General features: G+C 64.7%; 42 protein-coding genes. 21 read left to right on the top strand and 21 right to left on the bottom strand.

Going from position 1 to position 45,328, the window contains the following annotated elements; genetic code table 11:
* Nucleotides 1-80 precede the first annotated feature (80 nt).
* From PMI42_RS19535 to PMI42_RS19520, 4 genes are all read left to right on the top strand, one after another.
* Complete coding sequence (locus PMI42_RS19535) at nucleotides 81-467, top strand: response regulator (protein ID WP_008137245.1); 387 nt, start codon at nucleotides 81-83, stop codon at nucleotides 465-467.
* Between the two features lie 60 nt (nucleotides 468-527).
* Nucleotides 528-1,406 (top strand): CheR family methyltransferase, encoded by an 879-nt coding sequence (locus PMI42_RS19530; protein ID WP_008137243.1) that lies wholly within the window; start codon nucleotides 528-530, stop codon nucleotides 1,404-1,406.
* 2 nt (nucleotides 1,407-1,408) lie between these two features.
* Nucleotides 1,409-1,726: a hypothetical protein gene (locus PMI42_RS19525; protein ID WP_008137241.1), complete on the top strand. Its 318-nt coding sequence runs from the start codon at nucleotides 1,409-1,411 to the stop codon at nucleotides 1,724-1,726.
* A gap of 139 nt (nucleotides 1,727-1,865) precedes the next feature.
* Nucleotides 1,866-2,369, top strand: a complete 504-nt coding sequence (locus tag PMI42_RS19520) for a response regulator (RefSeq protein ID WP_008137240.1) — start codon at nucleotides 1,866-1,868, stop codon at nucleotides 2,367-2,369.
* Between the two features lie 34 nt (nucleotides 2,370-2,403).
* On the opposite strand, the gene PMI42_RS39715 is transcribed toward PMI42_RS19520, so the two are convergent.
* On the bottom strand, nucleotides 2,404-2,709 hold the full coding sequence (locus PMI42_RS39715) for a hypothetical protein (RefSeq protein ID WP_008137238.1): 306 nt from the start codon (nucleotides 2,707-2,709) through the stop codon (nucleotides 2,404-2,406).
* A gap of 166 nt (nucleotides 2,710-2,875) precedes the next feature.
* Here PMI42_RS39715 and PMI42_RS19510 point away from each other — a divergent pair, with 166 nt between their 5' ends.
* Entirely contained in the window at nucleotides 2,876-3,511 is a 636-nt protein-coding gene (locus tag PMI42_RS19510; protein WP_008137236.1) for a response regulator transcription factor, read from the top strand.
* Between the two features lie 171 nt (nucleotides 3,512-3,682).
* Here the strand turns inward: PMI42_RS19510 and PMI42_RS19505 are convergent, their stop codons facing one another.
* From PMI42_RS19505 to PMI42_RS19495, 3 genes are all read right to left on the bottom strand, one after another.
* Nucleotides 3,683-7,279: a PAS domain S-box protein gene (locus tag PMI42_RS19505; protein ID WP_035966134.1), complete on the bottom strand. Its 3,597-nt coding sequence runs from the start codon at nucleotides 7,277-7,279 to the stop codon at nucleotides 3,683-3,685.
* Nucleotides 7,257-7,685: a response regulator gene (locus tag PMI42_RS19500; RefSeq protein WP_008137232.1), complete on the bottom strand. Its 429-nt coding sequence runs from the start codon at nucleotides 7,683-7,685 to the stop codon at nucleotides 7,257-7,259. Before PMI42_RS19500 ends, PMI42_RS19505 begins: the two co-directional genes overlap by 23 nt.
* Nucleotides 7,686-7,882: 197 nt before the next feature.
* Nucleotides 7,883-8,587 carry a GntR family transcriptional regulator gene (locus PMI42_RS19495; RefSeq protein ID WP_008137231.1) on the bottom strand — a complete coding sequence of 235 codons (705 nt, stop codon included), beginning with the start codon at nucleotides 8,585-8,587 and terminating at the stop codon, nucleotides 7,883-7,885.
* 91 nt (nucleotides 8,588-8,678) lie between these two features.
* Here PMI42_RS19495 and PMI42_RS19490 point away from each other — a divergent pair, with 91 nt between their 5' ends.
* The 6 genes from PMI42_RS19490 to PMI42_RS19465 all read left to right on the top strand — a co-directional run bounded on the left by PMI42_RS19490 (nucleotide 8,679) and on the right by PMI42_RS19465 (nucleotide 15,092).
* A complete protein-coding gene (locus PMI42_RS19490; RefSeq protein WP_008137230.1) occupies nucleotides 8,679-9,695 on the top strand; it encodes an ABC transporter substrate-binding protein in 1,017 nt (338 codons plus the stop codon).
* A complete protein-coding gene (locus PMI42_RS19485) occupies nucleotides 9,695-10,456 on the top strand; it encodes an ABC transporter ATP-binding protein (RefSeq protein ID WP_008137228.1) in 762 nt (253 codons plus the stop codon). Before PMI42_RS19490 ends, PMI42_RS19485 begins: the two co-directional genes overlap by 1 nt.
* An 11-nt stretch (nucleotides 10,457-10,467) precedes the next feature.
* Complete coding sequence (locus tag PMI42_RS19480) at nucleotides 10,468-11,331, top strand: ABC transporter permease (protein ID WP_008137226.1); 864 nt, start codon at nucleotides 10,468-10,470, stop codon at nucleotides 11,329-11,331.
* Complete coding sequence (araD, locus tag PMI42_RS19475) at nucleotides 11,328-13,064, top strand: L-arabinonate dehydratase (RefSeq protein ID WP_008137224.1); 1,737 nt, start codon at nucleotides 11,328-11,330, stop codon at nucleotides 13,062-13,064. The genes PMI42_RS19480 and araD overlap by 4 nt, the downstream gene beginning before the upstream one ends.
* 142 nt (nucleotides 13,065-13,206) lie before the next feature.
* Nucleotides 13,207-13,926: a ribonuclease activity regulator RraA gene (locus PMI42_RS19470; RefSeq protein WP_008137223.1), complete on the top strand. Its 720-nt coding sequence runs from the start codon at nucleotides 13,207-13,209 to the stop codon at nucleotides 13,924-13,926.
* Between the two features lie 74 nt (nucleotides 13,927-14,000).
* Nucleotides 14,001-15,092, top strand: coding sequence for an SMP-30/gluconolactonase/LRE family protein (locus PMI42_RS19465; protein WP_008137222.1), 1,092 nt, complete (start codon nucleotides 14,001-14,003; stop codon nucleotides 15,090-15,092).
* 207 nt (nucleotides 15,093-15,299) lie between these two features.
* Here the strand turns inward: PMI42_RS19465 and PMI42_RS19460 are convergent, their stop codons facing one another.
* Nucleotides 15,300-17,405 (bottom strand): S9 family peptidase, encoded by a 2,106-nt coding sequence (locus PMI42_RS19460; RefSeq protein ID WP_008137218.1) that lies wholly within the window; start codon nucleotides 17,403-17,405, stop codon nucleotides 15,300-15,302.
* Between the two features lie 313 nt (nucleotides 17,406-17,718).
* Here PMI42_RS19460 and PMI42_RS19450 point away from each other — a divergent pair, with 313 nt between their 5' ends.
* Together PMI42_RS19450 and PMI42_RS19445 are read left to right on the top strand one after the other, a co-directional pair.
* Complete coding sequence (locus PMI42_RS19450) at nucleotides 17,719-19,155, top strand: MBOAT family O-acyltransferase (protein WP_008137216.1); 1,437 nt, start codon at nucleotides 17,719-17,721, stop codon at nucleotides 19,153-19,155.
* Nucleotides 19,155-20,261, top strand: coding sequence for a hypothetical protein (locus PMI42_RS19445; RefSeq protein WP_008137214.1), 1,107 nt, complete (start codon nucleotides 19,155-19,157; stop codon nucleotides 20,259-20,261). The genes PMI42_RS19450 and PMI42_RS19445 overlap by 1 nt, the downstream gene beginning before the upstream one ends.
* Before the next feature lie 190 nt (nucleotides 20,262-20,451).
* Here PMI42_RS19445 and PMI42_RS19440 read toward each other — a convergent pair whose 3' ends face one another.
* The 3 genes from PMI42_RS19440 to PMI42_RS19430 all read right to left on the bottom strand — a co-directional run bounded on the left by PMI42_RS19440 (nucleotide 20,452) and on the right by PMI42_RS19430 (nucleotide 24,430).
* The gene (locus PMI42_RS19440; RefSeq protein ID WP_008137212.1) at nucleotides 20,452-21,639 is read right to left on the bottom strand and encodes a pyridoxal-phosphate-dependent aminotransferase family protein; all 1,188 of its coding nucleotides are present in this window, start codon (nucleotides 21,637-21,639) and stop codon (nucleotides 20,452-20,454) included.
* 105 nt (nucleotides 21,640-21,744) lie between these two features.
* Nucleotides 21,745-22,470 carry a thermonuclease family protein gene (locus tag PMI42_RS19435; RefSeq protein ID WP_008137211.1) on the bottom strand — a complete coding sequence of 242 codons (726 nt, stop codon included), beginning with the start codon at nucleotides 22,468-22,470 and terminating at the stop codon, nucleotides 21,745-21,747.
* A gap of 229 nt (nucleotides 22,471-22,699) precedes the next feature.
* Nucleotides 22,700-24,430 (bottom strand): hypothetical protein, encoded by a 1,731-nt coding sequence (locus PMI42_RS19430; RefSeq protein ID WP_008137209.1) that lies wholly within the window; start codon nucleotides 24,428-24,430, stop codon nucleotides 22,700-22,702.
* A gap of 426 nt (nucleotides 24,431-24,856) precedes the next feature.
* Between PMI42_RS19430 and PMI42_RS19425 the strand changes: the two genes are divergently transcribed.
* On the top strand, nucleotides 24,857-25,705 hold the full coding sequence (locus tag PMI42_RS19425) for a caspase family protein (protein WP_008137207.1): 849 nt from the start codon (nucleotides 24,857-24,859) through the stop codon (nucleotides 25,703-25,705).
* A 120-nt stretch (nucleotides 25,706-25,825) separates the two neighbouring features.
* Here the strand turns inward: PMI42_RS19425 and PMI42_RS19420 are convergent, their stop codons facing one another.
* The 3 genes from PMI42_RS19420 to PMI42_RS39275 form a co-directional block, all read right to left on the bottom strand.
* Entirely contained in the window at nucleotides 25,826-26,713 is an 888-nt protein-coding gene (locus tag PMI42_RS19420; RefSeq protein WP_008137206.1) for an efflux RND transporter periplasmic adaptor subunit, read from the bottom strand.
* 345 nt (nucleotides 26,714-27,058) lie between these two features.
* A complete protein-coding gene (locus tag PMI42_RS19415; protein ID WP_008137203.1) occupies nucleotides 27,059-28,171 on the bottom strand; it encodes a lactonase family protein in 1,113 nt (370 codons plus the stop codon).
* A 124-nt stretch (nucleotides 28,172-28,295) separates the two neighbouring features.
* On the bottom strand, nucleotides 28,296-28,433 hold the full coding sequence (locus tag PMI42_RS39275; RefSeq protein WP_157195781.1) for a hypothetical protein: 138 nt from the start codon (nucleotides 28,431-28,433) through the stop codon (nucleotides 28,296-28,298).
* 138 nt (nucleotides 28,434-28,571) lie between these two features.
* Between PMI42_RS39275 and PMI42_RS39270 the strand changes: the two genes are divergently transcribed.
* Together PMI42_RS39270 and PMI42_RS19410 are read left to right on the top strand one after the other, a co-directional pair.
* Nucleotides 28,572-28,748: a hypothetical protein gene (locus tag PMI42_RS39270; RefSeq protein ID WP_157195780.1), complete on the top strand. Its 177-nt coding sequence runs from the start codon at nucleotides 28,572-28,574 to the stop codon at nucleotides 28,746-28,748.
* A gap of 384 nt (nucleotides 28,749-29,132) precedes the next feature.
* Entirely contained in the window at nucleotides 29,133-29,717 is a 585-nt protein-coding gene (locus PMI42_RS19410) for a DUF1349 domain-containing protein (protein ID WP_008137201.1), read from the top strand.
* Between the two features lie 124 nt (nucleotides 29,718-29,841).
* Here PMI42_RS19410 and PMI42_RS19405 read toward each other — a convergent pair whose 3' ends face one another.
* Both PMI42_RS19405 and PMI42_RS19400 read right to left on the bottom strand, forming a co-directional pair.
* Nucleotides 29,842-31,539 carry a GMC family oxidoreductase gene (locus PMI42_RS19405; RefSeq protein ID WP_008137199.1) on the bottom strand — a complete coding sequence of 566 codons (1,698 nt, stop codon included), beginning with the start codon at nucleotides 31,537-31,539 and terminating at the stop codon, nucleotides 29,842-29,844.
* A 115-nt stretch (nucleotides 31,540-31,654) separates the two neighbouring features.
* On the bottom strand, nucleotides 31,655-32,536 hold the full coding sequence (locus PMI42_RS19400; RefSeq protein WP_008137197.1) for an SDR family oxidoreductase: 882 nt from the start codon (nucleotides 32,534-32,536) through the stop codon (nucleotides 31,655-31,657).
* Nucleotides 32,537-32,639: 103 nt separating this feature from the next.
* Between PMI42_RS19400 and PMI42_RS19395 the strand changes: the two genes are divergently transcribed.
* Nucleotides 32,640-33,530, top strand: a complete 891-nt coding sequence (locus PMI42_RS19395; protein WP_008137195.1) for a LysR family transcriptional regulator — start codon at nucleotides 32,640-32,642, stop codon at nucleotides 33,528-33,530.
* A 38-nt stretch (nucleotides 33,531-33,568) separates the two neighbouring features.
* Here PMI42_RS19395 and PMI42_RS19390 read toward each other — a convergent pair whose 3' ends face one another.
* The 5 genes from PMI42_RS19390 to PMI42_RS19370 form a co-directional block, all read right to left on the bottom strand.
* Nucleotides 33,569-33,829 carry a hypothetical protein gene (locus tag PMI42_RS19390; RefSeq protein ID WP_008137193.1) on the bottom strand — a complete coding sequence of 87 codons (261 nt, stop codon included), beginning with the start codon at nucleotides 33,827-33,829 and terminating at the stop codon, nucleotides 33,569-33,571.
* A gap of 102 nt (nucleotides 33,830-33,931) precedes the next feature.
* Nucleotides 33,932-34,210: a 30S ribosomal protein S21 gene (rpsU, locus tag PMI42_RS19385; protein WP_008137190.1), complete on the bottom strand. Its 279-nt coding sequence runs from the start codon at nucleotides 34,208-34,210 to the stop codon at nucleotides 33,932-33,934.
* 331 nt (nucleotides 34,211-34,541) lie between these two features.
* Nucleotides 34,542-35,753 (bottom strand): SAM-dependent methyltransferase, encoded by a 1,212-nt coding sequence (locus PMI42_RS19380; RefSeq protein WP_008137188.1) that lies wholly within the window; start codon nucleotides 35,751-35,753, stop codon nucleotides 34,542-34,544.
* A complete protein-coding gene (locus tag PMI42_RS19375; RefSeq protein WP_008137186.1) occupies nucleotides 35,750-36,538 on the bottom strand; it encodes a DUF1365 domain-containing protein in 789 nt (262 codons plus the stop codon). The genes PMI42_RS19380 and PMI42_RS19375 overlap by 4 nt, the downstream gene beginning before the upstream one ends.
* Nucleotides 36,535-37,884, bottom strand: a complete 1,350-nt coding sequence (locus tag PMI42_RS19370; protein WP_008137184.1) for an NAD(P)/FAD-dependent oxidoreductase — start codon at nucleotides 37,882-37,884, stop codon at nucleotides 36,535-36,537. Before PMI42_RS19370 ends, PMI42_RS19375 begins: the two co-directional genes overlap by 4 nt.
* Before the next feature lie 225 nt (nucleotides 37,885-38,109).
* On the opposite strand from PMI42_RS19370, the gene PMI42_RS19365 reads away from it, so the two are divergent.
* The 4 genes from PMI42_RS19365 to PMI42_RS19350 are packed head-to-tail and all read left to right on the top strand — an operon-like array spanning nucleotide 38,110 to nucleotide 41,176.
* The gene (locus tag PMI42_RS19365) at nucleotides 38,110-38,679 is read left to right on the top strand and encodes a sigma-70 family RNA polymerase sigma factor (protein WP_050994391.1); all 570 of its coding nucleotides are present in this window, start codon (nucleotides 38,110-38,112) and stop codon (nucleotides 38,677-38,679) included.
* Nucleotides 38,676-39,308: a ChrR family anti-sigma-E factor gene (locus PMI42_RS19360; RefSeq protein ID WP_008137180.1), complete on the top strand. Its 633-nt coding sequence runs from the start codon at nucleotides 38,676-38,678 to the stop codon at nucleotides 39,306-39,308. Before PMI42_RS19365 ends, PMI42_RS19360 begins: the two co-directional genes overlap by 4 nt.
* A 4-nt stretch (nucleotides 39,309-39,312) precedes the next feature.
* Nucleotides 39,313-40,140 carry a DUF1295 domain-containing protein gene (locus PMI42_RS19355; protein ID WP_008137178.1) on the top strand — a complete coding sequence of 276 codons (828 nt, stop codon included), beginning with the start codon at nucleotides 39,313-39,315 and terminating at the stop codon, nucleotides 40,138-40,140.
* Nucleotide 40,141: 1 nt separating this feature from the next.
* Complete coding sequence (locus PMI42_RS19350; RefSeq protein WP_008137176.1) at nucleotides 40,142-41,176, top strand: SAM-dependent methyltransferase; 1,035 nt, start codon at nucleotides 40,142-40,144, stop codon at nucleotides 41,174-41,176.
* A gap of 4 nt (nucleotides 41,177-41,180) precedes the next feature.
* On the opposite strand, the gene PMI42_RS19345 is transcribed toward PMI42_RS19350, so the two are convergent.
* The 3 genes from PMI42_RS19345 to PMI42_RS39710 form a co-directional block, all read right to left on the bottom strand.
* On the bottom strand, nucleotides 41,181-41,585 hold the full coding sequence (locus tag PMI42_RS19345; RefSeq protein ID WP_008137174.1) for a DUF2177 family protein: 405 nt from the start codon (nucleotides 41,583-41,585) through the stop codon (nucleotides 41,181-41,183).
* A gap of 103 nt (nucleotides 41,586-41,688) precedes the next feature.
* Nucleotides 41,689-44,352, bottom strand: coding sequence for a bifunctional diguanylate cyclase/phosphodiesterase (locus PMI42_RS19340; protein ID WP_008137172.1), 2,664 nt, complete (start codon nucleotides 44,350-44,352; stop codon nucleotides 41,689-41,691).
* A 116-nt stretch (nucleotides 44,353-44,468) separates the two neighbouring features.
* Nucleotides 44,469-45,161, bottom strand: coding sequence for a hypothetical protein (locus PMI42_RS39710; RefSeq protein ID WP_008137170.1), 693 nt, complete (start codon nucleotides 45,159-45,161; stop codon nucleotides 44,469-44,471).
* Between the last annotated feature and the right edge of the window lie 167 nt (nucleotides 45,162-45,328).

The raw sequence follows: 45,328 nt of genomic DNA, 5'->3' as shown, positions 1-45,328 counted from the left end.
CGTCGATCGCGTGCTCGAACTGAAGACCGAAGTGCAGATGGCTGCGTAAGCCAACGAAACATCGAAGCCGGAGAACCGAAATGAAGACCTGTTTGGTGGTCGATGATTCCAGCGTCGTGCGCAAGATCGCGCGCCGGATCCTGGAAGGCCTGGAATTCGAAGTCACCGAGGCCGAGGACGGTTCCAAGGCGCTCGAGATCTGCCAGCGGCAGCTGCCCGATGCGGTGCTGCTCGACTGGAACATGCCCGTGATGGACGGCTTCGAGTTCATGGGCCACATGCGCCGCCTGCCCGGCGGCGACCAGCCGAAAGTGGTGTTCTGCACCACCGAGAACAACGTGGCTCACATCGCTCAGGCGCTCAGCGGCGGCGCCAACGAGTACATCATGAAGCCCTTCGACAAAGACATCATCGCCGACAAATTCGCTGAGGTTGGTTTGCTCCCGGTCGGACAAGCCATGGTCTGAGTGTGTCTGGCCGAAGTGCTTTGGCCAGAGTGTTCCAGTACAGCTTCGAAGAGGCCATCCGTGACCCCGACCGAGTATGAGTATCTGCGCAAGTTCCTGAAGGACAATTCAGGGCTCGACCTGTCCGCAGACAAGCAATATCTGATCGAAAGCCGCTTGCTGCCGCTGGCCCGCAAGGCCGGGCTCGCCGGCATCAATGATCTCGTGCAGAAGCTTCAGAGCGGCTCGCGCGAGATGATCACCAACGTGGTCGAAGCCATGACCACCAACGAGACCTTCTTCTTCCGCGACAAGGTCCCGTTCGATCATTTCCGCGACCACATCATGCCCGAAGTGATCAAGGCGCGTGCGGGCCGCCGCAGCGTGCGGATCTGGTGCGCTGCCGGCTCGACCGGGCAGGAGCCCTATTCGCTGGCGATGTGCCTGAAGGAGATGGGCGCGGCCCTGACCGGCTGGCGCGTCGAGATCATCGCGACCGACCTGTCGCAGGAGGTGCTGGAGAAGGCCAAGTCCGGCATCTACAGCCAGTTCGAAGTCCAGCGCGGCCTGCCGATCCAGATGCTGATGAAATATTTCAAGCAGACCGGCGAGACCTGGCAGATCAATCCCGAATTGCGGGCGATGATCCAGCATCGCCAGCTCAATCTGCTGCACGATTTCGCCCAGCTCGGCACGTTCGACGTCATCTTCTGCCGCAACGTGCTGATCTATTTCGACCAGGACACCAAGATCAACATCTTCAACCGCCTGGCGCGCCAGATCGAGCCCGACGGCTTCCTGGTGCTGGGCGCAGCCGAAACCGTGGTCGGGCTGACCGACACGTTCCGTCCGATTCCGGAGCGCCGCGGCCTCTACAAGCCGAACGATCCGCGCGCGGCCGCAGCCAAGCCGGCCCTGGCCGGTGTCGCGCCGCGCGTGGCGGTGATGGCGGGACGCTGACGATGGCCGAGGATGGAAAAGGCGGGGAGCGCGTCACGTTCAGTCGCGGCTATGATGTCTGCATCATGGCCATCGACGGCACCTGGCGCCGCGACTGCAAGCTCAACGCCATTTCCGATACCGACGCCATCCTCACGGTCGAAGGCTCGATCCAGGGACTGAACCTGAAGGAGTTCTTCCTGCTGCTGTCGTCCACGGGCCTTGCCTATCGCCGCTGCGAGCTGGTCCGCGTCAACGGCGCGGAGATGGACATCCAGTTCCTGCGCGGCAAGAACCGGAAGAAGCGCGGCGCGGCCGGCGGCCGCGACGAGGCTGCGTGATCCCGGCATAGCCCGTCGCCGCTTTCTGCCGCGTTGGTTCATATTTGCTGAAACTTCCGGATGAATTCGCCGTACCGACTTTACGTCGCCTAAGCGTGAACCGTGTATCCATGACGGGTCTCAATCTCAGGATACGGTAATGCCCAGAAGTTCCCTCTCTCCCGTCACGTCAAACCTGCCCGATGGCACCGAGCGGCGCGCGCTTCAGCTCCTGGTGGTCGATGACGACGCCACGCAGCGCAGCCTGATCACCGTCGCCGCCAAGCAGGCCGGCCACGAGGTCAGTGTGGCGCCGTCGGTGGCGGAGGCGATCGAAAAGCTTCGCGCCGCCCGCTTCGACTGCGTGACGCTCGACCTCGTGCTGGAGGATGGCGACGGCATCGACGTGTTGCGCGAGATGGCGGAGGCGAAATTCGCCGGCGCCGTGATCGTCATCAGCGGCATGGACGGCAAGCGCCGCAGCGCCGCCCGCAGCTTCGCCCGCTCGGTCGGGATCGAGCTTCAGAGCCTGCCGAAGCCGCTCGACCTGGCGGCCCTGCGCATCAGCCTCGCCAATCTCGGCAAGATCGCGATGGGCCTGCCGGCGATCCACACCTGGGGAGGTGTCGCCACCGACGCGATCGTGGAACGGCACCGCGCCTGAGGCGCGGAGCTGCCATGCGATCGGCCGCGGAGTCCTAGGCCGGGTTGCCGGATTCCGACAAACATTGCAGGGCGTGGCCAAGGCCCGCCCGACAGGCATTGAGGGCGGCGCTCGCCGTCGCATAACGCGGCGTGACGTCGTCGAGCACGACGATATCGGCGGAACCGGCCGGATCGCCGCTGCCGTCCGGCTCCAGGCTCGCGTTGATCATGGCTGCGTCGATCAGGCGCATACTGCTCTCGACCTGTGCGATCAGGCAGCGCAGGTCGGCCGCAATCAACTGGCGGCTGTCGGCCTCGCGCGTCGTGACGAGAGGTGGCGCACCGGCAAAATTTAGCATGGATATTCTCCGTCTCCCGCAATTAGGCGCCATGCCGCTACTTGTGCGTTAAGTCCATGTCCCGTACAAATACGGGTGGGCCGAATCCGCGCCGAACGCCATAAAGGTTGGCGCGGACGCGAGTCCTCAATGCCGAATGGACTCTCATGCCAATTGGACATGGCACATGGCCGAACAAACCTCTCGCGGTGAAATCTTCGTAGTCGACGACGACCCTGCCGTTCGCGACACCTTGTCGATGGTGTTGAAGGCGGCGGGCTATGAAGTGATCTGCTTCGCGGACGGCGCAGCGCTGCTCTCAGTCGCGCGAAACCGTACACCCGCTGCGATCCTGCTCGATGTGCACATTCCCGGTAAGTCGGGTCTCGACATTCTGAAGGAGTTGCACGGCGAGGACTATCCGGCCCCGATCTTCATGATCTCCGGGCAGGGCGACATCTCGATGGCGGTGGGCGCCATCAAAAGCGGCGCGCTCGACTTCATCGAGAAGCCGTTCCGCGGCAGCGAGATCGTCGGCCGGCTCGACGAGGCCATCGGCGCCTATGCACGCAGGCAGGCGGAGAACGCCGCGCCGAAATTCGGCTCGCTGCATTTCCCCGGACGCGAGCCGTTGACGCGGCGTGAGCGCGAGGTGCTGGAGCAGTTCGCCGCCGGTGCCTCCAACAAGGAAGCCGGCCGTACCCTCGGCATCAGCCCGCGTACCATCGAGGACCACCGCGCCAACATCATGAAGAAGCTCGGTGCCCGCAACGCCGCCGACCTGATCCGCATCGTGATGACCGCGGCGCAACGCGCGTCGTAAGCGGCGCGCTCTTCTCTCGTGCCCCGGACGCAGCGCATCACGCAGTGGTGCGCTGCAGAGCCGGGGGCCATCATTGCTTCCAGCTAGACGTTGGTTCTGGGTCCCGGCTCTGCACAGCAGCGTCGCACGCTGCGGTGCGTCCGGGACACGAGATTGCGAGCCTCGCCCGATTCAGGCGCTCAGCGCCTTGCGGATGATCCGCGCCAGATCCGATTTGCGATAGGGCTTGGCCAGCAGCAGCACGCCCGAATCCAGCCGGCCGTGATGGATGATCGCATTCTCGGTATAGCCCGACGTATAGACCACCCTGAGATCGGGGCGGGTCTTCATCAGCTCGTCGGCGAGCTGCCTGCCGTTCATCTTGCCGGGCATGATGACGTCGGTGAACAGCAGGTCGAACGGCTTTCCGGCGGCGACGATCGCGAGCGCTTCCGCCGCATTCGCAGCCTGCAAGGTGACGTAGCCGAGCGAATACAGTTGCGCCAGCACGTAGTCGCGCACCAGGCGATCGTCCTCGACCACCAGGATCGTCTCGTGACCGCCCTCGATCGCCGCCGGTGTCACGCCCTCGCCGACCGCCGTCGCGGTCTTGCCGGGCGGCAGGTACATCTTGATCGTGGTGCCGTGGCCTTCCTCGCTGTAGATCTTGATGTGTCCTGCGGACTGCTTGATGAAGCCGTAGACCATCGAGAGCCCGAGGCCGGTGCCCTTGCCTGGCCCCTTCGATGTGAAGAAGGGGTCGAACACCCTGGCCAGCATGCCCGCCGGAATGCCGGTCCCGGTGTCGCTCACGGCGATCAGCACGTAATGGCCGGGCCGGACGTCGTTGACGCTGGCATAGACCTCGTCGAGATAGGCCGCGCCCGTCTCCACGATCAGCTTGCCGCCGCCGGGCATGGCGTCGCGGGCATTGAGCGCGAGGTTGAGGATCGCGGTGGTGAGCTGGTTGGGATCGACGATCGCGACGCAGCTCTCGTCCTCGAACACCGATTCGACCTGGATCTGCTCGCCCAGCGTCGGCCGCAGCAGCTTTGCGGTGTCGATGATCAGCGCGTTGATGTCGATCTCGCGCGGCTGGAGCGGCTGCTTGCGCGCGAAGGCGAGCAGGTGCTGGGTCAGCTCGGCGCCGCGCCCGGCCGCCTCGTCGATCATCTTCGTGATCGCCGCAAGCTCCGGCTCCTTCGCCACAGCGTCGGCCAGGATCTCGATCGTCCCGGTGATGACCGTAAGGATGTTGTTGAAATCATGCGCCACGCCGCCGGTGAGCTGACCGACCGCCTCCATCTTCTCGGCGTGACGGATGCGCTCCTCGGACGCGATCTTGTCGGTGAGGTCGCGATAGAACACGTTGAACAGAACGCCTTCGCGGCGTCTAAGCGCCGTGACGCTCAGCTCGGCCTTGAAGTCCTTGCCGTCGCGGCGGCGGACCATGAGCTCGCGGCGACGGTTGAGCGTCTGGCCGTCCGCGGATTCGAGGAAGCGCGCGAGGCCGACCTTGACCCGCTCGCGCTCGCTTTCGGCGACGATCAGGTCGACCGCGTTCCTGCCCAGCACCTCGTCGCGCCGCCAGCCGAACAGCTCTTCGGCCCGCGAGCTCCAGTTCAGGATGGTGCTGCGTTCGTCGGTCTGGACGAAGGCGTCGAGCGCGGTCTCGACGATGTTGCGCGCGAGCTGCTCGCTCTCGCGCAAGGATTCGTCCGCGAGCCGCGCCTCGGTCATGTCGCGTCCGACGAAGAAGAATCGCTTGGCCTGATCGGACCAGCTGCCGAGCCAGGACAGCCAGACCTCGCGCCCGTCCTTGTGGAAGCAGCGGGTGTCGGCGAGCTTCGGGTGGCCGCCGCGCCTGAGCGCGCGCATTTCTTCGCGGGATAGATCGAGATGGGCGGGATGGATGAAATCGACGCCGCTGCGGCCGATCATCTCGTCGGGCCGGTAGCCGAGAATGGTCTCGCAGCTCGGGCTGACCTGCACGATATGCCCCCGCGAATCCATGATCATGATCAGATCCTGCGAGGTGTCGAAAAGTTGCCGCCGCTCCTCGAGCTGCTGCTGCAGCGTCCGCTCGGCGCGCCGCGCCTCGGTGAGGCTGCGGGCGCTCCCGGAGACGCCGATGATCTCGCCCGAAGGGCCCCTGATCGGCGAGAGGCTGAGCGAGATTTCGACCGGCGTGCCGTCCCTGCGCAGGCGCACCGTCTCGAACCGCTCGATCGGCTCGCCCCGGGCGATCCGCGCCAGATAGTCCTTGCCGTGCTCGCGGCGGTCGGGCGGGACGATGATCGAGGTTGATTTTCCGATCGCCTCGCTCGCCGGATAGCCATAGAGACGCTCGGCTGCGGGATTCCAGCCCGTAATGACGGCATCGAGCGACTGCATCACGATTGCGTCGTCGGATGATTCGACGGCGGAGCTGAACAAGCGCTCGCGCTCCGCATGGTGGCTTCGTGCGGCCTCGGTGCGGCGATGCTCCCGGACCTCGCGCTCGAGGGCGGCCGTTTTCGCCCGCGTCTCCTCGACCATCTGGGCAAAAGCCCGCGCCAGCACGCCGGTCTCGCCGCTTGCATCGACGGGAATGTCGGCTGGCTGTCCGCGGCCGATCGCCTCCACCGCTGCGGTCAGGCGTCCGATCGGGCGCGTCAGGGAGCGCGCCAGCAGCACCGCGAGTGCGGCGGCGGCGAGGACGGCAAGCACGCCGACGAGCAGGGACGTCTTCTGAATGGCGGCCGGCACGCGGCCGAAGACGGACGGGGGAACGATCACGACGATTGCGACCCATTCCTTGCCCGCCAGCAGTGCCGGTGCGATCGCCGCACCGCTGGGTCGGCCCGACCGATTGGTCATGAGGTGCGTGGACAGGGCCGACGTGCCGGCCATGTCGGAAAAGAACGGAAAATCGCTGCGCCAGTTGGCGGGCTGACCGTGCAACGAGCTGAATTCCCGCGCGCGATCGGGATGGACCAGATAGTCGCCGTGCGAATTCACGACGTAAATCTCTCCTCCTGAATTCGTCGAGGAGCGGATGCGGTCGAGTGCCGGACGCATGTCAATATTGGCGATGATGATCCCGAACGGTTTGCCGTCCGGCGTGAACAGCGGCGTCGCCACCCGCAAAGTGGGAACGTGCAGCTCCGTGGTCCCGCCCTGGCGGGTCGCAAGATCGATCGGCGACACATAAATCTCGCCCGGGGCCAGTCGGATCGTCTCTTGAAAATAGGCTCGCTCGCCCTTGCGCTGCAGTTCGCTGTTGGGGACGATCCGCGCTCCCCCGTTCGGGCCGGAGCGATCGACGCGGACCAGTTCGCGCTGGTCGTCGTCAAGGCCGATGATGCGAAACTGCCCGTAGCTGGGCTTGGCCTCGATCTCGGCGGCGAGCCGCGTGGCGATGCGTTCGCGCCAGACCTGCTCCGATACGCCGTCGAGCGCGTCGGTTCCTCCACCGATATGCGCGCGGATCAGGCCGTTGATTGCCGCGGCGGAGCGATAGCCGATCAGATCGCCGCGAACGCCGCCAACGTAGGATTCAAGATTGGTCGCCAGCAGGCGCGACTGGGCTTCGACCCGCTCCAGGACGCGCGGAATGACGGCTTGCGTGATGTTGCGATAGCCCAGCCAGCCGACCGCGGCCACGGTCACCGCGACCAGCAGGATCATTGCGATGGCCAGCCGGGTTGCGAGGGTCATGTTGGCCTTCGCGCCGCGTCGAGAATGCTCCCGACCATTCCGTGATCGCACCTCATGGATGGCCCCGTCATCGGCTGCGGGAGCCGGCATCGGGCTGCGGTGCCGAAGGCGATGGCGCGGATTTCAGGCAGCCGTCGACCGCGGCGAGCAGTGCGTCCGGCCGGAACGGCTTTTGCAGACTCGCCACCGCGCCGAGCTTGGTCGCCATCTTCAGGAAATCCGGCTCGGCATAGGCCTCCGGCGTGATCGAACGGCCGGAGATGACGATGATCGGAATGGCCGGCTGCTGCGCCCGGATGTGGCGCATCGTCTCCAGCCCGTCCATGCCAGGCATGAAGATGTCGAGAAAAAGCAGGTCGAACTGGCTGGCCTCGAACAGCGCCAGTCCCTTGCGGCCGTCGCCGGCAACGGTGACGTGATGGCCGGCCCGCTCCAGAAGCAGCCGGATCGTGATCTGCACGGCCGGGTCGTCATCCACGATCAGGATGTTGGCCACGTCTGAAACCCTCCGGGCCGGATGGGACGTTCCAGCGACCCAAATCAAAGCATCAAATGCGAAATTGTTGCGCGGATTCCATCCAGCCTGCAAGCACTTCGCGGGCGATGCGATGGCTGCTCGCCGCAGGCGAACTTCGCTGCGCTTCATATGCACGATTACGTGCACATACTCTGCGACGACCGGGTGCCGGATGTCTAGTCGGTGAGGTATTCCGGATGGTGGCTCCGGATCCTGTCGAGCTCGCTGAGCGTGCCCGACAGATGCTTGCGCAGATGCTGCTGCGCAGCGTCGGCGTCGGCCGCCTCGATCGCGCGTATGATCAGCCTGTGATGGCGGACGATGTTCTGGGCCTTGCCGGGCGAGGGCAAATGCAACCGGCGCAGCCGGTCGATATGCCCGCTGCGGCTGCGCACCAGCGCCCACAAATCCTGTTTGCCGGCAGCGACGTAGAGCTGGGCGTGGAAGTCGTTGTCGGCGGCCATGAAGGCCTCGAACTCGCCGGCTTTCGCAAACTGCTGCTGCAGTGCGATCGCGTGGTCGAGGCGGATGATCAGGGCTTGATCATGCTGTTCCGCGAGCAGCCGGACGATCTCCAGCTCCAACGCCTGGCGCAGGAAATGCGCCTGCTGGGCGCGGCTGATGTCGATCCGGCTGACCACGGTCGCGTGCTGCGGAAACACGTCGACGAGGCCCTCTTCCTCGAGCCGCATCAGGGCATCGCGCACCGGGGTCGAGCTGATTCCGAACTGGCTGGCGAGCTCGGCGCGTGACAACGGCGCGCCCGGCGGCAATTCCAGCGCGACGATCGCATTGCGCAGCCGCTCGAACACCTGGGGCGCCGCCTGGCGGGCGCGATCGAGCCTTGTGGCGGGTCGTGCCGCGGAGTGGGCTGCTTCCATGTCGGGTCCCGCTTGCCTTTGATGCACTAATATATTAGTGCATCAGCAGGGTCAACGCAGCGCGACGCGCACCCGGAGGAAACACACAACAATGATCAAGCATCTTCGCAGCCAACTCGCGGCCGCCCTCGTCGCCGCAACCGCGCTCTCGGCGTCCACGGCGCAGGCTCAGCAAAAATCCGAGATCTCGCTGTCGCGCCAGCCCGGCATTTTCTACATGCCGAGCCACATCATGGAAAAGCAGAAGCTGATCGAGAAGCACGCAGCTGCTCTCGGCCTGGCGGGCGTCACCACCAAATGGATCACCTTCTCCGGCGGCGGCGCGCAGACCGATGCGCTGCTGGCGGGCGGCGTCGACATTCTCAACACCGGCACCGGCAATCTTCTCTTGCTGTGGGACCGCACCCGCGGCGGCGTGAAGGGCATCGTCGCGACTTCGGCGCAGCCGATGACGTTGATCAGCCGCGACGCCAACATCAAGTCGATCAGGGATTTCGGCCCGAACGACAAGATCGCGGTGCCGACCGTCAAGGTTTCCACGCAGGCGATCGTGTTGCAGATCGCAGCTGCGGAAGCCTTCGGGGCCGATCAATGGTCGAAGCTGGACACCAACACCGTGCAGCTCGGCCATCCCGACGCCTATGCGGCGCTCGCCAATTCCAAGCACGAGGTGCACACCCATTTCTCGATCCCGCCCTTCACCTTCCTGGAGCTGAAGAACGTGCCGGGCGCCCATGTCGTGCTGAGCTCGCCCGACGTGATGGGCGGCCCGCTCAGCCAGGCGCAGTTCTTCACCACGACCAAATTCGCCGACGCCAATCCAAAGATCATCCAGGCCGTGCGCGACGCGACCAAGGAAGCGCAGGATCTGATCCGCAGCGACACCAAACAGGCGGTCGAGATCTACAAGGAGATCACCGGCGACAAGACCTCGGTGGAGGAGCTGCTCGACCTGCTGAAAGAGCCCGGCATGATGGAGTGGAATCTGGAGCCGCAGGGCACGATGAAGTTCGCCGCGCATCTTTTCAAGACCGGCACGCTGAAGAGCCAGCCCAAGGCCTGGACGGACTATTACCTCCCCGTCGCGCATGACCTGAAGGGCAACTGATGGCGCTGCTCGACGTCAGCGGCGTGACGCTGCGCTACAAGACCTCCAGCGCCGTCGTCACCGCCACCGAACGGGTCTCCTTCACCGTCGACAGGTCCGACCGCTTCGTGCTGCTCGGGCCATCCGGTTGCGGCAAGTCGACTTTGCTCAAGGCCGTCGGCGGCTATATGAGCCCGAGCGAAGGCCGCATGACGATCAACAATCGCGAGATCCGCGATCCCGGCGCCGACCGCATGATGATCTTCCAGGAGTTCGATCAGCTGCTGCCCTGGAAGAGCGTGCTCGCCAACGTGATGTTCCCGCTGCTGACCGCGCGAAAGCTGTCGCGCAAGGACGCCGAGGCGCGGGCGCGGTCCTATATCGAGAAGGTCGGCCTCACCCGCGTCGTCGATGCCTATCCGCACACGCTCTCCGGCGGCATGAAGCAGCGCGTCGCGATCGCGCGCGGCATGGCGATGGAGCCTGACATTCTGCTGATGGACGAGCCGTTCGCGGCGCTGGACGCGCTGACGCGGCGGACCTGCCAGGACGAGCTGCTCCAGCTCTGGAGCGAGACCAAGTTCACCGTGCTGTTCGTGACCCATTCGATCGCGGAAGCGATCCGCATCGGCAACCGCATCCTGCTGCTGTCGCCGCATCCCGGCCGCGTCAAGGCCGAGGTGGTCGATGTCGACAAGGTCTCGAACGAGGACGGCAGCGCCGGCCGGCTGGAGAAGGAGATCCATGATCTCCTGTTCGCCGGCGAAGCCACCGCGCATTGAAGGAGCCGGCCATGGGCGAAGCCAGAATATTGCTGCGTGACGCGCCAGTTGCAGCCACCGGAGGCGCAGCCGAGGTCGAGCGCAAGCTCAGCGTGCCCGAACTCTTGTGGAACGACGGATTTGTCCGCAAGACGGTCATCATCCTGTTCCTGGCGGCGGTCTGGGAAGCCTACGGCCTCACCCTCGACAACCCCCTGCTGTTTCCGACGCTGCACGATACGATCGCGACGCTGTGGGACCGCGTCAAGGACGGCACCATTCCGCTGCGCGCCTGGGCCTCGCTGAAGGTGCTGTTCATGGGCTATTCGGCCGGCATCGTGCTCGCCGCCATCTTCACCGTGCTCGCCATCTCCACCCGGATCGGCACCGACTTCCTGGAGACGGTGACGGCGATGTTCAACCCGCTGCCGGCGATCGCGCTGTTGCCGCTGGCCCTGATCTGGTTCGGGCTCGGCAATGGCAGCCTCGTCTTCGTGCTGATCCATTCGGTGCTGTGGCCGGTCGCGCTCAACACCCATTCCGGCTTCAAGAGCGTGTCCAACACGCTGCGCATGGTCGGCCGCAATTACGGCCTGCGCGGGCTGCCCTATGTGGCGAAGATCCTGATCCCGGCGGCCTTCGGCTCCATCCTCACCGGCCTGAAGATCGGCTGGGCGTTTGCCTGGCGCACCCTGATCGCGGCCGAGCTGGTGTTTGGCGTGTCATCGGGGCAGGGCGGGCTCGGCTGGTTCATCTTCGAGAACCGCAACCTCCTCGACATACCCGCAGTGTTCGCGGGCCTCTTGACGGTGATTATCATCGGGCTTTTTGTCGAAAACCTGATCTTCCGCGCCATCGAGCGGAATACCGTCCAGAAATGGGGCACCCAATCATGATCAAGAAGAAAACACCCGACCAGCTCCGCAGCGCGCGCTGGTTCGCGCCCGACGACCTCCGCTCGTTCGGCCACCGCTCCCGCACCATGCAGATGGGCTACGCGCCGGAAGAGTGGAAGGACCGACCCTGTATCGCGATCCTCAACACCTGGTCGGACGCGCAGCCCTGCCACATGCACTTCAAGTCGCGTGTCGACGACGTCAAGCGCGGCATCCTCATGGCCGGTGGCCTGCCGATCGAGCTGCCGGCGCTGTCGCTGTCGGAATCGCTGTTGAAGCCGACCACGATGCTCTACCGCAACCTGCTCGCCATGGATGCCGAGGAGCTGCTGCGCAGCCATCCCGTCGACGGCGTGGTGCTGATGGGCGGCTGCGACAAGACCACGCCGGCGCTGCTGCTGGGCGCGACCTCGATGAACATCCCGGCGATCTATCTGCCGGCAGGTCCCATGCTGCGCGGCAACTGGAAGGGCAAGACGCTCGGCTCCGGCTCTGACGGCTGGAAATATTGGGACGAGCGGCGCGCCGGGAAAATCTCCGACAAGGACTGGCTCGACATCGAAGCCGGCATTGCCCGCAGCTACGGCACCTGCATGACCATGGGCACGGCCTCGACCATGACCGCGATCGCCGAGGCGATCGGCATGACGCTGCCGGGCGCCTCCTCGATTCCCGCCGCCGACGCCAACCACATCCGCATGGCCAGTGAATGCGGCCGCCGCATCGTCGAGATGGTGTGGGAAGATTTGACGCCGAAGGCGATCCAGACCCGGAAGGCGTTCGAGAACGCCATCGCGGTCGCGATGGCCATGGGCTGCTCGACCAATGCGATCATTCATCTGATCGCGCAGGCCCGCCGCGCCGGCCAGGATATCGGCCTCGACGATTTCGAGATCGCCAGCCGCAAGGTGCCCGTGATCGCCAACGTCCGCCCGAGCGGCGATGCATACCTCATGGAAGACTTCTTCTATGCCGGCGGCCTGCCGGCGCTGATGGGCGAGATCAAGCAGCATCTGCATCTCGATTGCATCACCGTGACAGGCAAGACCCTCGGTGAGAACATCGAAGGCGCCGAGGTGCACAATGCCGACGTGATCCGCTCGGTCGAAAATCCCATCTACAAGGAAGGTGCGCTCGCCGTGCTCAAGGGCAACCTCGCGCCCGATGGCTGCGTCATCAAGCCGAGCGCCTGCGCGCCGCGTTTCCTCAAGCACACCGGCCCCGCGCTGGTGTTCGACGACTATCCATCGATGAAGAAGGCGGTCGACGATCCCGATCTGGATGTCACCGAGGACCACATCCTGATCCTGCGCAATGCCGGGCCGCAGGGCGGACCGGGCATGCCGGAATGGGGCATGCTGCCGATCCCGACAAAACTCGTGAAGCAGGGCGTGCGCGACATGGTCCGCATCTCGGATGCGCGCATGAGCGGCACCAGCTACGGCGCCTGTATCCTGCACGTCTCGCCGGAGTCCTATATCGGCGGTCCGCTCGCGCTGGTGCAGAACGGCGACCGCATCAGCCTCGACGTCGCCGCCCGCACCATCAATCTGGATGTGAGCGAAGCCGAGCTCGACAAGCGCCGCGCCGCCTGGAAGGCGCCCGAGCGACGCTTCGAGCGTGGCTATGGCTGGATGTTCACCAAGCACATCAAGCAGGCCAATGACGGCTGCGACTTCGACTTCCTCGAGACCGATTTCGGCGCGCCGATCGGCGAGCCGTCGATTTACTAGCCACCCCTGTCATTCCGGGGCATCGCGAAGCGATGAGCCCGGAATCCATAACCACGATCGGGAGTATGGATTCTCAGGTGCGCAATTGCGCACCATAGCTCGCGCTACGCGCGCCCCGGAATGACGAAAGAGAGAGAACGCGATGTCCAAACTTTCCGAAGCCACCCGCACAAAACTCAAATCCGTCTCCACGGCCACGGTCGCAACCGCCCTGTTCAAGCGCGGTCTGCGCATCCAGATGATCCAGGACGTGCACCCGCTCGGCGCCGACCAGCCGACCATGGTCGGCGAGGCCTTCACGCTGCGCTACATGCCGGCGCGCGAGGATCTCAACACCATCGACGTGTTCAAGGACCGCTCGCATCCGCAGCGCAAGGCGGTCGAGGATTGTCCGCCCGGTTCGGTGCTGGTGATGGACAGCCGCAAGGACGCGCGCGCGGCTTCGGCCGGCGCGATTCTCGTCACGCGATTGATGAAGCGCGGCGTCGCTGGCGTCGTCACCGACGGCGGCTTTCGCGATTCTGCCGAGATCGCAAAACTCGGCATTCCCGCCTACCACCATCGCCCCAGCGCGCCGACCAACCTGACCTTGCATCAGGCCATCGAGATCAACGTGCCGATCGGCTGTGGCGACGCGCCAGTGTTTCCAGGCGACGTCATTCTGGGCGACAGTGACGGCGTCATCGTGATCCCCGCGCATCTCGCCGACGACATCGCCAACGAGACCTTCGAGATGACGGCGTTCGAGGACTTCGTCACCGAGGAAGTCAACAAGGGCCGCGGCATTTTCGGTCTCTATCCCGCCACCGATTCGCAGACGCTCACCGACTTTGCGGAATGGCGGAAGAAGAACGGCCGCTAAACGGAAACTAACTCACGTCAAGAAACGAGCCGGCGCAGCAAGCGCCGGCCTTTTATCAAGCAGGGAGGATTCTCATGAATTTCACGCGACGTAACCTCATGGCCGGGGCTGGCGCAGCAGCGGCGTCCGCGCTTCTCGCTCGCGCCGCCGGTGCCCAATCGTTCCCGTTCACGCCGAACCAGCGCTATCCTGATCCCGCCGTCCAGATCCTCGATCCCGGCTTTGGAAAATACCGGCTCTATTCCTCGACGGTGGAGCAGGTCGCGACCGGCATGCGCTGGGCCGAAGGTCCGGCCTATTTCCCCGAGGGCGGCTATCTCTTGTTCTCCGACATTCCCAACAACCGGATCATGAAGTTCGACGAGAACACCGGGCAGACCAGCGTGTTCCGCGCCAACGCCAATTACGCCAATGGCAATGCGCGCGACCGCCAGGGCCGCCTCGTCAGCTGCGAGCACTCCGTCACCCGCCGCATCACCCGCACCGAGAAGGACGGCAAGATCACGGTGCTCGCCGACAAGTTCGAGGGCAAGCGGCTGAATGCGCCGAACGACATCGTGGTGAAGTCCGACGACAGCATCTGGTTCACCGATCCGCTGTTCGGCATCAATGGCGAATGGGAAGGCAAGAAGGAGAAGGCCGAGCAGGCCACCACCAACGTCTATCGCATCGCCAAGGACGGCAAGATCAGCGCGGTCCTCACCGACCTCGTCAATCCCAACGGGCTCGCCTTCTCGCCGGACGAGAAGAAGCTCTACATCGTCGAATGGAAGGGCACGCCGAACCGCAGCATCTGGAGCTACAATGTCGGCGACGACGGCTCGCTCAGCGGCAAGACCAAGCTGATCGACGCCGCCGACCAGGCCTCGCTCGACGGTTTTCGCGTCGATCGCGACGGCAATCTCTGGTGCGGCTGGGGCTCCAACGGCGCACTGCAGTCCGAGCCGAGCGATGTCGGCGGCCGCAAGGTCTATCAGCTCAAGGGCAAGTCGGAAGATCTCGACGGCGTGATGGTGTTCAACGCCGACGGCAAGCCGCTCGCTTTCATCAAGCTGCCCGAACGCTGCGCCAATCTCTGCTTCGGTGGGCCCAAGAACAACCGGCTTTATATGGCGAGCAGCCACTCGGTGTACGCGCTGTATGTCGAGGCGCACGGCGCGGTGTGAGGTGAGGCGATGGGTTGTGGCCATAACTCGCCCCACAACCTCACTGTCGTCCCGGGGCGCGCAAAGCGCGAGCCCGGGACCCATAACCGCAGGGAGAAGTTTGATGAAGACTCGGAGTAAGCAGCTTGCGCCGCAACTACTCCCTGGGGTTATGGGTCCCCGCCTACGCGGGGACGACAAGATCAATGTGTTGCTACGCTGGAGCTCTTACACCCCGGGCTCCGCCATCCCCGCCGCCCACAGCGCGAATGCGTACACGATCGCGACTTCGTCGAGCCGGTCGAAGCGCCCCGAAGCGCCGCCATGGCCGGCGCCCATGTTGGTGCGCAAGAGCACCGGGCCGCCGCCGCTCATGGTGGCGCGCAGGCGCGCGATCCATTTCGCCGGCTCCCAGTAGGTCACGCGCGGATCGGTCAGCCCGCCCATCGCCAGGATCGCGGGATACTCCTTTGCCGCGACGTTGTCATAGGGCGAATACGACAGGATCGTCCTGAAATCCTTTTCGCTCTCGATCGGGTTGCCCCATTCGGGCCATTCCGGCGGCGTCAGCGGCAGCGTGTCGTCGAGCATGGTGTTGAGCACGTCGACGAACGGCACTTCGGCGACGATGCCGGCGAACAGCTCGCCGGCGCGGTTCGCCACTGCGCCCATCAGCATGCCGCCGGCCGAGCCGCCATGGCCGACGATGCGCTTTGCGCTGGTGTATTTTGCGTCGATCAGCGCGCGGGCGCTGGCGGCAAAGTCGTCGAACGAGTTGGTCTTCTTCTCGCGCTTGCCGTCGAGATACCAGCCCCAGCCCTTGTCGGCGCCGCCGCGGATATGGGCGATGGCATAGACGAAGCCGCGATCGACCAGCGACAGGCGGTTGGCGTTGAACGAGGCCGGCATCGCCATGCCGTAGGAGCCATAGCCGTACAGCAGCAGCGGCGCCGTGCCGTCGAGCTTCAGGCCGCGGCGATACAGGATCGACACCGGCACCTCGGCGCCGTCTAGCGCCTTCGCCATGATGCGCGTGGTGACGTAGTCGGCGGCGTCGTGGCCGGACGGGATTTCCTGGCGCTTGCGCAGGGTGCGCGTCCGCTTGACCATGTCGTAATCATAGACTTCCGACGGCGTCGTCATCGACGAATAAGCCAAGCGCAGATTCGTCGTGTCGAACTCGTAGGAGCCCATCGTATCCAGCGAATAGGCGGCCTCGTCGAAGGCGATGGCGTGCTCCTCCTTCGTCGTGAGATCGCGGATCACGATCGACGGCAGCGCATTGGCGCGCTCCAGCCGCACCAGATGGCCGGCATAGAGATCGAGGTCGATGATGTAGATGCCCGGACGATAGGGGATCAGATCGCGCCAGTTCTTGCGCTCGGGCGCGCCGAGCGGCGCGGTGACGATCTTGAAGTCGATGGCGTCGTCGGCGTTGGTGAGGATGAACAGCTCGTCGCCGCGATCGGCCAGCGAATATTGCACGCCTTCCTCGCGCGCCGCGACCAGGCGCGGCGGTGCCTCGGGGTCGGCGAGATCGATCAGCCGCTGCTCGGAGGTCTCGTGGTCGCCGCCGGCGATCACGCAGAAGCGGCCGCTGGTGCTCTCGTGCAGATGGGTGAACCAGCCGGAATCCTGCTCCTCGTAGACGAGCGTGTCGTCGGCCTGTCTGGTGCCGAGCTTGTGCCGCCACACCTGCATCGGGCGATGGTTGTCGTCGAGCTTCACGTAGAAGAAGGATTTTGCATCCGCAGCCCAGACCACGCCGCCATCGGTCTCCTCGACGACATCGTCAAAATCCTTGCCGGTCGCCCAGTCGCGGACGCGGATCGAAAAATATTCGGAGCCCTTGGTGTCGGCGCTCCACGCCTGCAGCTTGTGATCGTTCGAGTGCCGGCTGCCGCCGAACTTGAAATATTTGTGGTCCTTTGCGAGCGCGTCGCCGTCGAGCACGATATGGCTCTCGCCGCCGTCGCGCGGCATACGGCCGAACAGCTCGTGCTGCCCGCCCTCGCGAAACCTGCGGAAATAGGCGAACGGCCCGTCCGGCGACGGCACGCTGGAATCGTCCTCCTTGATGCGCCCGCGCATCTCGCGAACCAGCGTCTTCTGCAAGCCAGCGGTGTGGCCGAGCAGGCTCTCGGTGTAGACGTTCTCCTCATCCAGATATTTGCGGATATCAGGGCCGAGCACTTTGGGCTCGCGCAACACCTCCTGCCATTTCTCGTCCTTCAGCCAGGCATAGTCGTCGGTCACGGTGATGCCGTGATGCGTAAAGGAATGCGGCCGGCGGGGGGCGACGGGGGGCTGGGAAGGTGTTTTGGCTTGGGTCACTCGGTCCTCATCATCTCGTATTCGCGCTGCGCCTCTTCCTTACCTCGCCCCGCTTGCGGGGAGAGGTCGGATTGCATCGAAGATGCAATCCGGGTGAGGGGGCACAGGTCCATCCGCAGTCTCATCCGTGGAGAGAGCCCCTCACCCCAACCCTCTCCCCGTAAGAACGGGGAGAGGGAGAAGAGGCTACGCGTGTTCCACCTTATATCGTCCTGATTCCGCAAATTGCCAGCGGGACTGCGCCAGTTCGCCGGGTTGTTGATCGCCCCCTTGTATGCTTTAGGCTCCATATCCTCGCCGCCGGTCCAGCCTGATGCTGTTCAATTCCTACCCGTTCATCCTGCTGTTCCTGCCGGTCGTGCTGGCCGGCTATTTCTGGCTGGGGCGGAGCAGCAATCTGACCCCGGTGATCTGGCTGGCGCTGGCCTCGCTCGCCTTCTATGCCATCGGCAATTGGCAGTTCGTGGCCCTGCTGCTGCTCTCGATCGCCTTCAACTACGGCGTCGGCCATCTCCTCATCGTGGCGAAGCTCGGCCCGTCGCAACGAAAGGCGGCGCTCACGCTCGGCGTCGCCGGCGATCTCCTCGTGCTCGGCATCTTCAAATATGCCGGCTTCGTGACCGAGAACATCAACGCGCTGGCCGGCACGCATGTCGCGGTCCACATCCTGCTGCCGGTCGGAATCTCCTTCTACACCTTCACGCAGATCGCGTTCCTCGTGGATGCCTGGCGCGGCCAGGTCGCAGCCTATGCGCTGCCCCATTACGCGCTGTTCGTGACGTATTTCCCGCATCTGATCGCGGGCCCGATCCTTCACCACAAGGACATGATCCCGCAATTCGAGCGGGAGGAGTCAAAACATCCGCACGCGCATCTGATGCTGTGCGGTGTCATCATCTTTGCGATCGGCCTGTTCAAGAAGACCTGCCTTGCCGACGGCATCCAGCCGCTGGTCGCACTCGCCTTCGACGCGCGTGCGCCGAGTTTCGATCAGGCCTGGCTCGGGGCTCTCGCCTACACGTTCCAGCTCTATTTCGACTTCTCCGGCTATTCGGACATGGCAATCGGGATATCGCTGATGTTCGGCATCTTCCTGCCGGTCAATTTCAACTCGCCCTACAAGGCCACCAGCATCGTCGAGTTCTGGCGCCGTTGGCACATGACCTTGTCGCAATTCCTGCGCGACTATCTCTACATTCCGCTCGGCGGCAACCGTCACGGCCGGGTGCTGCGCTACGTCAATCTGCTGATCACGATGCTGCTCGGCGGGCTCTGGCACGGTGCGGCCTGGACCTTTGTCATTTGGGGCGCGCTGCACGGGGCCTATCTCTGCCTGAACCACGCCTTCAACGCGCTGGTGCCGAATGTTCCGACGCCGCTTGCGCGCCCGGTCCGTATCGCAGGTGCGGTGCTGACCTTCCTGGCCGTCGTCGTCGCCTGGGTGTTCTTCCGCGCCGAACGGGTCGATTGGGCCTTGCTGATCCTCCGCGCCATGTCCAGCCCAACGAACATCGTCCTCGGCCGCGTGGAGATCGCTGCGTTGGTGATGGTCGCGGTCTATGCGTCGCTGGTGTGGCTGGCGCCGAACACGCAGGCGATCATGGGCTACGATCACGGCAATCGCCGGGTCGGCGAGAACCTTAAGGCGGGGCGGATGCGGCCGTTATTCCTCTATGGCGCGTCGCTGGTGCTGGCGTTCGGGCTTCTCGGCATCCAGAGCCACAGCGAATTCATCTATTTCCGGTTCTGATGCAGGGCTCGTTCACCAATCTGAAGCGTCTTTTCTTCGCGAGCATCGCCTGCGTGCTGGGTGCGGCGGCGCTCACCTATGTCGTCGATCCCCTGCAGCTGTTCCGCCCCTCGCGACTCGTGGCCGCCTTCTATTCCGACGACACGCGCGTGCAGAATGCAGGGCTGATCCGCAGCCAGTCCTTCGACACGGCCTTCATGGGCACCTCGCTCGCGATCCATTACCGCCAGAGCGACATCGACCGCGCGCTCGGTGTTCACTCGCTCAAGCTCGCCATGACCGGCTCCAATTCACGCCAGCAGGCCTTCGTGCTGGAGCAGGCGATCGACCGCGGCGCAAGGCGCGTGGTCTGGGCGATGGACGATTTCAGCTTTGTCGACGCCGCGGATATCGAGGCGGATCCGTATCTCTCCGTCGATCTCTATCGCAGGACGACCAAGGGCATCGCGTCCTATCTGTTCAGCGCCGCGATGGCGAAGGAATCCCTGTTCGCGCTGCTGCGCTCCGTTCCGCCATTGCGCGCGCCGCTGAGCCGGGCGGCGCCTTATCTCCCCGTCAGGTTCGCGCTGTCCGACGTCGACGACATCTACGCGCTGCCGCGGGACTTCGACGTCGCGAACGGCTACAATGCGAAGCGGGCGCTCGCCGCTTTCGCCTACATCACCGATCCCGTGCGCAGCCGCTTCCTCGGCGAAGGCTACAGCTACGACGCCATGGTCAGGCATTTCGAGCGCGACGTCGTCGGCCTGATCACGCGCCATCCGGACGTGACCTTCGACATCTACTTCCCGCCCTATTCGATCCTGCAATTCGTCGCGATGCGCGATGCGTCACCACCGACGCTGAAGATCGTCACGGATGTTACGGCGGTGGTTGCGACGCGCCTGACGCAGCTTCCCAACGTACGGCTGCACGATTTCCGCGCGATCAAGGCGGTGACGCACGATCTCGATAATTACAGCGACGTCATCCACCATTCGCCCGTGGTGGATGCGATGGTGCTGGGATGGCTGAGAAGCGGAGAGTATCGGGTCGATCCGAAGGCGCCGCTTGCTTCATTGAACGAGCTGAAGGTGCAGGTCGAAGCCTATCGCGTCGAGCGCTGATCTTCCCCCTCTCCCCTTGTGGGAGAGGGTGGCTCGCCGCGCAGCGGCGAGACGGGTGAGGGGTCTCTCTCCACGAGTCTTGCAGTTGTTGGTGCGGAGAGAGACCCCTCATCCGGCGCTTCGCGCCACCTTCTCCCGCAAGGGGAGAAGGAAGAAGGAGCAACGTGTCTGGAGGGACGACGGCGGTGTATTAAGCCGCCACCTCTTCGCCGAGATACGACACCGCTGCCTCGAGCCCGCCCTTGCCGTGCGGGATCTTCAGCGCGTTCAGCGCGATCTCGACCACGCCGAGCGTGCCGAGCAGCATCGGCGCATTGACGTGGCCCATATGGGCGATGCGGAAGGCTCGGCCGGAGAGGTCGCCGATGCCGGTGCCGAGCACGACGCCGCACTTCTCCTTGCAATAGCTTTGCAGAAGCGCGGGATCGTGGCCATTGCTCACGGTCACCGTGGTCACGGTGTTGGAGCGCTCGCTGGCTTCGGCAACGTTGAAGCCGAGCACCTGGCCTTCCGACCATGCGGAGACCGCGCGCCGCGCGGCTTCGCCGAGCAGGCTGTGGCGGCGGAAGGCGTTTTCAAGGCCTTCCTCGTGCAGCATGTCGATCGCCTTGCGCAGCGCGAACAGCAGATGCACCGGCGCGGTGCCGGCATATTTGCGATAGTTCTCGGTGCCCTCGCGCTCGCTCCAGCTCCAATAGGGCGTGCTCAAATTGGCCTTCTTCTGCGCTTCGAGCGCGCGCGCATTGGCGGCGACGAAGCCGAGGCCGGGCGGCGTCATCAGGCCCTTCTGCGAGCCGGACATCGCGACGTCGACGCCCCATTTGTCCATCTCGAACGGCATGCAGCCGAGCGAGGCCACGGTGTCCACCATGTACAAAGCGGGATGACCGCTCGCCTTGATCGCCTTGCCGATCGCCTCGATGTCGTTCTGCACGCCCGAGGCCGTATCGACCTGGACAACGACGACGGCCTTGATCTTGTGCTCGGTGTCGCGGCGCAGGCGCTCCTCGACCTCGTGCGGCCGCACCGCGCGGCGCCAGTCGCCCTTGAGCACCTCGACCTCGGCGCCCATCAGCGCCGCCGCGTTGCCCCAGCCGATCGCGAAGCGTCCGCTCTCCAGCACCAGCACCTTGTCGCCGCGCGACAAGACGTTGCTCAAAGCGGCTTCCCAGGCGCCGTGACCGTTGGCGATGTAGATGTAGGACTTGCCCTTGGTCGCAAACAGCTTCGAGATGTCTGCGAGCAGGGTGTCGGTCAGCTCGTGCATCTCCTTGGAGTAGATGTCGATCGCCGGACGATGCATCGCCCGCAGCACCTCGTCAGGCATCGTGGTGGGCCCGGGGATGGCCAGAAACTCCCGGCCCGCGCGAACGGTCATTGCTATCGGTCCTTATTGCCAGAGAACAGGATGGTGGGTCGCTGAAGCACACTTTTACGTGGCGCTGCGATGCAAGAAAAGCACCGAAAACGCAGGTCTGGGGCTCTACCTCTTCGTTTCACGGCACCCGGCGGCCTCCGCCTCCTCCACCGAGCAGAACCAGCGCGTGCCCTTGCTGATCCGCATCTTGATCTGGGTGTACCAGCGGCTGGTCGGCTGGTGATAGATGCACTCGCCGGCGCTGTTGACATTGCCCTTGATGGTGCAGTCGGGCGACGGCGCGACCGGCCCCGAGGCGGAGGCGAGCAGCACGGAATGCGTCCCGTCCGGCGGCTTGGTGGCGCCCAGGATCGTCGTCTTCTTGTTGCGCACGCGCCAGTCCCAGGGTGCGATGAAGGCGCCCTGCCACATGCCGGCTTTGGCCTCACGCGCGGCAGCCTCGTCGGGCTCGTAATCGTGGGAGACGCGGGTGTAGGCCAGCGCCCAGCCGCTGCGCACCAGCCATTTCTGGATGTCCTCGCCGCCGACCTCGCAGCGCGCCACGGTGCGGCCGCGCCGGTCGATCGCGCGGGCATGGCAGACCCAGTTCTTGCCTTCGGTGTATTTGGCGAGCTCGTCGCGCGCCGCGATACCGCAGGTCCAGCGCTCGCCCTTGGTGTTGAGGCAGAGCTGGTCGGAGGACGGCGCATCGATGCCGCCGAGCCGGATCCGCGTGTTGCCGATCACGACGGAATCGCCGTCGCGGACCTTCGCCGTGCCGGTGATATCGGCGGCCTCGGCCATCGACGGGAGAGCGAGCAATGACAGCGCAATCAGGAATTTTCGCAACATGCCGATCCGCGTGTTCAGGACAATCTCGATAAGCCGCGCAATTGTGGTCGGCTTTTGTCCGCCCGGCCAGCTTATGCCTAACGATTGAGCTTTCAACTTCCCGTCATTGCGCGAGGTCTCTCGTGTCCCGGACACGGTGCGGCGTGCAACGCCGCCGCAGAGCCGGGACCCATCAGAAAATCACGGACGCAAGAGGCGCTGCGCTGCGTCCGGGGCACGAGAGCCGGGCTCACCCCCGCCCCGCCATTGCCCGCTTCGCCACCGCCAGCCCCATCAGCACGAAGGCCGACGTCACCTCCGGGCCGCCGACCAGAATTCGCGTCGGCGTCTTCATCTTGTTCCACTCATAGGCGCGGAACGGGCCGCGGCGGCCGCCTTCGCCGAGGCTGGCGACGATCACGTTCAGCGCCGGTGCGAAGGCGCGCGGATCGGCGCCGAGATGGCCGAGCGCGATCAGCGCCAGCGCGGCGTCGAACACGTTCATCTCCGCGGTCATCAGCTCGCCCTTCACATAGGAGAGCACGCGGTGGCGGATGAAATCGAAATCGCCGGCGGGATCGATCGCGGCCTGCGCCGCCAGCGGCAGTGCCAGGAAAGCGGCATAGCAGCGGCCGAAATAGGCGCTGTAGAGCTCCGGCAGGTAATAGATGTGCGAGCGCGGATTGGCGAAGGCGCCGCTGGCAGCCAGGCGCTTCTGGAAGCCGATGATCCGGTGCACGGTCGCAAGCCGCGCCGGCGTCTCCAAAATCTTCCAGCGCGCGAGGTTGCGAAAGCTCACCTCGAGAATGTCGAGATTGAGCGTCGGATCGAGATCGTTGCCATAGGGACGCTCGCCCTTGAGGTTGTCGATCCAGGTCGCGACCCCGCCCTCATAGTCGATATTGTCGTTGAGCGGCACGGTGACGCGCGGTTCGTTGACGCCCGCCTGCACCTGATAGCTCGCGTAGAAATCCAGCAGCGGCTGATCGATGATCGGGTCGGTGCAGCCGGCCTGCGTCGCCGCGGAGATCGAGCAGGCCGTGGTGTCGCAATCCGGCACATAGACGCCGAAGCCGAGATCCTGCTTGATCTGGGCGAAGAAGCGCGAGAAGCGCGGATGCGGCGCCGGCGCCAGTGCCGTGATGACGTTGAAGCGCGCGCCGCCGAGGCCCTCGACCTCCTCGCGGCTGATATTAACGCAGAAATCCACCATGTCGGCGATCGCGCGCTCGGCAGCGGCCTTCTCCGCCGGCGAGGCGAGCCCGGTCTCGGCATAGCTCAGCAGCGCCTCGATGAAGAAGGCGTCGTAATAGGCCGAGCGGTGACGGATCTGCACCGGCTCCCACATCGGCTCGGCAATGCCTGTCCAGGGCGGATTGACCACCGCGCGGGCCGGCGAGCGCGCGATGAAGACGCGGGCGAGGTTGAACAGCAGCGAGGAGTTCTTGTAGCCGCGCGCGTTCAGCCCGGTGAGCGCCATGATCAGCTCGCGCCCGCGAAAGTCGGGATCGCCGATCAGGTTGAAGGCGGCATAGGTCGGCAGGAAGCCGTTGCGGCGGTACGAGCCGAGCAGATGCTGCGCGCAGTCGCGGATCACGCCGTCGATCTGCGCCTGCGGCGGCGCGGAGCCGGTGAACATCGCCGGCGGCGGTTTGGGATGGTCGAGCGCGATGCTCTCGACGAGATCGGCAACGGGCTGGCCGACTGCCGCCCAGTGCGGCTCGGCATCGTCGCGGGCGCGCACCAGCGCTTCGCGCAGCCGGGCCAGCTTCGCCTCGTCGCGCAGCTCGGGCACGCCGGCGCGTCGCAGCAATATCCGGAGTGCGGGATTGCCGAGCGCGGTCTTGTAGAATTTGGCCAGATGCGGATCGCCCCCGGCTGGGCCCGCCAGCACGGGATCGCAGACATCGTAAAGCGAGGGGCCGTCTTTCCGTGCCGTCAGTGCCCGGCAGGCGGCGCCGGCGAAATAATGAAAGCTCATGAAATACCTGGTCGCGGGGGCCCTGGTCGGGGGCCGGCCGGCACGCTCCCAGCTGCGCACCCACCCCCTGCAAGTCTTTGAAAAAGCTACCCGGATTCGCAGGAAATACAAATGTGATAGCGGTCACGGAAAAAGCCGGCATGGAGGCTGCATGATCGAGCCCCGGAAGGTTACGGGGGTATAAAAAATGCATGCATCAGGGTCGGGGAATTAACTAACAGATTCAGCTGCTTAGCTCAAATTTAGGGCAATCTATTGCCGGGGAGGCGATATCCGGTTAAGGGTTTGTTTGGTGCGGCGCCGCAAATTGCGCGCAGTTCGGGGGCACATCCCCGGCCAATCCCTCAAACCTGAAGACGCTATCGCGCTACTCAAACTGTGTGTGCGCGCTTGGCTGGTCTTTGGCACTGACAGGAATGAAGCGAGATGAATGTAACGCAGCTCGACATTTCCCGACGCACGATCGCGGTGGCCGCAGCCCTCATCGGCACGGTCTCGCTCGTGATCGGTGCCCATGCTGCCCTCAACATGCGCGCGCTCGATGCCGCCAAGGCCGTCTCGACCGACCAGATCACCGGCTCGATCGGCCAGACCTCGCGGCTCGCCCTCGTCATCGGAAATGGACATTACCCCGACGCCAGCGCGCCGCTGACGCAGTCGATCAACGACGCCCGCGCGCTGTCCTCGACCCTGCGCAAGAGCGGCTTTGACGTCGACATGGTGGAAGACGCGACCCGGGACGACATGGTCCGCGCCGTCAACCGCCTCAAGTCCCGGATCAAGCGCGACACGGTCGTCATGCTGTTCTTCGGCGGCTACGGCGTGCAGGCCGGCCGCGAGAGCTACATGCTGCCGGTCGACGCCGCGATCTGGAAGGAAAGCGACGTTCGCCGCCAGGGCGTCTCCATCGAGGGCGTGCTCGGCATGATGAAGGAGCAGGGCGCCAAGGCCAAGCTCGTCGTCGTCGATGCGTCCCGCCGCAACCCCTATGAGCGCCGCTTCCGGTCCTACAGCCACGGCCTCGCGCCGATCAGCGCGCCCGACAATGCGCTGATCCTCTCCTCGGCCTCGCCCGGCAAGGTCGTCGACGACGGCAAGGGCGAGCACAGCGTGCTGGTCAGCGAGCTGCTCGGCAACCTCAATGCGCAGGGCAGCGCCGAAAGCGTCTTTAACAAGACCCGCGTCGCCATCTCCCGCGCCTCCGAAGGCGACCAGGTCCCGACCGTGTCGTCCTCGCTGCTCGAAGACGTGAACTTCGACCAGGCCGGCGGGTAGTTTTTGCGGTCGTGTAGGGTGGGCAAAGGCGCAAAGCGCCGTGCCCACGATCTTTCCAATGGTCTGATTCGATAGAGGACGTGGGCACGCTTCGCTTTGCCCACCCTACGAGATCGTCTGCTACTTCGCCGCTTCCGCGGCCATCACCGGGCGCACCGGATCGCCTTCGCGGAGCAGCGCGCCGGCGCGGGCGACGACGACGTCGCCTTCGTTGAGGCCGTCGCGCACCTCGATATTGCCGCCCGACATCAATCCGATCTCGACGCGCTTGGTCTCGACGCGGTTGCGGCGGATCACCTGCACCACGGTGCCGGCGGATGAATATTGCACGGCGGTGAGCGGGACGGCGACGTTGCAGCTCTGGCCAGACTTGATCAGCGCGCGCCCGCTGGCATTGAGCAGCAGCCGCTTCTGCGAGGAGATGCCGATATAGACCATGCCCTGCTGGATGTTCGGCTCGACGGTCGGTCCGATCCGGCGCACCTTGCCGTCGATGTCACCGGCACCGGCGATGCGCACCGTCGCCGGCTGGTTGACCGCGAGCTTGCGCATATCGCTGGTCGCGACGAGTCCGACGAGATCATATTCGCTGCGCGCGACGATCGTGAACAGGGCCTCGCCCTTGGCCGAGGCGAAGTTGCCGATCTGCGCGGTCGAGGTCGCGATCACGCCCGCCACCGGCGCCGTGACCTGAAGCGTGCCACCTTCGGGCAGCGCCAGCCGCGCCAGCACCTGGCCGGCCGTGGTGGTCTCGCCGGCTTCCGCCAGCACCTCCGTGACCTTCAGGCCGGGCCGCTCGGGCCGTACCGAGGTCTCCTCCCGGGCGATGATGCTGCCGGTGGCCTCGACGATGTCGGAGAAGCAGGATTTTGCGACCTTGAGCACCGTGACCGCCGGCCCCTTGGGCGCGTCGTCATCGGCGGCGCGCGCGAGTGGAGCGGACAGCAGCAGCAGCCCGGTGAGCGTGGCGAGACGTCGGGAAAAGGAACGCGCAGGCAATGAACGCATCGGTCATTCCGGTTGGGGCCTTGACGGCCTCATCGATAGCAGAAGCAACCGCAGCGGGCCATGGTCCGGCCGGATGAGAATGACGCAGCAGCGCGGGCGGCGCGATGGCGCCTGTTGGATTAGTCTTCGGGAACGCAAAGAGGTTCGTTGTCTTTCACCGTCCCCGCTTCCATCCTTCGAGGCGCCCGCCTGCGGCGGGCCCTCAGGATGAGGACGGAGTGCGTGGCATCCATTTCCACAAGCAAAGCCGCCGCCAAGCCTCATCCTGAGGAAACCGCAAAGCGGTCGTCTCGAACGACGAGGCGCTAGCTCAGGCCCTGCCAAGAGGACATGGGGTAGCCCGCCTCACGGCAGGTTCAAAAACTCCACCCAGTTCGGCTTCTTGCCGGTGGGGTAGGATTTCAGCTTGGCGAGCGCGCCGCTGCTCTGGTCGATTGCATAGACCGTCATGCCGTCGGAGAGCTCGCCGACCGCGGCGAGGTAGCGCCCTGTGGGATCGATGTTGAAGCCGCGCGGCTGCTTCTCGGTCGGCACGCTGCCGATCGTGGTCAGCTTGCCGCTATCGGCGTCGACCTTGTAGGCGGCGAGCGTGTTGGTGGTGCGCTCGGAGGCATAGAGGAAGCGGCCGTCCGGGGTGATGTGGATGTCGGCGGCCCAGGGCTTTCCCGAAAAGCCTTCCGGCAGGGCGGTGGTGCGCTGGATCTCGGTCCAGACGCCGCTCCTGGCCTCGTAGCTGAACGCCGCGACATCGGCGTTCAACTCGTGGATGAGATAGACGAACTTGCCATTGGGGTGGAACACGAAGTGCCGCGGCCCCGATTTCTCCGGCACCTTGATCGTGGGCGGATCGTTCGGCGTCAGCGCGCCCGCGGTGGCGTCGAACGCAAAGCTCAGCACCTGGTCGGAGCCGAGATTGGTTGCGAACGCGAAACGGTTGTCGGGCGAGGGCAGGAAGGCGTGCGCGTTCAGTCCGGTCGGGATCACCTGCTTCGGCTCGGCCACGACGCCGTTCGCCTGGAGCGGATTCAGCGCGACCTTGTTGCCGCCATAGGAGGCGCTGAACAGCACCTTGCCGCCGCGATCGGTTGCGATGTTCGCCATGCTGTCGGCGAGCGGGCCGTTGCCGATGTGGCTGAGCTGGCCGGTCTTGGGGTCGATCGCAAAGCTCACGGCCTGGAACGGCTGCGAGCGGACGCCGGCAATCAGCACGCGGCGGTCGGGCGTGATCGCCAGCGGCGTCGAGGATCCCGGCTTCTCGACACCGGTGAAAGCAACGGTCTGTACCGGTGTCATCTCGCCGCTCTCGGCCAGCTTGAACACGCTGATGTCGTTGCTGTCGGCGTTGCCGACATAGGCGAAGGTCTCGGCCATGCCGGCACGGACTCCCGAAATGAGGGTGAGGAAGGCGAGGGTGGTGGCGATCGCAGCGCGGGGCGCGATGCGGCTGGTCGGTCTCATGGGCTCCTCCTTGGGCCGTGCGGCCTTGTCGTTTTGCCGCGGAGGATAGCGGCTGGCGTGTTGCCGCACCAAATTCCAATTGAGATCGATCGATGCCGAAATCGTATCGGTTGCGCCGGGATCGCTAGCGTACCGCCGCCGTCAGGTCGCGGGAGGAGCGATGCGGGCCGGCGGAATGGTCGGGCGGCCCGAGCACGGTCCATACGGCGACGGCGAGCAGCGCCGAGGTCAGGATGGTCCAGGCGACTAGCCGTTTCCGCATCAGGTCAAATCCGTCGGTTCATCGCATGCGTCGGTGCACCCGGCGATCGTGCACTGCAACCGGCGGCGATCCTATGAACTCGTTCACAGCCGGCGGATGCGATTGCGAACCAAAGCCGCGCGAGCGCATTGTCCCTGCATGCCCCGTGAAAACGACCTCGAAGGCAAGCCCGACATGGGCGGCAAGCATGGCGGCCAGGCCGGCCAGCCCAAGCCGCCGCCACGCCCGCGTGAAGGCGCGCGGGATGAAGACGTCGTGGCAAAGCGCCACACCGGTCAAACCGAACGCAGCTCTCCGCCGACCAAACGAAAATAGCGCCTCGCCCGCGCCGTCGTCGCATCGGGAACAGCAGCCTCGCCTTGCCGTTACCTTGGTCCTGCGGGCGGACACCGAAACGGAGGCTGGCACGTGTTTTGGATTTGTTGGAACACCGCTTGGTCGCTCATCATCAGCGGCATCATGTTCGCGACCATCGTCACGCATCCCGACTCCGAATTCGTCGAAGTCCACGCGCCAAACCGACGAACGTGAACTTCCGGACTTCCTGAGGCGTTAGCACTCGATCGCCGGCTTCGCTTGACGGCAAAGTTCGCGGTCCGAGGTCCGGTTTGGATTCGCCTCCGTTTCCGGGCCTCGTCCCGCCGGGCGCTACTTTCCCTGCGCTCATAGGATGTCGGCCCCCGCTCAATCAGGTTTGGCATGATTTTTGGCAGACACGACGGCGTGTGGCTGAACGAGCCGGCGCGCTGGACCGCAAAGGGCGATACCCTTCAGCTCGCCACCGACAAAGGCACCGATTTTTGGCGCGAAACCCACTATGGGTTCAATCGCGATAGCGGACATTTCTTGGGCTTTCCGGCCGGTGAGGCATTCACTGCGGAGTTACGCGTGCAGGGCGATTTCAAGGCGCTCTACGATCAGGCCGGCATGATGGTGCGCGTCGATGACCACCATTGGGTTAAGGCTGGAATCGAGTTCTCTGACGGACGTGCGATGCTTGCGAGCGTGCTGACCCACGGGCAATCAGATTGGGCGACCGCTCCCTATGCGCAGGATGCCGGCGATTTTCGCGTGCGCGTCACCGTCGCGAACGGCGTTCTTCGCCTCCAGACCTCAGCCGATGGCAAGCTTTGGCCGCTCATGCGGCTGGCGCCATTCCCAAGGGCCAGCTCCTACCTTGTGGGGCCCATGGCCTGCACACCCGAGCGGGCCGGACTGAATGTCATGTTCTCGACATTTCGCCTGACGCCGCCGCTTGGCAAGGATCTGCACGATCTTGATTGAAGGCCGGCTATCGGCCTTGTCGATAGGAATGATTGTCTTCACATCATCCAATACACCTTCCAGCGAAGCTCAACGGCCGCGGCGTCGCTGCTTGTCCGCCGCGGCCTTTGAAGAACGCCGCGGCTTACTGCAGCATCGCCGCTGCGATCTTCTCCGCCGACATCAGCACCGGAAAGTTCGTGTTGGCGCACGGCACCACCGGGAAGATCGAGGCGTCGACGACGCGCAGGCCCTGGATGCCCTTGACCCGGCCCTGGTTGTCCACCACCGCCATCGGATCGCTGGCCAAGCCCATGCGGCATGAGCAGGAGGCGTGCCAGACGCCGATGGTCGCCTTGCGCACGAAGGCTTCCAGCGCCTCGTCGTCATTCATCACCTGCTCGAAGGTGAAACCTTCGACCACGAAATTGTCGATCATGTAGTGGCGCAGCGCTGCCGGTCCGTCCATCATCGCCGCGGCGATCTTGGTCAGAATCCTGTTCCTGGTATTGACGACGCCGATCTTGCGGACCTTGTCGGTATAGGCCGCCGGGAACGGCTTGTCCGTCACCGCCTTGACGATGTCGCTCATCTGAATGGCCGCCATCTTGCGGAAGCCGCTCATCAGGCGATCGAGATCGCGCCGGTCGGACAACAGATTGAACTCGACGATCGGCTCGGCCGCGGGATCGCGCGAGGCGAGCTTGACCTGACCGGTCTCGGAATAGGTCTTGTTGACGAAGGTCAGCAGCGAGCCGATCTGCTCGCCGACCGCATGCCAGGCCGACTTGCTGAGCAGCACGACGAACATGTCGCCCTTCGGCACGCCTGCAAGGCCCGATGAATAGCGCAGGCCCAGCTGCATGTGGCGCCGTGTGTGCTCGTTCATGCGCGCGCCGCGGCGGACAAAGGACGACAGCGAGATCGACGGATGATCCATCAGGCGCTGGCCGACGCCCGGCAAGCCCATCAGCACGGGAATCCCTAAGTCCTTGAGGTGACCGACCGGGCCGATGCCGGCTCGCAAGAGATGCGCCGGCGAATGGATCGCACCGCTGGAGAGAATGATCTCGCGTCCGCGGAATTCCTGCTCGCGTCCGTCGACCACGGCCTTCACGCCGACGCATTGCGTGCCTTCGAACAGCAGCTCGCGCACCTGCGTGTTGGTGGAGATCGCAAGGTTCTCGCGCTTGCGCGTGTCGCGGTCGAGATAGCCCATCGCGGCCGAGACGCGCTGCTCGGCCTGGTTGGAATGCGTCACCGGGAAAAATCCGTCGACGAACTCGCCGTTCTGGTCCGGCAGGAATTGATGGCCGGCCTGCTGGAAGGCATCGGCAAACGCCTGGGAATGCCGCGTCCAGTGCTCCCGCGGAATTCTGCGTACTGGAATTCGGCCGTCCTTGCCGTGATAGGGTCCGTCGAAATCGAGGTCGCGCTCGACCTTCTTGAAGAAGGGCAGCACGTCGTTCCAGGTCCACCCCTCGGCGCCGCGCGCGTCCCATTCGTCGTAATCGGTCGGTGCGCCGCGGTTGGCCATCTGGCCATTGATCGAGGAGCCGCCGCCGAGCACGCGCGCCTGCTCGTATTTGCGCAAAGGAGGCCGCGCTTCGGTCGGATTGTTGTGGCTGACGACCTGTGTCGTGACCTTCAATTCCGTCCAGTGAAAACGCGGATCGAAATAGGCCGTGCCCGGATAGCTGTCGCGGATTTCAGCCGGCTCGTTGCCGGGCGGTGTGTCCTGCCCGGCTTCGCAGAGCAGGACCTTGTTGGCACTCTTTGCGGAGAGCCGGTGGGCCAGCACGGACCCCGCCGAGCCGCCGCCCACGATAATGTAGTCATACACGATTGGCGTTTCCTCTTGTTCTTGCCGCAAGAGGGTAGCGTGGATTTATCGTGAGGTCACGTCGAAGCCCCGGACACCGCGTCGTGGCGACATCCGGGGTTCGTTGCTGTTGCCGTCAGGCCGGCTTTGTCGAAGCCGTTGCGATCTGCGTCGCAAAGTCGCGGTAGGCGTGCAGCGGACGTCCCAGCATTTTGGTCAGACGCGCGACGTCGCCGTCTTCGGGGATCATGCCGTCGCTGACAAAGCGCTCGGCCATCAGGCGCATCTCGTAGGCCATCCATTTCGGCATGAAGGTCGCCAGATTCTGCTCGAAACCGGTTGGATCATCGCCGCCATAGGCGACCGGACGTCCCAGCACGTCCGACCAGATCGCGGCCACGTCCGGACCGGTCAGCGTATCGGGGCCGACCAGATTGATGGTCTCGATCGGCAGCTTGCCAGCTGCCTGCTCACGGCGGATCAACTCGATCGCTGCGACCTCACCGATGTCGCGTGCGTCGACCATGGCGACGCCCTTGCTGCCGATCGGCATCGGGTAGACGCCGTGGTTGACAATGACGTCCCTGACCGTGAGATCATTGTCGATGAAGTAGGACGGACGCAGGATCGTGGCGCCAAAACCCATCTGCTCGAGCATCCGCTCGGCGCCGAACTTCACCGCGAAGTGCGGCACGTTGACGAAGCGATCGGCGTGGATCACCGAGAGATAGACGATGCGATCGACGCCCGCCTCGCGGGCGATGTTCAGTGTGATGAGCGCCTGGGTGAATTCGTCGCCGGTCACCGCATTGAGCAGGAACAGCGTCTTGATGCCGCTGAACGCGGCGCGTAGCGAATCGAGATCGAGCAGATCGCCTTTCACGACCTCCACGCCAGCAGGGAATTCGGCCTTCCCGGGTTCGCGGGACAGCACGCGCACCTCGGCGCCGCGCTTGACGAGTTGCTGGACGACGTGGCGGCCGACACGGCCGGTGGCACCGGTCACGAGGATAGTCATGGGGTCACTCCTGTTTGGGGGTAAGAGACACCCCGCAAATTAGTGATCCACAATCGAGCCGATAGACGCTAAATATAGACCTAGTGTCTCATTGGTGGAACGAATGGACCTTCTTGCCCTCGCCGATTTCAACCTGGTCGCCCGACACGGAGGATTTGGCCGGGCCGCCCGGGCCACCGGCCGCCCCAAAGCGACGCTGTCCCGCCGGGTCTCCGACCTCGAAAGCAGCCTCGATCTGCGCCTGTTCGAGCGCGGAACGCGCGCCCTGAAACTCACCGAGGAGGGGCGCGCACTCTACGAGCGGACCGGGATGTTGCTTGCCGAGCTCGACGAGACCGCAGCCGCAATCGCCTCCGGCGGAGACAGGCCGCGCGGCAGGTTGCGGATCAGCGCGCCGCTGCTGTTCTCGCAGACCGCGATGGGAAAACTGGCCGCCATATTCGCGCTGAAGCATCCGGAGGTACGGCTCGAGGTCACGACCGAGGATCGCGCCGTGGACATGATCGAGGAAGGCTATGACCTGGTAATCCGCGTCAATCCGGATCCGGACGAAAGCCTTGTCGGACGAATCTTTCTGCGCGATCGGCTGGTGATCGTGGCGAGCCCCAACTTGCGTCGTCCCTCGGGCGATCGCGCGGTGCCGGTCGTGGCGCGCGGCGTGAGCGACCTCGCCCCCTTCTGGGATGTGATGACGCCGGGCGGAAGCGCGACCATCGCGGTTGATCCGGTGCTTCGCCTGTCCTCGCTCACGATGGTTCGCGATGCGGTCCGGGCGGGCGTCGGCGCCGCGCGGCTTCCCGTGTCGCTTGCGAGTTACGATTTGGCGGCCGGCAAGCTTGTCCATTGGGGTGATGTCGATGGACCCGAGATCACGCTCTGGGCACTCTATCCATCACGCCGGCTGCTGAGCGCGCGCGTATCCGCATTCCTCGACTGTCTCAAGGACGCGTTCCCTTCGGGCGCGCCGGAGGAGCTCGCAGCCTTCCTCGACTGAGCAAAAGAGCATCGTTTACGCGGCGGGCAGGCCGCTTGCTATTGCAGGACCTTGGGCATCACGACGACGACGTCCACCGGCTTGTTCAACACCCGCGATGCGACCGCGGCGATGTGAGACGAGTAGCTATCCTCGATGTCGGATGCGGCCTCCTCGTGTCGGGCGAAGGCGTAGAGCATCGTGCCCTCGATTTCGTCGAAGCGGATGCCTGCGAAGACCCGATCGAATGTTTCGGCGCCAACGATGCCGGCCATGAGCGCCTGGATGGCCTGGTCCTGGATCAGTGTGAGCTTCATCATGCCGATCAGATATGGAGCGTCTGACCGGATGCAAGATGCGCAGGAACGATGTCGGCTTGCTCGCGCCGCCGGCCTGATTCCCCGGCCGGTTTTGCCGGTGCTTCAGCCCCCGGGTCTGGCGGCGACTTGCGGCAGCGCGGGCTTGCGCTCGGGAAGCTTCTTTTTCGGGGGAGCCGGCAGCAAGCCTTCCCTGATCGCCTGCTTCCGGGCGAGCTTGCGGGCGCGGCGGATCGCCTCCGACTTTTCGCGCGTCTTTTTCTCTGAAGGCTTCTCGTAGGCACGGCGCTGCTTCATTTCGCGAAAGACGCCTTCGCGCTGCATCTTCTTCTTCAGGACGCGAAGCGCCTGGTCGACATTGTTGTCACGGACAAGTACCTGCAATTGGAACTCCTCGTCGGGCTGCGAAAGGCGACAGCCCTGCACGCAGCCTATTGCGCAGGAGCTTCATTGCGATCGTGAGGATGACAGTGACGGCGATCTTCTGCGCCGGCCTCGAACACGCGGGCCGCTCGTCGCCGCGATACAGTTCGGGGGCGACGTGAACACTCCCGGGACGCCGTGTCAATCGATAAGGCGTCAATCCGTGTCCGCCAGCCGATCCGAGCCGGCGCCGCCTTGTCTCGACAGGCAGGTTTTGTCGTCCGGACCCGGGCGCTGGATGCGCCTGTCTGCGGTCTTCGTGCCGGGCCGGCGGGTCTGCGGAGAAAGGTGGTCAGTGCGTCAATTTGAACAGGCTGACGTCGATGGCGCCGTGCAGAAATCCCACTTCGCAATACGCCAGGTAGTATTCCCACATGCGGCGAAACCTGGTGTCGAACCCCAGGGATTCGATATCCTGCCATCTTGCCAGGAAGCGATGCCGCCATTCCCGCAGCGTACGAGCGTAGCTCGGGCCGAAGGACTCGCGGCCGGTCACCTTGAGCGCCGCCTTGGCAGCGCAATCCTCGATGATCTCGGTCGTTGGCAGCATTCCCCCCGGGAAAATGTGGCGTTGAATGAAATCCGGGCGCTTTCGATAAGCATCGAAGCGGGACGACGCGATCGTGATGATCTGCAGGACGGCAGCGCCGTCCTGGACAAGGCTGGACCGCAGCTTTTCGAAATAGACTGGCCAGTACCGCTCACCGACGGCCTCGAACATTTCGATCGACACGATTCGGTCGAAGCGTCCGGCGATGTCGCGATAGTCCTGGAAGAGAATCGCCGCGTGGCCGGCGGCGATCTCCGCCGACAAACGGTCACGCGCATAGTCCAGTTGCGATTCGGACAGGGTCACGCCGGTGACCGTCGATCCGAAGCGGCGAACGAGATGTTCGGCCATCGCCCCCCACCCGCATCCGATCTCCAGAACCCGTTCGCCTCCCTTGAGGTCGAGGCACTGCGAGATCCGCTCGAGCTTGTATTGCTGCGCGGCTTCGAGCGAGAGGTCCGACGGGTAGATCGCCGAGGAATAGTTCATTCCCTGGTCGAGCCAGTGGCGATAGAACGCGTTGCCGAGATCGTAATGGGCCGCGATGTTTCTCCTGCTGCCCGTCCTGGTGTTGTCGTTGGCGCGATGTCGCAAGCAACCGAAAATGCGAGCGAGGCGAGATTCGGCGGCCGGGGCAAATGCCGCCTCGTTTCGCATCAGGAAGTCCAGGACCCCGACCAGATCGCCGGTGGACCAATCGCCGGCGATGTAGCCGCTGGAAAAGCCGGCCTCGCCGGACAGGAGCGTGCGCCAAAGGGCCCGCCAGCGATGCACGGTCAGGGTGACATTGCTGCCGCTGTCACGTTTGCCCAGGTCGAGATAGCTGCCGTTGGGTAGCGTGATGCGCAAATGCCCCGACACGGCGCGGGGAAGCAACCGTTCGATCAACCGGGTCGTGAAACGCGAGGACGGGGTCGCGACGCCCGAAGCCAGCAGGGAGGAGTCCGAGCTCACGACTTCACCCCTCGATCGCCGGCAGCCTTGATCGCGCCTTGCTGAGCCGGGCTGCGGGCATGGAGGCGAAATCCCTTCAGCACCATCCGCAGCGCGTGCCAGTGGATTCCAGCGATGACTTTCAACGTCAGCAGCGGGTGGCTGGCGAAAGCGCTCATCAGGGCACCATCGGTCATCTCGCGACGTGCGCCCGAAAGCGATGCCGCGATGACGGTCTTTCCCTGCTCCTTGCCTTGGATGGTCACCTTGACCCGCGAGGCGGGCGGCAGGATGCGGAATGCATAGGTCATGTCCATGCCCAGGAAGGGGGAGACGTAGAATGCCTTGGGGCAATTCTGCTCGACGGTCGCGGTCGCGTGGGAGCGAACCGGCATCACGTAGCTGTGCCGCTCGCCGAAGGTATTGTGGACTTCATAGATGACCGCCTCGAGCGAGCCGTCGATCCGGAAGCAGAAATAGGTGCTCAGCGGGTTGAAGCCGTAGCCCAGGATGCGCGGCATGCAGAGCAGCTTGATGGTGAGGGCATCGGTCCGGCATCCGGCCCGCCGCAGCAGAGCCTCGGCCTGCTTACGCAGCGGCACGTCGCTGCCGTCGCCATGGTCGGAATCGACGAAGCTGGTGAGATTGAAGCGGTTGTGAGAGAAGAAACCGAGCTGGGCCGAGAGCGCCTCGATCTCATCGAGGTCGAGCAGCATCCAGAACACGCGGTAGCGGAGGCGGTGTCGTCGCGGCAGGACGCGGCGGTGGAGAACCTGGCCGATATACAGACACGAAGACTGCGTCATGCGGCAAGCATTCCGGGCTGGTCGCGCGCCGGCTCGTCCAGATAGATCCGGCCGGACTCGTTCTCGACGTGCCAGGGCCGGCGAACGCCTCCGAGCGCTTCGGCCACGGCAAGGCCGGATTGTAGACCATCCTCGTGGAAGCCGGCACCAAAATACGAGCCGCAGAACCAGGTGCGGGCCCGTCCCTGCAAGGACCACAACCGCCGCTGCGCCGCCATCGCCGCGGCGTCGAAGATCGGATGCTCGTAATGGTCCTCGTGCAGAACCTGCTTCGGCTGGACCTGCGGGTTGAGCGTCACGAACAGCTGCTGCTCTGTCTGCAGCCGCTGAAGGGCGTTCATCCAATACGTCACGGACGGCGCTCGGCTGATGTCGTCACAGCTGCGCCCGATATAATTCCAGCTCGCCCACACCGCCTTGCGTCGCGGCATCTGCGCAGGATCGCTGTGAAGAACGGCTTGATTGCCGCTATAGCGAAAGGCACCGAGCAGGCTCCGTTCCTGCTCGCTCGGCTCTTCCAGCAGCGCCAGCGCCTGGTCGGCATGCGCCGCGATCACCACGTCGTCGAAACGGTCCCAGTGTCCGCCGCTGTCCCTGATCTCGACGCCATCAGGCGATCGCCGGATCGCGACCGCAGCATTCGCCAGGCGAACGGCGTCCTTGAAGCGCCGGGTCAATGCATCGACGTAGCTTCGGCTGCCTCCGGTCACGGTCCGCCATGGCGGCCGGTTGCGCAGGCGCAGCAAGCCATGGTTGTCGTGGAAGCGGATGAACGACGCTGCTGGATATTGCAGCATCAGGTTCGGCGAGGCCGACCAGATCGCAGCCGCCATCGGCAGCAGATGATCGTTGCGGAAGACGTCGCCATAGGAGCCGGCGTCGAGATATTGCTCCAGCGAGGAGAGCTCGTCGAGGGACGGCAGGTCGCGCGGCGCTTCGCGATAGAAGCGCCAGAGATCGCCGAGCATCGACCAGAACCGTGGACGAAAGACGTTGCTGCGCTGGGCAAACAGTCCGTTCAGGCCGGTGCCGGAATATTCCAGCGTGCCGTCCGCCAGCGAGACTGCGAATGACATCTCCGACGGTTGCGTCGGTACGCCGAGATGAGCAAAGAGCGCGGTCAGATTGGGATAGGTCTTCTCGTTGTAGACGATGAAGCCGGTATCGACCAGGACCGTGCCGTCGAGAGTCTTGACGGTGACGGTATTGGAATGACCGCCCGTCCGCGCCTGCCGTTCATACACCGCGACGTCGTGCCGTTGGCTTAGCAGCCAGGCCGCCGACATTCCGGATATGCCGGTGCCGATAACCGCAATTTGCTTCCGGGGCGCCCCTTCGCCGTGCATCCGCCTGCCGTCCCTCTTGCTGTCGCCCGTCCCCGAAAGGGCTGGTCGGCTACAGATACGGATCAGGATCCGCCTTGGATCACCGCCGCGGTGATCCAAGGCCGATGGAGAAGCGTATCGGGGTGTATGCAAGCAACCGGTACAGCAGCTAGGCTAGGGTACGGCGCGCGTTGGCCGGCACCACAGGAGAGACGGCGGCGATGGCGCAGCCGGCCGCAAACCAGCATGCGTAACGGGGATGAGCCTATCACGCCGCAACGAGCTGCGAACCTCGTGAGGGCGATCGCGATCCGTCAGGATCGCGAGGCCTTCAAGGAACTGTTCGCTTTTTACGCGCCGCGAATCCAGGCCATGTTGATGAAGAGTGGGGCGGCGGGTGAAATCGCCGAGGATCTGGCGCAGGAAACCCTGATCGCGGTTTGGCGCAAGGCCGGCAGCTACGATCCGGATCGGGCGACGGTGTCCGCCTGGATCTTCACGATTGCGCGGAACCTCCGGATCGATCGGTTTCGGAAGGATCGGCGCTCGCAGCTTCATCAGGTGTACGAGCTGCTGCAGCCGGCCGAGTCCGAGTCGCCGGACGGTGCCCATGAAGCCGTCGAGCGCGAAAGCCGCGTGCGCGCGGCCCTGGACGGCTTGCCGGCCGAGCAGATCCGCGTGGTGGAACTATCGTTCTTCGAGGACATCGCTCACGGGGAGATCGCCAGGCGGCTCGGCATTCCGCTTGGAACGGTGAAATCCCGATTGAGGTTGGCCATGGCGCGCCTGCGCGAATTCCTGGGTGACGGCACATGACGATCACGCATCACCCGGGTGACGAGATACTGGCCGCTTTCGCGTCGGGAACTCTCGATGAGGCGCGCAGCGTCGTGGTTGCAGCCCATGTCTCGCTGTGCGCGCATTGCCGCGCAACCGTGGCGACGTTTGAGCAATTCGCCGGCGCGCTGGTCGAGCGGGCGTCGCCGGCAGCCTTGCGCCCCGGTGCGCTTGATGCGGCCCTGTCCCGGATCGATGCCGACGCGCCGGCGGCGCCGGTCGCGTGGGAAGCCGAGCCGGATTGTCCGCTGGTGCTTGCGCCCTATCCCGTCGGGAAATGGCGATGGATCGGTCCCGGTCTCTACTGGAGAGGCGCCGATGTTCCCTCCGGCGACGGCACGCGTGTCTTCATGTTGAAGGCCGCTGCCGGATCGTCGATGCCGCATCATGGTCACTCCGGCATCGAATGGACCTGCGTGCTGCAAGGTGCGTTCCGCCACGATCTCGGCCGCTATGGTCCGGGCGATTTCGACGAAGCTGACGACAGTGTCGACCACACGCCGTTTGTCGAAGAGGGGGATCCCTGCATCTGTCTCGTGGCCATGCAGGGCAATTTGCAGTTGCGCGGCCTGGTCGGCAGGCTGCTGCAACCCTTTGTCCGGTTGTGACGCGATGACCCTCTGGACATTCGTCCTCGGCCTTGTCTGCATTTCCGCGGCCCTCTGCGCCGTCATGGCGGCCGCCTGGCTGGCCTGGCGCTCCTCGAAGAATTCCGGGTGGGTGGATACGATCTGGACATTCGGGCTTGGCTTGGTCGGTTTCTGCAGTGCTGTCGTCGTAAAGCCGCTGAATCTCCAGGGCGGCGTCGTCGCGGCGATGGCCGCCATCTGGTCGCTCCGCCTGGGGCTGCACATCGCGTACCGGACCCGCGGCATCAGCGATGATCCGCGCTATGCCAGGCTCATCCGGAACTGGGGCGCGGATGCCTCACGTCAGATGTTCTGGCTGTTGCAGAAGCAGGCGGTCGTCAGCATTCCGCTCGGCCTTTCGATGTGGCTCGCGGCGAACGGACCGGGCTCGGCGCCGCAAAGGGCGATCGCGATCCTCGTTTTCGCCGTGGCCGTCGTCGGGGAGGCGGTCGCCGACGAGCAGTTGCGGCGCTTTCGCCGCGATCCCGCCAACAAAAGCAGGATCTGCGACGTCGGAATGTGGCGATTGTCGCGGCACCCGAATTACTTCTTCGAGTGGCTGGGCTGGCTGTCCTATCCCGTGCTGGCCATCGACCTCTCCGGACACGACCTCTTCGGCTTTCTGGCCCTCGCGGCTCCGCTCTGCATGTACTGGCTGCTGGTCTACGTCTCCGGCATCCCGCCGCTCGAGGAGCATATGCTGGCAAGTCGCGGCAACGCATTCAGAAACTACCAGATGAGCACGAACGTATTTTTCCCTGGGCCGTCGAAGGCGGTCCCGGTGCCGCCGAAAGCATCGACAGGAGGCTGAGTTGACGCTCGCGCAAACCGCGATCTGGCTTGGTGAATCGCTGCCGTGGCCCGACAGCGTCAGTGCAGCGGTCATTGAAAGTCTCGTCGGGCAAACACGGCGCAAGCTGTCAATCCAATTGGATGCGTCCGATGCCAGCTTCTCGCGCGAGACCGCGTCACTTCCGATCGCGGTGAACACCGCCGAGGCCAACGCGCAGCATTACGAAATCCCGGCGCGGTTCTTCGAGCTGGTCCTTGGCCCGCAGCGGAAATATTCGTGCTGCCTCTACGAAGACGCCGGAACCTCGCTGGCCGAGGCGGAGCAGCGCGCGTTGCAGGTCTCTGCCGAGCATGCGCGCCTGGCAGACGGTCAGCATGTTCTGGAATTGGGCTGCGGCTGGGGCTCGCTGTCCCTGTGGATGGCGAAGAATTACCCGCGTTCACATATCACGGCGGTGTCCAATTCGGCGTCGCAGCGAGAATTCATCATCCGCCAGGCGGACGCCGCGAAAATCCGGAACCTCTCGGTCATCACGGCCGACATGAACGCGTTCATGCCGCAGCAGCGCTTCGATCGCATCGTGTCCGTGGAGATGTTCGAGCACATGGTCAATTGGCGACCGCTGTTGACGCGCATGCAGGCCGCGCTGCGCCCCGACGGCTTCATGTTCATGCACATCTTCACGCACAGATCCGGCTCGTATCGCTTCTCGATCGAAGACCGCACGGACTGGATCGCACGGCATTTCTTCACGGGCGGCATCATGCCGAGCCGTCGGCTGATCCGGCAGTTCGACGATATCTTTGCCGTGGAGGCCGAGTGGCAGTGGAACGGTCGGAATTACCAGCGGACGGCGCGGGACTGGCTGGCCAATTTCGACCGGAATCGTGCCGAAATCTTCGCGCTGCTGCGCCAGGTCTACGGGCGGGACGCCCGTCTCTGGCAGCGGCGCTGGCGGCTGTTCTTTCTTGCAACGATGGGACTGTTCGGCCACGCGCGCGGTGAAGAATGGGGCGTCAGCCACTACCTGCTGTCGCCGGTTCGCCGAACCTGATCCGTCAGGCGGTCGCGGTCGCGCGAACGACCAGAAAGCCGACGAAGGCCGCAAGGCCCGAAGCCAACGCACCATAGGCCATGTCGAGCATCGTCAGCTGCAACGTCCAATTGCGCAGGGTCGCGAAATTGGTCAGGTCATAGGTCGCGTAGGCGAGGGCGCCGAACAGCGCTCCCGATCCGAAAGCCGTGAGGGCGGAGCCGGACTTCAATCCGGGAAAGACGGCGAAAGCCAGCAGGCCCACGGGATAGATCAGGTAGAACGCCAGCGCCGGTCCGATGCGGACATCGGCAAGCAGGATATCCCCGAGCGTCGGCCGGTAGAGCGCCGGCCCCATCAACCGCAGCCAGACGAAGTCAATCGCGCCAAAGGGTATTAAGACGGCGATATAGCCGATCGCATAGGCCATTGAGCTCTCCAGGCTTCACAACAGATCATACGCCCGGTAGATGCGATTGGATCAGCGGGAACATGAAGTTCCGGTGGTCGCTGACGCGCGAACGCGGCGCGCGTTACGCCGCGGCCGCCTGCGCCGACAGCAATTGCTTCAGCTTCGCGGCCGGCACGGCCGGGCTGAACAGCCAGCCCTGCATCTGGCTGCATCCGAGTTTTCGCAGCACGTCGCGCTGCGCCTCGGTCTCGACGCCTTCGGCGGTCGTTGCCATGTCGCGCGCCGCGGCCATGTGCACCACGGCCTGCACGATCGGGGAGGAATCCTCGGACTGCCCGATGTCGTTGATGAAGCTGCGGTCGATCTTGATCTTGTCGAAGGGGAAGCGGTGCAGATAGCTCAGCGACGAATAGCCGGTGCCGAAATCGTCGAGCGCAATGCGCACGCCGAGCTCGCGCAGTTGCTGGAGCACCGTCAGCGCCTCCTCGTCGTCGCGGATCAGCACGGTCTCGGTGATCTCGAGCTCAAGCCGTCCGGGCGCAAGGCCTGACTCGGCCAGCGCCGCTGCGACCTTCAGCGCCAGCGTCCTGGCGCGGAATTGCACCGGCGAGACGTTGACGGCGATGTGGATGTCGCCAGGCCAGCTGGCGGCCTCAGTGCAGGCCTGCTTCAGCACCCATTCGCCGATCTCGGCGATCAGGCCGGTCTCTTCGGCGACCGGGATGAACTCCACGGGCGAGATCATGCCGCGCTCGGGATGGCGCCAGCGCAGCAGCGCCTCGCAGCCGGTGACCACATTGGCCGCGAGATCGACCAGCGGCTGATAGTGGACCTCGAACTCGCCGCGGGCCAGCGCCTGGCGCAGGTCGAGCTCGAGCTGCCGGCGCAGCCGCACCTTGGCATCGTATTCGGGCATGAACAGGCGGAAGGTGCGGCGGCCCTCGGACTTGGCCGCATACATCGCAAGATCGGCGCGCTTGAGCAGATCGTCGGGATTGTCGCCGTGATCGGGCGCGATTGCGATGCCGATGCTGGCGTCGGTCGGGATTTCCTGGCCCTTGCAGTTCACGGGCGTGCGCAGCGCCTTCAGGATGTCTTCCGCCAGCGCCGTCAGCTCGGCCGGGTCGCAGGTGCCGGCCTTGACGATGGCGAATTCGTCGCCGCCGAGCCGCGCGACCAGGTCGTTGCCGCTGACGCAGGCGCGCAGGCGGCTGGCGACCTGGCGCAGCAATTCGTCGCCGACCTCGTGGCCGAGCGAATCGTTGACGCCCTTGAACTCGTCGACGTCGATATAGAGAATCGCGAACGGCTTGCCCTGGGCGAGCTCCGCGACGCGGCGTTCCAGATGGCCGCGCATCAGCACCCGGTTGGGCAGGTCGGTCAGCGCATCGTAATGCGCCATATGGGCGATGCGCTCGTCGGCGCGGATGCGCTCGGTGACGTCCTCATGGGTGGCGAGCCAGCCGCCGGCCGCACCCGGCTGGTTCTTGATCTCGATCAGGCGGCCGTCGGAGGTCTCCACGATCGCGCTATGCGTCTGCCCGACGCTGCCCAAAATGCCGTCGCAATAGGCGTCGACATCGCCCTCGAACGAGCCGGTGTCGTGGCGGTGCTGGATCACGTCGCGGAAATAGGCGCCGGGCTTCACCACATTGGTCGACAGGCCGTACATCTCGATGTAGCGCCGATTGCAGACGATCAGCCGCTCGTCCTGGTCGAACATCAACAGGCCCTGCGTCATCGTGTCCATCGCGGTGTCGAGGCGCTGCTTCTCGACCGAGAGCCGGCCCGTCATCTGGCGGAAGATCAGGAACAGCGTCAGCACCAGCAGGCCGATCGAGAGCACGGCGACGGTGACGAAGAATTTCGTCTGCGTGCGCCAGGTCGCCAGCGTCGCGTCCAGCGATCTGGTCGCGACCACGACCAGCGGTTCGCCGGTGAGGAGGCGCGAGGCGACGATGCGGTCCTTGCCGTCCATCGGGCTGGTGAGCTTGGTCGTGACGAAGGTGCGTTCGAACACGGCTCTCTGCTCGGGCGAGCCGGTGCGGTAGTTCTGCCCGATCATCTCGTCGACATGCGGGATGCGCGCGAGCAGCTGGCCGTTCTGGTGATGCATGGCGATCGAGGAATCCTCGCCGAGTCCCGTGGAGGCAAAGAAGGATTCGATCTGGTCGGGCGCGATCGCGCGCGACACCATGCCGAGGAACTCGCCGTGAGGGCCGGAGACGCGCCGTGCGAACACGATCGCAGGTCCGTTGCCGAACCGGCCGGGCACGACCTCGATCTCTTCCTGCGCGATCGGGTCGTTCTTGAGCCGGTTGAAATAACCGCGGTCGGCGACCGAGATGTCGGCGACCGGCCAGCGCCGCGACGAGTTGATCAGCACGCCGTTGGAATCGAAGACGTTGGCGCCGGCGACGTCGGACCAGCCACTGGCCTTCGCGCGCAGCACCTCGTGCATGGCGAGGGTGCCCATCTGGCTGCGGAACAGGTCGGCGGATTCGAGGCCCCGGCTTTCGATTTCCGCGATGACGCTCTTCTGGAACACCGCGAAATCCGCAAACTCGCGGTCGTAATGCCGGGCGAGCAGCCGGACCGCGCTCTCCAGGCTGTCGCGGCCGCTTTCAATCGCATTCTGCCTGAAACGGTCGACGGTGAGCGCGGTGCCGATGGCGGTTGCGGCCATCAGCACGAAGCCGCCGACGATCAGCCATGTCAGCGGCGCGCCGCGCCAACGGCGAAGCAGCGCGCGCAGTCGCACGGTCCATCGGATTGATGCGCCCATCCAGCCCTCCCGTGGGATGCAAGATGCAGCAAAACCAACAAGACCGCGTTACCAGCAAGGGTTACGAAAATATGAATCGGAGCGGAATCAGAGGGTTGGTTTCCGCGCGCCGGCACTCACCGCCTGATCTCCCAGTTCAGCGCCTTCGCATTGCCTTTGGCGAACATCGCGGGAACGTCGAACTTGCCGGTCTTGAGATCATAGCGACATTTCCAGTCTGCCAATCCCTTCACGGCGACGTTCTTCGGATGCTTGTCCATTTCGCCCGAGAGCGAGATCAGGAGGTAACGGTTGTTGGGCCAGTCGACGCCGAGCCAGCGATAGGCATCTTCGGTGCCCTTCATCAGATTGGCCGAGATGTGGTAGTCGAGCTTCATCCTCTTCGTGTCCGGCCGGCTGTGGAAATAGTCCCAGGCGAGATCGCTGAGCGATGTCTTCGTCGCATTCACGAAGGCGCCGTTCTCGACATGGTACAGAAACAGGTCCTGCTCGCCCGAGCCGGTCTTCTGCATCCGCACCAGCCATTGCGAGTCGCCGGTGAAGCGGAAGCCGGCGCCATAGCCCTGCTCGGGCTTCAGCTCCGTCATCTGGTCGCCGCGCCGCGCCCAGACCTGCCATTTGACGTCGAAATCCCCACTGTCCTTCATGTACTGCTCGAGCCTGGTGGCGCCGTCGGGCGAGGTGAAGGCGAGGTCGGCATCGTCGGTGAGGACGAATCCCGGCGGCGGGCCGGAGGCGGCGAGCGCGGGGGAGGCGACAAGCAGGGCGGCGAGCGCCAGCCATGACGCGGTGCGGAAAAGTGCGCTCACGGGAAAATCCTCAAAAAAATGGGCCGCGATGCGGCTTCGATCATTTGACGCCGAGGGGGCCGTGCCGGTTCATCAGGCGGCCGGCCGCCCGCGGGCATCGCGATCGTCCGATCGGCCGTCTTGCTGCCGTAGCCAAATCGGCGCAGGCTGCCGCCATTGGCTGGTTT

It is taken from the genome of Bradyrhizobium sp. YR681, assembly GCF_000282615.1.
In the GTDB taxonomy this organism is placed as follows: Bacteria; Pseudomonadota; Alphaproteobacteria; order Rhizobiales; family Xanthobacteraceae; genus Bradyrhizobium.
This window is presented reverse-complemented; position numbering and strand designations above follow the sequence as displayed.

Coding starts and splice junctions, on each gene's coding strand:
- PMI42_RS19535 (WP_008137245.1), top strand. CDS start 81: ATGAAGACCTGTTTGGTGGTCGATGATTCCAGCGTCGTGCGCAAGATC.
- PMI42_RS19525 (WP_008137241.1), top strand. CDS start 1,409: ATGGCCGAGGATGGAAAAGGCGGGGAGCGCGTCACGTTCAGTCGCGGC.
- PMI42_RS19520 (WP_008137240.1), top strand. CDS start 1,866: ATGCCCAGAAGTTCCCTCTCTCCCGTCACGTCAAACCTGCCCGATGGC.
- PMI42_RS39715 (WP_008137238.1), bottom strand. CDS start 2,709: ATGCTAAATTTTGCCGGTGCGCCACCTCTCGTCACGACGCGCGAGGCC.
- PMI42_RS19510 (WP_008137236.1), top strand. CDS start 2,876: ATGGCCGAACAAACCTCTCGCGGTGAAATCTTCGTAGTCGACGACGAC.
- PMI42_RS19505 (WP_035966134.1), bottom strand. CDS start 7,279: ATGCCGGCTCCCGCAGCCGATGACGGGGCCATCCATGAGGTGCGATCA.
- PMI42_RS19495 (WP_008137231.1), bottom strand. CDS start 8,587: ATGGAAGCAGCCCACTCCGCGGCACGACCCGCCACAAGGCTCGATCGC.
- PMI42_RS19490 (WP_008137230.1), top strand. CDS start 8,679: ATGATCAAGCATCTTCGCAGCCAACTCGCGGCCGCCCTCGTCGCCGCA.
- PMI42_RS19485 (WP_008137228.1), top strand. CDS start 9,695: ATGGCGCTGCTCGACGTCAGCGGCGTGACGCTGCGCTACAAGACCTCC.
- PMI42_RS19480 (WP_008137226.1), top strand. CDS start 10,468: ATGGGCGAAGCCAGAATATTGCTGCGTGACGCGCCAGTTGCAGCCACC.
- araD (WP_008137224.1), top strand. CDS start 11,328: ATGATCAAGAAGAAAACACCCGACCAGCTCCGCAGCGCGCGCTGGTTC.
- PMI42_RS19470 (WP_008137223.1), top strand. CDS start 13,207: ATGTCCAAACTTTCCGAAGCCACCCGCACAAAACTCAAATCCGTCTCC.
- PMI42_RS19465 (WP_008137222.1), top strand. CDS start 14,001: ATGAATTTCACGCGACGTAACCTCATGGCCGGGGCTGGCGCAGCAGCG.
- PMI42_RS19450 (WP_008137216.1), top strand. CDS start 17,719: ATGCTGTTCAATTCCTACCCGTTCATCCTGCTGTTCCTGCCGGTCGTG.
- PMI42_RS19445 (WP_008137214.1), top strand. CDS start 19,155: ATGCAGGGCTCGTTCACCAATCTGAAGCGTCTTTTCTTCGCGAGCATC.
- PMI42_RS19440 (WP_008137212.1), bottom strand. CDS start 21,639: ATGACCGTTCGCGCGGGCCGGGAGTTTCTGGCCATCCCCGGGCCCACC.
- PMI42_RS19435 (WP_008137211.1), bottom strand. CDS start 22,470: ATGTTGCGAAAATTCCTGATTGCGCTGTCATTGCTCGCTCTCCCGTCG.
- PMI42_RS19430 (WP_008137209.1), bottom strand. CDS start 24,430: ATGAGCTTTCATTATTTCGCCGGCGCCGCCTGCCGGGCACTGACGGCA.
- PMI42_RS19425 (WP_008137207.1), top strand. CDS start 24,857: ATGAATGTAACGCAGCTCGACATTTCCCGACGCACGATCGCGGTGGCC.
- PMI42_RS19420 (WP_008137206.1), bottom strand. CDS start 26,713: ATGCGTTCATTGCCTGCGCGTTCCTTTTCCCGACGTCTCGCCACGCTC.
- PMI42_RS19415 (WP_008137203.1), bottom strand. CDS start 28,171: ATGAGACCGACCAGCCGCATCGCGCCCCGCGCTGCGATCGCCACCACC.
- PMI42_RS39275 (WP_157195781.1), bottom strand. CDS start 28,433: ATGCGGAAACGGCTAGTCGCCTGGACCATCCTGACCTCGGCGCTGCTC.
- PMI42_RS39270 (WP_157195780.1), top strand. CDS start 28,572: ATGCCCCGTGAAAACGACCTCGAAGGCAAGCCCGACATGGGCGGCAAG.
- PMI42_RS19410 (WP_008137201.1), top strand. CDS start 29,133: ATGATTTTTGGCAGACACGACGGCGTGTGGCTGAACGAGCCGGCGCGC.
- PMI42_RS19400 (WP_008137197.1), bottom strand. CDS start 32,536: ATGACTATCCTCGTGACCGGTGCCACCGGCCGTGTCGGCCGCCACGTC.
- PMI42_RS19395 (WP_008137195.1), top strand. CDS start 32,640: ATGGACCTTCTTGCCCTCGCCGATTTCAACCTGGTCGCCCGACACGGA.
- PMI42_RS19390 (WP_008137193.1), bottom strand. CDS start 33,829: ATGATGAAGCTCACACTGATCCAGGACCAGGCCATCCAGGCGCTCATG.
- PMI42_RS19375 (WP_008137186.1), bottom strand. CDS start 36,538: ATGACGCAGTCTTCGTGTCTGTATATCGGCCAGGTTCTCCACCGCCGC.
- PMI42_RS19370 (WP_008137184.1), bottom strand. CDS start 37,884: ATGCACGGCGAAGGGGCGCCCCGGAAGCAAATTGCGGTTATCGGCACC.
- PMI42_RS19365 (WP_050994391.1), top strand. CDS start 38,110: ATGCGTAACGGGGATGAGCCTATCACGCCGCAACGAGCTGCGAACCTC.
- PMI42_RS19360 (WP_008137180.1), top strand. CDS start 38,676: ATGACGATCACGCATCACCCGGGTGACGAGATACTGGCCGCTTTCGCG.
- PMI42_RS19355 (WP_008137178.1), top strand. CDS start 39,313: ATGACCCTCTGGACATTCGTCCTCGGCCTTGTCTGCATTTCCGCGGCC.
- PMI42_RS19345 (WP_008137174.1), bottom strand. CDS start 41,585: ATGGCCTATGCGATCGGCTATATCGCCGTCTTAATACCCTTTGGCGCG.
- PMI42_RS19340 (WP_008137172.1), bottom strand. CDS start 44,352: ATGGGCGCATCAATCCGATGGACCGTGCGACTGCGCGCGCTGCTTCGC.